The organism is Pseudomonas idahonensis (assembly GCF_037903935.1).
Lineage (GTDB): Bacteria > Pseudomonadota > Gammaproteobacteria > Pseudomonadales > Pseudomonadaceae > Aquipseudomonas > Aquipseudomonas danubii.
In genome coordinates this window covers 127501-185171 of record NZ_CP149586.1, presented here as the reverse complement: position 1 = coordinate 185171, position 57671 = coordinate 127501, and the positions used below count along the sequence as shown (strand labels likewise).

Genomic DNA, 57671 nt, shown 5'->3' with positions numbered 1-57671 from the left:
ACAAAGACGCCGGACAGACCCGCATCCTGGCCATCGACATCAGCCGCGAAGGCTTCGAATGGGCCCTGGCCAACGGCTGCCTGAGCCATGCCGACGAGTCCATGAGCAAAGAAGAGTGGTTGAAGTTGAAAGATCAGTCGCCGGTGCGCATTCAATGGGACCCAGAACGGGATCTGTACTTGCGGCCACAGGAACACCGAGCGATCCAGATCGGCCTGAGCAAGGAGGCTGTGGCGTTGTATGTGAACCAGTGGATCAAGCGCATCACCGATGTCACGCCCCTGGCCCACGAGATTCATCGGCTTATTCAGCTAGGTAATTTGGACGGCGCCCACAGTCTGATTCCGCAAGAACAGGAATATCCCACTCCCCGCGAGTACAGATGAGTCGCCCTTGGCGCCAGCTCAACCATCAGCGACGCCTGCCCTACCTCCTCAGGACTGAGGCGCAAACACTGCATGACGACCCCTCTCCGGACAGCAAAACGCCCGGGCTGTTGAACAGCGCCGGGCGTTGGGCTTCGCGGTCGGAGGGCGCCAGAGACGCCCCCACTTAGGGCTTACTGCAGGGTGCCAGCACCGCCCATTTTGCTCATGACAAAACCCACGAACTGCTCGACGGTCATCTTCTGGCCGTTGAAATTCACTTCGTTATTGGCGTAGTGCAGCGACGACACCACCGCATTGCCTTCCAGCTTGGCCAACTGGGTGGCCAGGGCCATGGCGCTGAGCATTTCCGCGGTGGCGGCGCTTTGCTCGGCGATCTGCTTGGCATCGGTCTGGCCTTCGGCCTGGGCCTGCAAGGCGGCGACGTCAGCCAGCATCGGCTTGGACAGCGACAGCTTGGCGTCCAGCTGGCTGATCAGTTGCTTGCCCAGCTCAGCCGGCGGCAGTTCCAGGCTCTGCGGCTTGGCCAGGTCCAGGCTCAGGCTGAAGCGGCTTTCACCACCAGCGGTCTTGAATGCCAGGCTTTCCAGGGCGATCTGTGGTTTGGCTTCCAGGACCTTGTTTACCGCGGCACGCACCTTGACCTGCTGGGCGTCGCTCATTTGCAGTTCCGGTGCCGGCTCACCCTCGGCAGTCGCCTCGTTGGCCGCCTGCTGATACGGCTGCAGCACGGTCTGGTAGATCTGGAGCAGATCGATCATGCCCTGGCTGTCGAGGTTCTTCATGCTCCAGAGCATCTCGGCCGAACCCACGGTCTTGCCGTCGAAGGCGATTTCGCCCACTCGGTAATCCGCGCGGCCCGCTACTGTGCTGCCGGTTTCTTCGCTGGAGGTCTTCTGTTCGAAGTTCTTCAGGGTCAGCACCGACTGCTTGTCACCGAAGGTGGCCTTGGTGCTGGTGAGCTCCAGGGTGTTCTGCCCCAGGTAGTAGTCGAAGCTGCTCTTTTGCAGGTTGCTGGCCAGGGTCAGGCCGTTGATTTCCAGTTTGAGCGGTGCTTTTTCTGGCGAGCTGAGGAACAGGCTCAGGCTGTCCATGTAGCCGTCGACCTTGGCTTTCTGGCGGTTTTCGCTGACGCTGAAGGTGGCGTTCAGGCCGGAGAACTTGAGGTTGTTCAGCTCATCCAGGGCCAGCTCCATCGGAGCGAAATCCACAGTGCCCTCGGCGGACAGGTCATAGCCAACATTGACCACGCCCTTGAACGGTGCAGCGCCCTTGGTGGCGGCAAACCACTTGTCGGTCTGGGCATTATTTTCCAGTTGGTAATGACTGGACGCCATGACGGGCAGCCACTTGAGACGGATCAGGCGCGAGAAAGGCAGCGGGCCGTGTTCGATGTGGTCGGCGATCATCAGTTCCAGCCCACCGTTGAACACCTCGCCCTCGGTCTTGAGGCGGTAGCGGGCGTCGCTACTGAACACGCCACGCTCCAGGGACACCAGTTCCAGGGTAGCGGTGGCGTCGTAACCGATCAGCGCCGCTTGCAGCTCCTTGTTGCTTTCAACCACCTGCTGCTGCAGAACCCCTTCCAGCTTGGTGCCGGTGTACCAGGCGCCGCCGGCACTGATGACACCTACCGCGACGACGATTCCTAACAGTACGCCTGCTGATTTATTCATGTCTGACCCGATCAATATCCGTTGTTTGAAGGTGTGCTCGTCTTCCCTGAACCCATGACGGGTTGCGGCTCGACTCCGCGCAAAACCGGCGCAGATTACCACTGGCGGCTAGCGCGAGCCCAATCTTTGAATGTGAAAAACCGCGGAACGCGGGGGAGCGGGCCCTGTAGCGGTTGCCGCAGGGCCGGGGGAAGGGATTTCAGGAATATTCGACTTCCAGGGCATCGAGTTGATGGTCGAAGCTCTTCAGGCGGGCGCTCCAGGTGTAGACCAGTACTTCGAAATCCCGATCGATCACCGGGCTGTTGCCACGGGATTCGCCACGGGGATCACAGAAATCCAGCTGGTATCGCTCCCGCGCCATGGCGGTGGCGACATCCGACAGTTCCCGGGCATTGCTCAGCCAGTGATGGCCGTCATCGGCCTGTTTGTCGAGCAGCATGCACTGCTTTTTCAGAGCTTCCAGGCTCTTTTCCAGAGGGGTGCCAGTGAGTTCGCCCATGACTTCGGCGAAGGTCCGCCCCGGCTGCCAGTAGCTACCCCAGAAGTAGCGGTCGAACACCGTCTCGACCCGGCGCAAGGCCACCTTGGTGTCCCAGATCATCACCAGGGTCTTGCTCTGTTCGAGCTGTCTTTTCTTGATTTTCTGACTTTGCCACGAGGCCCAGGCCACCACACCGATGGCCAACACCGCGATCAGCGCGCTGGCGCTGTCGAGGAACACCATGGCCTTGTCGATCTGGTGGGCCAGCATGATGCCGTAGAAGTAGGTGGCAGACAGCAGCACCAGTGCACAGAGCGCACACCAGAAGCCCGGAGCATAAGGGTTTTTCATTATTGGAATCCCCATGACCATCACATGCTTTGATCGGCTGGAAAGTCCATTGCACGCAGGACGTTTCCAACAGATCAAAGCATAGCAACGGCCTCAGGGTTTCGCGGGTTGCGAGCCTTGCGTTCGTCCGCTTTCCCAACCGCCGCCCAGGGCCAGGAACAGATCGATCTGGCTCATCGCCACCTGAGTATTGGCCGCCGCCAGCTGCGCGCGCATGTCGGTGTAGGTACGGGTGGCTTGCAGGTCGGCGAGGAAGGAAGCGCGCCCGGCCTGGAAGAAACGGTGAGTCTGGTCCGCCGCCAGTTGCGCCGACTGCTCGGCATCCGCCAGGGCCTCGCGGCGTTGCAGCTGGGCGCTGTACTGGGCCAGGCCGGTCTGGGTTTCACGAATGGCGTTGAGCACGACTCCGTCGAAATGGGCCAGGGCGCCCTGGCTCGCCGCTTCGGCCTCATGAATGCGCTCACGGGCGCCGTTAGCCGGCACCGTCCAGCTGATCAGCGGACCAAAGCCCCAGCGGTTGGTGGAGGGCTTGCCGAGGTTGTCGAGGATGCCCACGGTGCCGACCGTCGCGCCAATGCTGATGTCCGGGTACAGGGCCCCGGTGGCCACGCCGATGCGCGCGGTGGCGGCGGCCAGTTGGCGCTCGGCCTGCCGTACATCGGGACGACGCTTGAGCAGCGCCGCGCCATCGCCCACCGGCAACAGCTGGGCGATGTGCGGTAACTCGGCGCACGTGCCGGTGCCGGCGGGCAGTTGATCCAGCGGTTTGGCCAGCAGCATCGACAGGCGAAACAGCCCCGACTGGCGTGCGGCTTCATAGCGCGGCAACTCGGCGCGCAGGGATTTGAACTGGGTCTGGGAGCGGGTGACCTGGGTTTCGTCGCCGCGCCCGGCATCGCGCAGGCGCTGGGTCAGTTCGGTGCTCTGGGCTTGCAGGCGCAGGGAGTGTTCGGCGATTTCCCGCTCCTCGTTGGCCGCGCAGACCTGGGTGTAGGCCCGCACCACGTCCGCCACCAGGGTGATGCGCGCGGTATCGGCCGCCGCCTGGGTGGCATCGGCATTGGCCTGGGCCGCTTCGATGCCGCGTTGCAGGGTGCCAAACAGGTCGAACTGGTAAGAGGTGCTGATGGACAGGTTGCCGACGTTGGCCACCGGTACTTTTTCCGGCAGCAGGAAGGCTTCGCCAGACTCCTGCAGGCGCTCGACCCCGGCCTTGACCCCACCGCTCCAGCCACCGGCTGCCTGGGCCTCATCCACCTGAGCCCGGGCCCGGGCCAGGTTGGCCGCGGCCACGCGCAAGTCGGTGTTGGAGGCCAGGGCCTGCTGCACCAACTGGTCCAGACGCGGGTCCTGGTACAGGCGCCACCAGTCGGCGGGCACCGGCGCCGACACCACATTGGCGCCCTGGGCGGTCAATTGGCCCTGCAGGTCCTGGCGTTGCAGCGCCGCGTCCTTGGGCAGACGGTAATCCGGCCCGACCATCTGACAGGCCGAGAGCAGCAGGCCGAGTCCGGCCAGGGCCAAACGTGCGCCGCTGTTCATTGGCCGGGCTCCCGCTTGGCCTGGTCGTCGAGGATCGACACCGTGGCGGTACGTCCGGCGATCATGCGGAAGTCCGCCGGCACCTCATCGAAGGCGATGCGCACCGGAATCCGCTGGGCCAACCGCACCCAGCTGAAGGCCGGGTTGACGTTGGGCAACAGGTTGGAACCGCTGCTGCGGTCACGGTCCTCGATCCCGGCGACGATGCTTTCCACATGCCCGCGCAGCCGCGCGCGGTCGCCGATCACACGGATGTCCACGGACTGACCGACATGGATGCCGTCGAGCTTGGTCTCTTCGAAGTAACCATCGATATGAAAGGAGTTACTGTCCACCACCGACAGCACCGGCCGGCCAGCGGTAACGAACTCCTGGGTCCGCGGCGCGCGGTCATTGACGTAGCCGTCCACCGGGCTGCGCACCACCGAGCGGTCGAGGTTGAGCTGGGCGCTGTCCACCGCCACCTGGGCCTCGGCCAGGGCCGACTGGGCACGGGCCTCGCGGGACTGGCTCTCTTCCAGTTGCTCGCGCGGCACCAGGTTGCCCAGGCCACGGTTGCGCTTGGCCTCGCGCTGGGCCTGGGCCAGGGTTTCCTGACGGTCGGCCAGGGCGGCCTTGGCCTGGCGCAGGGCCAGCTTGAAGCGGTCCTGGTCGATGCTGAACAGCACCTGGCCGCGCTTGACCTGCTGGTTGTCGCGCACCTGCACCTGCTGGATCAGCCCGGACACGTCCGGGGCGATCTGCACGATATCGGCGCGAATGTGCCCGTCCCGGGTCCAGGGCGCGAACATGTAGTACATCACCATGCGCCAGACCACCACGACCGCGAAGGTCACCACCAGTAACGTCAGGACCACACGGCCAATGGTCAATAAAGGTTTTTTCATGTCATCAGGTATCGACTGAGAGAGTCCACCGCGCCCAACAGCAGCGCGTAGAGACCCACGTTGAACAGCGCCCGGTGCCAGACCAGACGATAAAAGTGCAAGCGCGTCAGCAACCCGTGCACCAACAGGTACAAGCCATAGGTGATGCCCATCAGCACCAGCAGCGTGGGCAGGAACACCCCGCTGATATCCAGATCACCGATCACAAGGGCGCTCCATCAATGCCATGGGGAAGGGGTTGTTCAAGCTCGCCGGTGGCGACGAATTCCACCCCCGGTAGCAGCGCCAGGCGCAGGCCACTGAGGGCGTGCAGCAGATGCAGGCGGGTTTCGTCGTCGCCTTGCAGGCCCTGGCTGTTGAGCGCTCGCCGAGTGCGATCCAGGGTCATCAGCAACGCACTGGGTGCGGGCAGGCGCTCACCGGCCTTGAGGCAGGCCTTGAAGTACTCGCCGACCTCGGCCACCACCCGGCGCAGCAGGGTCTGGGCCTGTCCTTGCACCCGTGGCGCGTAGGCCTGCAGGTCCAGGACATTGAGCGCCACGCGCAACTCCCGCAGGGCGGCACCGGTGTCCTGGCCGGTCATGGCCAGGCGCGGCAGGTGCTGCATCAGCCGGTCGAGCATCTGCGCGCCCATGTGCCGGTGCTCGGCCAGGGTTGCCGGCTCGGAGAGGCTGACGATGTCGCGCCAGCTGAAGCGGGTCAGGCGCTTGGCCGCCAGCTCCGAACCGAACGGCCGGGCGATCAGGGTCCAGACAAAGGCAAACAGCAGGCCCATGGGCCCGGCCAGGTTGGCGTTGGCAAAACTCAGGAAGTCCGCGTCGTAGGCGCCCTGGATGCTGATGAAGGACGAGGTGTTGACGATGGTCAGGAGCATGCCCAGGTAGAACCGCGGTTGTACCGTCAGGGTGCCGACGCAGATGAAGGGCACGGCGAAGGCCAGCACCAGCATGGGGAAGTCATGCAGGTTGGGCAGGATCAGGAACAGGTAGAGGCTGGCGAACAGCACCGACATCGCAGTCCAGAAAAAGAACCGGTAGATCTGCGGGGCCGGGTCGTCCATGGAGGCGAAGAAGCTGCAGGCCACCGCCGCGAGGATCACCGCGCTGCCGCCGTCGGTCCAGCCCAGGAGTATCCACAGCACCGAGGCGACGATGATTGCGAGCACCGTCGAGCCCGCCGAGTACAGCATCAGCCCGCGGTCGAGAAAGGGCGTCAGCCGGCCCAGGCGCCAATGCCGGTAGACCGCGCGCCAGGGGGCCTGACTTTCGCTCTGGATGGCGTGCTGCAGGCTGCGGCAGTCCTGCCACAAGTCGATCCACTCGCCGAGGCGGTACAGGGCGTTGGACAGCAGCAACTGGTGCCGGTCATCCAGGGCTTCTGCGCTCGGCTGCAGGGCTTCAAGCTCATCGCGCAGGGCTTGCCAGCGTTCCACCGAAGCGTCCCGGGCAGTGTCTTGCAGCCATTCATCGGCCTTGGCCAGCAAGGGGGCAAATTGCGCCACCCGCTCCGGGGTACGCCGCTCCAGGGCGACCAGGGCGTCATCCAGGGCATCCACCACCGGCAGCAGGTGGATCATCCGCCCGCGCAGTTCCTTGGTGTTGCGCACCGTCTGCGGCCGGGCGCCTTCGTGGGGCAACTGGCCGATCATCAACTCCAGGGTGTTGAAGGTGCCCACCATCGACGTGCGCAAAGCGCTGACTTCTTCAGGCTGGACGTTGCGGGCCAGGAAGCGTTGGCTGTAGAGCGCGGCATCGGCGAACCACTTGCTGGTGGAATCGACGAACACCGGGGCCAGCCGCCGGGGCCAGAACAGGCTGCCGATGACCGCAGCGCAAATGATGCCGAGGAAGATTTCCTCGGTCCGTGCCTCGGCCACATCCCACACCGCCAGGGGGTTGTCCACCACCGGCAGGGCAATCAGCGGCAAGGTGTAGCCGGCCAGCATCAGGGCGTAGTTGTTGGCAGTGCGCAAATGCATGGACAGGAACAGCAAGATCCCGGTCCACAGGGCGATGATCAGCACCAGCAGATAGGGACTCTGCACGAACATCGGCACCAGCAGCACCGCAGCCGCCGCGCCAAGAAAGGTACCGACCGCCCGATACAGCGCCTTGGAACTGGTGGGGCCGACAAAGGGGCTGGAGACGATGTACACCGTGGCCATGGCCCAATAGGGACGCGGCATCTGCATCAGCATGGCGATGTACAGCGCGATCATCGAGGCGGCGAAGGTGCGTACACCGTAGAACCAGTCCCGCGCGGGGGGCATACCGGTGAAAAAGCCTTTCAAGATGGCAGCACCGGTACATGGCTGGCGGACTCGAAGGCGCGAATCACCCGCAGTGCCGCTTCCAGGTCGCTGCTACTGATGCCTTCGAGGACTTCATGGCGCAGGCGCACCAACTCACTCTCCACGGCGTGCACCAGCTCGCGGCCGCTGTCGGTCAGGCTCAGGCATTTGGCCCGGCGATCGTTGGGGTCTTCACTGCGGCACACGTAGCCGGCGCTGCACAGTTGATCCAGCAGGCGCACCAGCGACGGGCTTTCCATCCCCGCGGCCTGGGCCACCGTGACCTGACGCACGCCCTCGCCCAGGCGCCCGATCATCAACAGGGGCACCGCACAGGCTTCGGAGATGCCAAAGTTGACCAGGGTGGTCTGGCAGATACGCCGCCAATGCCGGGACGCGACCACCATGCCACTGCTGATGTTCATCTGGAGTGATTCAAGGGAGTTGGACACTAGATGGTTCGCACACTGTTAGTTTGCTAACTATCAATATGGCATCCACGGATAAATCCAGTCAAGTTTTGTAACAATTACCCAGCCCAAGCATCCTGCTGATCCGCTTCCAGCCAGAGCAGATACTGAAAAGGTATATACTTTTTCATGACTTTTTGCGGAGAACGCTCATGCCAAAGCACGCCGTCTTTACCATGAAACTCGAAACTGAACTGCGGGATCAGTTCATGGCGGAAGCACAAGCCTGCCACCGTCCGGCCTCGCAGATCATTCGCGAAATGATGCGCGATTTCGTCCAGAAGCAGCACGAATCCCGGGAGTACGAGGCATTTTTGCAGCAGAAAATTAAGCTCGCCCGAGCCTCGGTGGAAGCTCAACGCGGGCACAGCCATGAAGACATAGAAGCCGAGTTCGCTGCCAGACGCGCCAAGGCATCGAGGCTCGAATGAACATCGCCTGGGTTCCAGAAGCCGTGAAGGACCGCTCGGACATCTGGGATTACCTGTACGCCCTCAACCCAAGGGCGGCCGTTGAGATGGACAGGCGCTTTAGCGACTGCGTCGAACACCTGATCCTCAATCCACATATCGGATCTGTGGGGCTGGTGGTCGGAACCCGCGAGCTGATTCCCCACCCCAGCTATCGCTTGGTCTATCAGATCGACCAAGACAGGATCTGGATACTGACCCTGGTACACACTTCTCGCCAATGGCCACCGCTGAGCTAGCCCCCTCGCCCCCTGCGCAACAGCACATCCAACTGATCCACCACCTCCGCCCAGTCCGCATCGTCGAGCAGTTCCGTGCGCAGGAAATCCGCCTGGCTCTTGCTCCAGAAGAACGCGTCCGCCAGGTGCAACTCCGGTTTCAGCGGGGAATGGGTAGCGATGAATCGATCGATGCTCACCGGGTCATCAGCCAGCCCCAGTTGCTTGAACAGCGCCGGCAGATTGTGGGTCGGTGATTCCATGGTCTGACTCCTGATCAGTGAGACACTTCGCAAACCTGAGCGTGGGGCACCATTTTCAGATACTCAGCCATGCTCATGTGCACCAGGTTGTGGTGATTGCCGGCCTCCAGATAGATGTCTTTCTGCCGGGTCAGGCAGGGGTCGATGAAGACATCCAGGCCGTAGGATTCGCCAAGGGCCGGCACCGCGCCGCGCTCGCAGTCGTTGAACAGATGGGCCAGGGTGCTTTCCCGGGTGATCTGCCATTCACCGCTGCCGCGGACCTTGCTCAAATCCAGATGACGGCTGGCGGGCAATACCGCCATCAGGTAGTGACCGTGGTGATCGTCGAGAATCACCGACTTGGCCAGCCGCTGCGCGGGAACCCCCGCCACACGTGCGGTCTCCAGACTGCTGGCCGAGTGAGGGTGAGTTATCAGGTCAAATTCGCAATGCGCCAGCTCCAGGCTGCGTTGCACGGTTCTTGCCATACGCATGATGCACCTCGGTGCCCCGAAACCGGTTCGAGGCGGCAGGTTGACGTTCCCTCAAATGAGTCTAGGTCGGGCCAGGGTTGCCGCACCGCGCAACTTCCGAACGGCATTCAACGCACTCAGCGCGAGCTGCATAGCGCTGCCACAGAGGCGCACATGACAAACAGTCGGGCCCGGGTGCTGCCTGCGGCGAACTCGCTGACTGTGTGCCAGCCGGCCGGCAAGGGCGCGAACTCCTCGGGTTGATCGTCGGTACCCACCAGCCAGACCCGACCGCTGCCCACCGGCAACGAGCCCAGTTGATCCAGGTAGACCTCATCCGGTTGGTCGATCAGGGTGCCGAAACCATAGGCGTTCGGCCTGCCGGAGGCGCCCCCTGGCAACGGCGGCGTGTACAGCAACGGCTGAGCATCGGTGCGGTTGTAGTAGACGTAGCTCAAGTACCAGAGCATGTCGCTGATGACGATGCGGTCGCCCGGGGCGTAGTGGGTGTTGACGTAATCCACCATCACGCTGATCTGGTCGTTGACGTCGACATCGGTGTTGTTTCGCAGCCCCTGGGCTTCGATCCCCACGAAGACCAACAACAGGGCCAGGGCCAGCAGTCGCGCGGTGCGCAGCCAGCGGTCGATGACCATTGCCACGATCAACGGCAGGCCCAGGGCATAGGCCGTCAGGTAGCGTTCGATGAACACCGGGGAAATGAACGACACCGCAAACACCAGCAACAGCGGCACCAGGGTAAAACTCGTCAGCAGCCCGCCCAGCCGGGGCCGCGAGTCGTCACGCCACACGGGCACCAGGCAGACCAGCAGCATCAGCAGCGGCAACCCCACGAACAGCGGCCAGGGCAGGCTATCGCCTTCGTCCTGGAGCAACAGCTGCCAGACCATGGCCGGCAGGGACGACCAGGTCACCGCAGGTTCCCAGCCCACATCGCCACCGGCCTTCAACTCGTCCAGGTGCCGCAGCAGCTCCAGCAGCTCGGGAACCCAGGGCAGGTACAACAGCACCACCAGGGTATTGGCCAGCCACCAGACCGGCCGACCAAGCAACCGCCGACCGTCCTCGCCCCGGGCGCCCGATAGCGCCAGGTACAGCCAATGGGCCAGAACACAGAGCACCGTGAAGTAATGGGTGTAGAACGCCAGCGCCAACAACAGGCTGTAGATCAGCAGGTAGCGCCGGCGCCGAGGCTGGCGTACCCAGTACGCCAGGGCCAGGCTTGCCCCCAGCAGCAACATGCCCAGCAGGGCATACATGCGCACTTCCTGGCTGTAGCGCACGGCAGTGGGCAGCAACGCCAGGAGCACCCCGGCGAGAATCGCCGCTCGTCGGCCTGCCAGCAGCGCCACCAGCCAGACACCCAACCCCACCGTGACAATCCCCGGCACGGCGCTGAACATTCGCACCGACAAAATGCCGTCGCCAAACAGTGCGATCCAGCCATGCAGCAGCATGAAATACAGCGGCGGGTGGACATCGCGAGCGGCATGCCGCCAGATCTCTATCAGGGAATACTGGCTGAGCAACAGACTGGAACCCTCGTCGCCCCAGATGGCGGCCGCCGTCAGGTCATAGAAGCGGATGCCGGCGGCCAGCAGCAAGATCGGCAGCAACCCGTATTCCAGCACCCGCCGGGCCGCCCGCTGCAGCCCAGCGCCCTGCTGCATCATCGTCTGCGGCGACAAACGCCCGACCAGATCCGGCGCTTTGCGAAATTCCATTCCCAGCTCCCCTCACCCGCAAGACGTGGCTGCAATGACCGGCACAGCATCTTCTTTTGCCTGGAAAACCGCAAAGCCCATACAGGCCCGACAGCCGTTGGAAAACATCGGAATCTTCGCTGGCTGCATAGGTGTGCCTCCTGGCCTTCTGTATGATTCGCCCATCTTCAAGGTGCTCCCTCGCGGCTTTGCGAATTAAGGACAATTCATGCGTATCGGTCTTCTTCCATCATTGACCCTGGCCCTGGGCACCTTGTTTGCCGCCCTGGCCCAGGCCAGCTCGGACGACATCTGCTCACCGACCTGGAAGCTCTACGCCAACCAGTTGGACAGTTGCAGCAACCTGCCCTTTCTCAGCCCGGGCAACGACAGCCGGGTCAACCTGCGGCTGCTGCTGGCCGACCAGGGCAGCCTGCCCCTGACGCCCCGGCCTCTGATTCAGGATGAACTAGGCATGGGCTACGGTCCCGTGCCCTTCATGCACTATCGCCTGCACCCGGCACAGCCCGAGCTCGACCCCGCCACTGGCAACCCACCCAAACCCGGCCCCTCGCCCGCCACCGAGCAGCTCGACAGCCTGCTGCAGGCCGTGGGCCTGCGTCGCGCCAACCAGAAAACCGCCGGCGACGGCTTTCTCTCCGGAGAAGGCAGCCGCTGCCGCAGCAACTCGGACGCCAGTGCCCTGGCGTTTGTCGAGCAGCTCAACCAGGCGCAGCTGAGCCCGGAAGAACGCCAGGCCCTGGCCGAGGCCCGGGTGCAACTGCTGGCCAGCTGCTACTGGAACGCCAGCGAAATGAGCAAGCTGCTGCCGGGCAACCTGAACTCGGCGGCGGCCAAGGCGTTCGCCCGCTACCTGCAGGCCGCCGCCGACTTCTACAGCGGCCGCTTCAGCGAAGCCGGCAACGGTTTTGCCGCGCTCAAGGACAATCCCCAGCCCTGGCTGGCCGAAACCGCGGCCTACATGAGCCCGCGCACCCTGCTCAACCTGGCCCAGCAGAACGCCTTCGATGAATGGAGCATGGTCAATCTGGAGCATGTGGACAAAGCCGTCCTGCAACAGGCCGGCGCCGGTTTCGAGGACTACCTGAAGACTTATCCACAGGGCCGTTACGCCGTATCTGCCAAAGGCCTGATCCGCCGTGTGCACTGGCTGACGGGCGACACCCAGGCCCTGGCCGACGACTACGCCGAGCAACTGACCCAGGCACCCGGCACCCCGCGCAACATGCCTCTGGACGACTTGGTGGAAGAAGTCGACTACAAACTGCTGAGCCTGCCCGAAGACAACTTCAAGGCCCCTCTGCTGCTGGCGGTCAAGGACCTGATGCGCATGCGCGACGCGCCATCGGCGCCTCTGACCCGGGACGCCCTGCAACAGCAGAAGGCCCTGTTCGCCAGCCAGCCGGCGCTGTTCGACTACCTCCAGGCCGCTTTCAGCCTGTATGTCGAACAGCAACCGGCGGCGGCGCTCAAGCAACTGCCCAGCCAACTGCCGACGCAACTGGACTACCTGAGCTTCAGCCAGCAGACCCTGCGCGGCCTGGCCCTGCTGGCCCAACAGGACTGGAAAGGCGCCGAGGCGCTGTGGCTGCAACTGCTGCCCCTGGCCCAGCAACCGCTGCAACGCGAACAGCTGGAACTGGCCCTGGCCTACACCTACGAGCGCAGCGGGCAACTGGCCAAGGTGTTCGCCGCCGACTCGCCGATCAAGACCGCCCAGGTGCGCGCCATTCTCCTGCGCCAGGTGGCCTCGCCCAAACTGCTGCGCCAGCAGGCCCAGCAGGCCGACTCGCCAGCGGAGCGCAACGCCGCGCGCTTTATCCTGCTGTACAAGGACCTGACTCGCGGCCAGTACGCGGCCTTCGGCCAAGACTACGAGCAACTGCCGCCCAGCCTGCCCGACGATAGCCTTGGCGCCAGCCTGGGCTACATCTACCTCGATACGCCGCCACTGCGCGACTTCCACTGGAATGGTCCCCAGCCTGAAGGGGAACAGCCGGACTACCGCTGCCCGAGCCTGGTGGAGACGGCCGCGCTCCTTGAGCGAGACCCGAAAGCGCCGGCCGGGCTGCTCTGCCTCGGCGAGTTCATGCGCCTGAACAACTTCGACCAGATGCCCCTGGACACGCCACCGAACGCCCAGTCCCTGGGTGGCACCCAGGACACCTTCCCCGGCAAGCCGTTCTCGCGACTCGACGGCTATCAAGTGGTAATCAACAACCCCAAGGCCAGCCGTGACGAACGCGCCTACGCCCTGTACCGAGCCATCTACTGCTACGCCTCCTCCGGCAACAACCGTTGTGGCGGTGCCGGCGTCGAGCCGGCCGTGCGCAAGGCCTGGTTCCGCCAGCTCAAGGGCAAGTTGGGGGACACCCAATGGGGCCAGTCGCTGCGTTACTACTGGTGAATCCAAAACGCCTGGCCGGCTGCCTGCTGTCACTGTGCCTGTACTGGGCAGCACCAGCAGGCGCCACCGTAGACGCGGCGCAATACGACGCCTTCTGGCTGTGGAGTGGAGTCAAGACCCAGCCCGTGCTGGCCCAGGCCAAGACCCTGTACATCCTCCAGGGCCAGATCAGCCGTTCGCGGCGCCATCCGGCCAGCGGCGTCCAGCTCATCGCCCAGGGCCTGCCGGTGTCGCAACTGCCCCAGGAGCAGGTCTGGGTGGTCTACCGCGCCCACACCCTGGCCTGGCCGGAGTCGCTGTATAGCCAATTGCTTGGCCAAGTGCAGCGCTGGCATGCCACGGGCACCGCGGTGATGGGCATCCAGATCGACTTCGACAGCAGCACCCGCGACCTCGAACGCTACGCGAGCTTCCTGCGCGACCTGCGCCAGCGCCTACCGGCGCACTACCGCCTGAGCATCACCGGCCTGATGGACTGGGGCAGCAACGCCGACCCGCAAGCCATCGGCCAACTCAAGGGCGTGGTGGATGAAGTGGTGGTGCAGACCTACCAGGGCCGCCGCAGCATCCCCAACTACGCCAGCTACCTGCCGCGCCTGGACCGCATGGGCCTGCCCTACAAGGTCGGCCTGATCCAGGGCGGTGACTGGCAGGAGCCCCAGGCGCTGCGCGATAGCCCCTGGTTCAGGGGCTATGTGGTGTTTTTGCAGAATCCTTGAGAACAAGGCGGTCTGGCGGACACCTTTGCTGGCAAGCCTGCGCCGGCAAAAGCCAAAAGCGCACAACGCTCCAGCTCATCAGCCTGATGGACCCTTACCAGTCATAGGTCAAACTCGACACCATGGTCCGCCCCTCACCGTAGTAGCAGTCCCAGATGCTGGTGCACTTGGCGACGTAGGTCTTGTCGGTGAGGTTCTTCACGTTCAGCGCCAGCTTCACGCCCTTCCATTGCAGCGGCGATTTTTCCAGGTCGTAGCTCAGGCTGGCGTCGTACACGGTGTAGGACGGGATCTGGAAGGCGCCGTCGTAATCGGTGCCATAGCTGCCCTTGACGTAGCGGGTGCCGACGCCTGCGCCCAGGCCCGCCAGCGGCGTGTCGCCAAGGATCGTGTAGTTGAGCCACAGCGAGGCGGTCAGCGGCGGCATGCCGGCCGGGTGACGCCCTTCGCGCCCGTCGTTGTCCTTGGTGTACTTGACGTCGTTGCGTGACGCCGAGGCAATCACGTCCAGCGATTCGCTGAGGCTGGCCTTGGCTTCCAGCTCGATGCCACGGGAACGCACCGCGCCACTCTGGATGCTGAACCCGGGGTTGGCCAGGTCGGAGGTCAGGATGTTCTCCTGATCCAGCTGGTAGGCCGACACCTGGACGAAACTCTCCTGGCCCGGCGGCTGGTATTTCATCCCCACTTCGTACTGCTTGCCGCTGGACGGCTCGAAAGCGCTGCCCCCGACGCTGGTGCCACTCAAGGGCAGGAAGGATTCCGAATAGCTGACAAAGGGCGCCAGGCCATTGTCGAACAGGTACACCAGCCCGCCGCGCCCGGTGAAGGACTGGCTCTTGGCGTTGGTATGACCACCGTTGAGCGGCGTCTTGTTATCGGTTTCCGCCCAGTCGTTGCGACCGCCCAGCACCAGCACCCACTTCTCGTACTTGATCTGGTCCTGCACATACAGGCCGGTCTGGATGATGGTGTTGTCCCACTGGTAAGGGTTGCCGAAATTCAGCGACTGGCCGTAAGTGGGGGTGAACATGTCGAGGATCGGCGGGTTGTAGTCGTACTTGCCGTGAAACTTGGAGTTGGAGTGGTAGTAGTCCAGTCCCATCACCAAGGTGTGACTGAAAGGCCCGGTGTCGAACTCGGCCTGGGCGATGCTATCCACGCCATAGACCTTGTTGTGCTGCTTCCAATCCACACCATAACGGGTCATGTAGCGCTGGTCGTTGAGGCCGGTCTTGGGATTGCTGACGAACTTGTAGCCGTGCAGCGGCGCGCGGTAGCGGTCATCGACGTCGGCGTAGCGGGCGTTCTGCTTCAGGGTCCAGACATCGTTCAGGCGATGGGAGAACTCGTAGCCGAGGACGAACTGGTCGCGGTCGTAGGCATTGACCCCGGGCTCGCCGAGGAACAGGTCGCGGTCGATCTTGCCATTGGGGTTGGCGAACACCGTGCCCACGCTGGGCAGGCCCTGGGCCTCGGGTACGTCATTGTCCTTCTGGTACTGGGCGAACAGCGTCAGCTGGGTGTCGTCATCGGGCCGCCAGGTCAGGCTCGGGGCGATGAACTGGCGCTGACGCTGGACGTAATCGACGGCGTCCTGGCTGTCGCTGGCCAGCCCGGTCAGGCGATAGAGGAACTGCCCCTGCTCATCCAGCGGGCCGCCCAGGTCCAGGGCGACGCTCTTGTGGTCATAGCTGCCGGCTTCCAGCACCAGCTGATGCAAGGGGGTTTCGGTGGGCCGCTTGCTGACCATGTTGACGATGCCGCCCGGCTGGTTCTGCCCGTAGAGCACCGAAGCCGGGCCCTTGAGCACTTCGATGCGCTCCAGGGCATAGGGCTCGATCTGCAGGGCACCGCCGGTACTGCCGCCGCCGTAGGGCAAGTGCAGGCCATCGAGGTACATCGGCGTCGGGGAAAAACCGCGGGAGGTGGGTTCGTCGAAAATCTTCACCCGGTCGGAAAAACCACCGCCGGTCATGCCCGGGGTGTAGAGCAGCGCTTCGGTCACGCTTTGGGCGCCGCGGGCCTTGATTTCCTTGGCGCCGATCACGTTGATGGTCTGCGGAATCTCCACCAGCGCCGAGTCGGTCTTGCTCCCGGTGGCGCTGCGTTTGGCGACGATTCCCGGCACCGCGCCCCAGGCATCCTCGGTCATCTGCGTGGCGCCGATCCGGGTCGGCGCCAGTTGCAGCGCGCCGTTCTCGGCCAAAGGTTGCAAGCCCCAACTGGCCCCGGTCTGCACCGCCTGCAAACCACTGCCAGCGAGCAACGTCTGCAGGCCCTGTGCGACCTCGTAGCGCCCATGCAGGCCGGCACTGTGCTTGCCGGCCGTCATGCTCGCATCCACCGACAGGAGAATCCCCGCGGCACTGGCGAAACGATTCAGGACCTGATCGAGATTGCCGGCGGCAATCTGGTAGTCCCGCGCCTGGCTCTGGCTGCCGCTGTCGGCCTGGGCCATGCCCGGCAACACCGGGGCCATGGCCAGCAGCGCGACAAAGGCGCGGCGGCGGGCAGCGGTGCCCAGGGTCAAAATGGATGCTGTGGTCTGGTAAGGCATTCCTGAACTCCCCATGAGAATGCGTCTTGATCGGCTTTCATGGGGTATCCCGGACAGCTCGGCAGAATCGACAATCGCGCAGAAGAATTATTTGCAATCAGTCCCGCGGCTTGAGGGTCACCCAGTAGCGGGTCACCGCGTGCGCCCGCACTGGCAACGAACGTTCCAGGGCCGCGAGAACCGCATCGCTGTCCGCCAGGGGGAAGACTCCGGTGAGCAACAGGCCGGCCACCTGCTCGTCACAACGCAACAGCCCCGGGCGATAACGCGCCAGCTCGGTGACGAACTGCCCCAGGGGCTGGCGTTCGGCAATCAGCCGGCCCTGGCTCCAGCTGCTGGCATTGACCTCGGCCACTTGCCGCGCCGAAACCCGCCCGGCGCTGAACCACAGGCGCTCGCCGGCCTTGAGTTGCAGGGCCGGGGCATGCCGGGGACTGACCCGCAGCGCACCTTCGTAGAGATCGACCCGGGTGCCGCCGTCCAGCTCGCGCACGGCAAAGCGCGTGCCCAGGGCCTGGATGTCTCCGGCGGCGGTTTCGACGATCAGCGGCCGCGAGGCATCATGCCCGCTGGTGAGCAGGAGCTCGCCCTGGATCAGACGGATGCGCCGCTCACTGGCACTGAACAGCAGGTCGACGGCGCTGGCGCTGTTGAGGTCCAGGCGACTGCCGTCGCTCAGGGTCAGGTGGCGAATTTCTCCGGTGGCCGTACGCTGCCCGGCAAAGGCCGCCCGCCAAGGCTGGCTGTCCTGGACCAGGTAACCGCTGCCCCCGGCCACCAACAGCAAGCCCAACAGTTTCAGCGCCGCACGTCGTTGCGGGTCCGGGGCCTGCGCCAGCAGCACATGGGCACTGTGCTCCGGCACCCCGCCCAGGGTTTGTTGCAGTTGCTGCAAGCGCTGCCAGGCCCGCTGGTGTTCGGAGTCAGCCTGTTGCCAGGCCACGAACGCCTCGCGCTGCTGCGCATCGAGCTCCCCACCCCAATGCAGCATCAGCCATTCACTGGCCTGCTCGACGATGGCGGGAGCAATGGGTGCCTGATGCGCCTTCATTCTTCGTAAAGCACCTGATAGCAGGCCTGGATCGCACGGATCATGTACTTCTGCACCGAACTGACAGAAACCTCCAGGCGCTCGGCAATCTGGGCATAACCCAGCCCTTCGAACTGCGACATGACAAAGGCCTGGCGCACCTTGTCCGGCATGCGATCGAGCATGGCGTCGATCTGCATCAAGGTTTCGAGGATCAGTGCGCGGCTTTCCAGGGAGGGCGTCTGGGGTTCCGGCAGGTGGGCGATGCTTTCCAGGTAGGCGCGCTCGATGCGCAACCGGCGCCACTGGTCGATCACCAGATTGCGCGCGATCTGCGCCAGGTAACTGCGGCTTTCCTGGTGCCCGGGAAAGCGCCCCGACAGCAACAGGCGCAGGAAAGTGTCCTGCGCCACGTCCGCCGCATGCTCGCGATCGCCCAGGCGCTTGCGCAACCAGCTCTGCAGCCAACCGTGATGATCTCGATACAGACGATGGAGCTGGGCGTTACCGTCAGTGGTTGCTTCCATGAATGAAACTGCACACATGATTGAGAGCAATTATCATTACACTTTTTTCTCAATCCAGGCAAAAAGGCTTTCAGTGCCCCTGACTGGCGGCGTGCAGCGGATACACCGACTCCCAGCCTCCCCCCAGCGCCTTGTACAAACCGACCATGGACAGGGACACCCCCGCTGAGCTTTCCACCAGTTGCTCCTGGGTGGCCAGCAAGGCGCCCTGCACGGTCAGGACGTTGACGAAATCCACCACTCCTTCGACGTATTGCTGCTGCGCGGTACGCAAGGCGATCTGATTTTGCCGCACCGCTTCGGCCAGGCTGTCGCGGCGCAGCTGGCTGGCGTTGTAGCGGGTCAACTGGTCGTCGATTTCGTGCCAGGCCCGCAGCACAGTCTGCTGATAGGCCAGGGCCGCTTCCTGCTGCTGGGCCTCGCGCAACTGGAGCATGCCGCGCAAACGACCACCGTCGAACAGCGGCAGGCTGAACTGCGGGCCGATGCCGAACTGGCGGGAGCTCCAGGAACCAAAATCTGCCAATTGCAGGGCCTGGGAACCGAAGTTGCCGGACAAGGTAATGCGCGGATAGAAATCCCCCTTGGCCACGCCGATGCTGGCCGTCGCGGCATGCAGCCGTGCCTCGGCCTGGCGGATATCGGGGCGGCGTTCGGCCAACTGCGACGGCAGGCCGATGGCCACTTGGCTCGGGGGTTGGGGCACCGGCGCGTCACTGGCCAACACCTGGTGCAGGGCCTGGGGCGGCTCGCCCAGCAGCAGGCTCAGGGCGTTGATCAACTGCGCCTGACGCTGCTGCAACTCCGGCAGCCGGGCCTCGATGGTCGCAACCTGGGCCGCCGCTTCGGCCACATCCAGGTCAGTGGCCACGCCATCGGCCAGGCGCAGTTGCGAGAGTTTCAGACTGCGCCGGGCAACCTCGAGGTTCTGCTCGGTAACGGCTCGGGTGCTCTGCACGCCACGCAGTTGGATGTAGTCCTGAGCGACCTCCGCCAGCACCGACAGCAGCACCCCGCGCCGGTCGTTCTCCGCCACTTCCAGGGTCGCGTCGGCGGCCTCGGTCTCGCGCCGGACCCGGCCCCACAGATCCAACTCCCAGGCGGCGGAAAAACCCGCTTCCCAGAGATTGAAGGCTGACTTGCCGTTGTTCCCCGAGGGGTCGCTCAAGCCTTCGCCACTGTTGCGCTTGCGCCCGTAGCCGCCATTGGCCGCCGTGCTTGGGTAGCGCTCGGCGGTGATCACCAGGCGTGCCGCGCGGCTTTGCTGCAAGCGACTGCTGGCCAGTTGCAGGTCGAGGTTGTCGCTCAGGGCGCGGCGACTCAGGGCCGACAGTTGCGGATCGTTGAACACCTCCCACCAGCGCTCCTGCATGGCACTGTCCACCGCCTGGCTGGCGGCGGCCTGTGCAGGGGCCGACCAGGCCTGGACCTGAGTCGCCTGGGGCCGCTGGAAATCCGGGCCGACGCTGCAGGCGCCCAGCGCCAGCAGGCTCAGCACCAGCAATGCAGGGCGCCACGAAAGGTGCCTTGGCAACGAACTCTCTTGGATCTGCCGCTCGATACTCATCGCTGGGTCACCTCGCGGGCACGGGTGGTGGAGCTGTGGGTGTCCACGCTGGCTTCCACCGACATGCCGACCCGCAGGCGCTCGGCCATGGGCTGGTTGGGGTCCAGGAGAATCTTCACCGGAATGCGCTGCACCACCTTGGTGAAGTTGCCGGTGGCGTTGTCCGGCTTGACTGCGGCGAAGGTCACGCCGGTGGCCGGGGCCAGACTCTCGACGCGGCCATGCAGGGTTTCGCCGCCCAGGCTGTCGACCCGGACTTCGACCGCCTGCCCGGCGTGCATGGCGGTGAGCTGGGTTTCCTGGAAGTTGGCCAGCACATAGGCCTGCTGCAAGGGCACCACGGCGAGGATCTTGCTGCCGGGAGTGACATAGGCGCCAACCCGTACCGCGCGCTCGCCGACCATGCCGTCCACCGGGGCGACGATGCGCGTGTAGGACAGCTCGTAGCTGGCCATTTCCAGGGCTGCCTGGGCCCGCTTCAGGCTGCCTTCGGCGGCGTCGCGCTGGGCGGTGAGGATTTCCACCTGCTTGCGTTCCGCCGCCAGGGCCGCGGTGGCGGTGGCCACGCGGGCACTGGCCTGGTCGATGCGGGTCCTGGCTTGCTGGGCGTTCTGCACCGTACCGGCGCCGACCCCGGCCAGGTGGTTGTAGCGGTTCAGCTCATGCTCGGCAAAGGCACGCTCGGCCTGGGCCGCGCTCAAGGCCGCCCGGGCCTGGGCAATCACCGAACTCTGCCGGTCCAGGGTGGCCCGGGCGTTCTGCAACTGGGCCTGGGCCACCAGGGTTTCGGCATCCGCCGCCTGGGCCGCGGCCCGCAGGTCACGGTCATCGATCAGCGCCAGCAGTTGCCCGGCCTTGACCTGCTGGTTGTCCTCCACCAGCACTTCCTTGATGAACCCGGCCACCCGCGGCGCCACCAGGGTGTAGTCGGCGGCGATGAAGGCGTCGTTGGTGCTCTGCTCGCTGGAGCGGCCGAACAGGCCCGGCATCACCAGGTAGGCCAGCACGCCAAGGGCCGCTACCGTCGCCACGGCGACGGCGATTTTGTCTTTGCTCTGGATCGTCATAAAAACCTTCTCGTTCAAGTGGGCGCCCGCGGTGGATAGATCCGCGTCGGCAGCCAGAAAATCAGCAGGATCAGCGCAGCGGCCACCCCTGCCATGCAGAAATACAGATCGGCGGAGGTCAGCACCAAGGCTTGCTGGTGCAGGCGCTGGGCCAGCCCGGGCACCCGGTCGTCCACCAGGGGCGAATTGCCCAGGCGGTCCACCAACATCGTCGAGTGGAAATGCAAACGGTGGGTGGTGAGCACATCCAGCACCCCGGTGGCGACCACCGCCGCCAGGCCTTTCACGGTGTTGAACCAGGCCGAAGCAAAGGGCCCCTCCACCGGCGTGATGCAGCCGGTGGACAGCATCAGCAACGGCATCACCGCCATCGGCTGGCCGAAGACCTGCAGCAATTGCAGCCCATAGAAATCGTCACGAATCCAGGCCGAGGTCAGGTGCGTGCCCCCCAGGCAAGACAGCACCAGCATGCCCAGGCCGATCCCCAGCACCCAGCGGCAGTCGACCCAGCGCAGGTTGCACAGGGCCGCCACCAGGGGCAGGGCCAGCAGTTGCGGCAAGGCCATCACCAGCATCACCGGGGCGGTCTGCAACGGTCGATAGCCCTGGACCTGAGCCAGGTAGGCCGACGGGATGATGATCACTGCGGTCAATACCACCAGCACCCCGGCCAGGGTCAGCAGGGCGAAGGACAGGTTGCGGATGCCGAGCATCTGCAGCTTGAAGAAGGGAATCGGCTGCGACCATTCGTTGATCATGAACAGCACCAGCAACACCAGCCCGCCGACCAGCAGCACACTGATCAGCGGCGACTCGAACCAGTCCAGGCGATTGCCCTGAAGGATGCCGATCACCAGCATGCAGATCGCCGGGAAGCCCAACAGCAGCCCACGCCAGTTGAACTGCTTGCAACGCTCCAGACGCAACGGGTCCTGAGGCAGGCCGTAAGCCACCGCCGCCATGGCCAGCAGACAGGGCGCCACCACCTGCCAGAAGGCCCAGCGCCAGCCCACGTACTCGGTCCACAGTGCCGCCAGGGGCGTGCCCAGGCTCGGGCCGAAGGTGGCGGTCAGGGCATAGCCGGCCAAGCCGTAGAGCTTGACGTTGGCCGGCAGGAACCGCAGGGCCACGGTCATCAGCATCGGCGGCAGCGCGCCTCCGGCCAGGCCTTGCAGAGTGCGCAGCAGCAACAGGCTCTGGTAGTTGGGGGCGAAGGGGCACAGCACCGCCAGCAGGGTGAACAGCGCAATGGCGCAGAGGGTGAAACGCCGCAGGGAAAAGGTCACCGAGCACCAGGGCGCGAAAGCCATGGCCGCCACCGAGGTGGCGGAGTAGCACGCCACCAGCCAGGTGCCTTCGTCGAATCCGATGAACAACGCGCCGCGGATATCCGCCAGGGCGATCTTGGTCACCATGTCGTTGAGACCGGAAACCAGCACCACCAGCAGCACACCCACCAGGCCGATGATGATTCGCGGTCCGAAGACCGGTGGGGCAATGGCTGCCGGCTTGCTGGCGGCTTCAACCGAAGCGGGCGCAGCGACAGCGAGAGAACTCATGGAAATACTGCTCCAGACAAGAAAACCAGAGCAGTTTATGAACAGCCAGCACTGACGAAAACTGACTTATCGACACTTTATAAGTGCACCAAACGCAACAATTAACCCTATTGACCGTAGGAGCTGGCTTGCCAGCGAAGAGGCCATCAAGATCGCTTTCGCCGGCAAGCCGGCTCCTACGAAGAGGCCGGCTGGGCTTCTTGCCAGGTGGCCTGGCAGGAGCTGCGCAGGGTTTCGCGGAACCATTTGTGCGCCGGGTCCTTGTCGTAGCGCGGGTGCCAGGCCTGGGTCAGGACCAGGGTCGGCAGGGAAATCGGCAGGACAAAGGAGCGCAGGCGCAGGCCCAGGCGCGAGACGCTGAGCAATGTTTCCTGGGGCACCGGCAGGATCAGGTCCGAATCCGGCAGCATGAACATGGCGGCGTGAAAGCCCGGGGCAATCAGCGGCACTCGACGCTCCAGGCCCAGCTCCGCCAGCGCCGTATCGATCGGTCCACGGGCAATGCCTCGACGCGACATGCTGATATGGGGAAACGCGGCAAAACGCTCGGCGGTAATGTCTTCGTCCAACAATGGATGGCCTTCACGCACCAGGCCGACAAAGGCCGTGGTGAACAGGTTCTGCACCTTCACTTCCGGGGTCAGGGGCCGGGTGTTGCTGATCCGCAGGTCGATCCGCCCCTCCCGCAGGGCCTCGTCATCGCCATCGCCTTCCGGCACAAAGCGCAGCTCGCACAAAGGCGCCTGACGCTCCAGGGTGTCGATGAGGCGACCGCCATAGACGCCGACGAAAAAGTCGTTGGCGCGTACATTGAAGCGCCGCCGCAACGACAACAGGTCGACCTGGTCCGCCGAGCGAAACAGCAGCGCCGCCTGCTCCACCAGATCACGCACCTGGCTGCGCAGCTCCAGGGCCTTGGGGGTGGGCACCAGGCCACGCCCGGCACGCACCAGCACCGGGTCGCCCAGGGCTTCGCGAATCCGCGTCAGGGTCCGGCTCATCGCCGCTGGGCTGAGGTTCATGCGTCGTGCGGCGCCGACTACGCTGCCCTCGTCCAGCAGGGCATCGAGGGCGACCAGAAGGTTCATATCCGGGAGTTGCATGCTGAGCACTCATGACTGATCAGGGATGATCCAGACGCAATGCTAGCAGGCTTGGCGCCGAGGAAAATGAGAGAGATCAATCCTTACCCGCGAACCCACTGCCCGCGTAGCAGCCGGCTTGCCGGCGAATGGGCCTTCAAACCTTGCATCGCCCTTGAGGACGCCTTCGCTGGCAAGCCAGCTCCTACAGTCGGAGGGGCTGCGGACGAGGTAGCTCAGCGTTGCATGCCCCAACGTTTCACCGTGATGCGCTCCAGAGTGTCGAAGATCAGGTTCTCCACCAACAGGCCGATGAGGATCACCACCGCCAGCCCGGCAAAGACCTTGTCGGTGTACAGCTCGTTGCGGTTCTGGAAGATGTACCAGCCCAGGCCGCCCTTGCCGCTGGTGGCGCCGAACACCAACTCAGCAGCGATCAGGGTGCGCCAGGCGAAGGCCCAGCCGATCTTCAGCCCGGCCAGGATCGACGGCAGCGCCGCCGGGATCAGGATGAACAGCACCAGGCGCAGGCCCTTGAGGCCGTAGTTGCGCCCGGCCATGCGCAGGGTTTCCGAGACGCCGAGAAACCCGGCGTAAGTGTTCAGGGCCAGGGCCCAGAGCACCGAATGCACCAGCACGAAAATCAGGCTGTTCTGCCCCAGGCCGAACCACAGCAGCGCCAGAGGCAGCAGGGCAATGGCCGGCAACGGGTTGAACATCGAGGTCAAGCTACTCAGCAGGTCACGGCCAAACTGGGTCGAGACCGCCAAGGTGGTCAGGGCGAACGCCAGGACGATACCGATCAGGTAGCCCTTGAGCAGCACCACCAGGGAGATGCCCACCTTGCCCAGCAATTCGCCGCTGAGCAGGCCCTGGTAAAGAGCGCTGGCGGTCTGCACAAAGCTGGGCAGCAGCAGGTCATTGTTCTGGTAGCGGGCCACGGCTTCCCACAGCAGCGCCAAAAGGATCAGGATCAGGCCCTTGCGCAGCCAGCCCTGTTGCCAGAGTCGCTGGCCCAGGGGCAGCTCTCGTTCCAGCGGGACTTGCAGCAAGGGTTGCAGGACAACTTCGTATTCTTCGCGCACGGGGGATGACTGGCTCATCGGGCGTTCCTCGTTCAACGGTGGCCTGACGGCTCAATAGGCGATACGGATATCGGCGAAATCCAGCTGGGTTTCGGTGTCAGGCCCCTGGCCTTCATCGAACAGCAAGCGATGAATACGCTGCGCCGTCTGCTGAAAAGCTACGCCGCCCAGGCTTTGCAGGTCGTACTGGTGGCTGTGGACTTCCGCCCGCACCCGCCCCGGATGCGGCGACAGCAAAAGGATGCGATTGCCCACCACCAGCGCCTCCTCGATGGAGTGAGTGACGAACAGCAAGGTGAAGCGCACTTCCTCCCAGAGCAGCAGCAACTCCTCCTGCATCTTGCGCCGGGTCAGGGCGTCGAGGGCCGCGAAGGGCTCGTCCATCAGCAGGATCTTCGGCTGCATGGCCAAGGCCCGGGCAATCGCCACCCGAGCCTTCATGCCACCGGACAAGGTGTGTGGATAGGCATCGGCGAAAGCCGCCAGGCCGACCTTGGCCAGATAGTGCAGGGCGCGCTCTTCGGCCTCGCGGCGGCCGAGGGTTTTCGACGCCAGCAAGGGAAACATCACGTTCTGCTTCACGGTTTTCCAGGGCGGTAGCTGGTCGAACTCCTGGAACACCACGATGCGATCCGGCCCAGGCTGACTGACTCGCCGCCCCTGCAGGCGAATCTCGCCCTCGCAAGGCTGGATGAACCCGGCCACCGCCTTGAGCAGGGTCGACTTGCCGCAGCCCGAAGGCCCCAGCAGGACAAAACGATCGGCTGGATCAACTTCGAAACTCACCCGGTGGGTGGCCCGCACCACGCGCTGCGGGGTGCGGTATTCCAGGCTGACTTGATCCACCGCCAACAGCGTCTCGGCGATGGCGGTGAGGTTGCTGGCCGTGTGGCCTGGCAAGGGGGCGTTCATGGCCATCAGCTCCCTTGCAGCGGTTTGGCATCCTGGAAGAAGTAGTCCTTCCACGACTGCGGCTTGTTCTTGATGGCGCCGACCCGGTGCAGGAACTCCGCCAGCGGGTAGGTGTTTTTCGGCGTCACGCTGAATTCGAACTGCGGGTTGTCGATGATCTTCAGCAGCGCGGCGCGGTCGATCTTGGCCTTGGTCACACGAATGTAAGTGTCGGCGGCCGCGCCCTTGTCGTTCTGGGCGAACTCGGCAGCTTCAGCCAGGGCTTCGACGAAGGCCTTGTAGGTTTTCGGGTTGTCGTTGCGGAATTTTTCGGTGGCGAACAGCACCGTTGGCGAGTTCGGGCCCAGCAGGTCGTAGGTGTTGAGCACCACGTGCACATTGGGGTTCTCCAGGGCCTGATCCTGGAACGGCGGGTTGGAGAAGTGCCCGGTCAGCTCGGTGCCGCCGGCAATCAGCGCGGCGGTGGCGTCCGGGTGCGGCACGGCGATGGTGTACTTATCCAGGCGATTGAATTCCTGGTCGCCCCATTGCTTGGCCGCGGCGTATTGCAGGAAGCGCGACTGCACCGAGACGCCCACCGCCGGCACCGCGATGCGGTCCTTCTCGGTGAAGTCGGCGATGGTCTTGACCTGGGGATTGTTGCTCACCAGGTAGTAAGGGAAGTTGCCCAGGGACGCCACGGCCTTGACGTTCTGCCGGCCGTGGGTGCGGTCCCAGATGGTCAACAGCGGGCCGACGCCGGCTCCGGCAATGTCGATGGAGCCCGACAGCAACGCGTCGTTGACCGCTGCGCCGCCGGACAGCTGGGTCCAGTCGACCTTGATGTCGATGCCCTCTTGCTTGCCGTGCTTTTCGATCAGGTTCTGGTCACGCACCACGTTGAGCAACAGGTAGACGATGCCGAACTGTTCGGCGATGCGGATCTGGCCTTCGGCCTGGGCGGCGGCGGGCGCCACCAGGCTGCCGGCCAGCAGACTGAAACCCAGGCCGATGGCCGTGGCCAGCTTGCCGAGGCGGGGAATGAAGGGAATGGATAAGGACATGATGATTCTCCTGCCGTGCCGGCCGATCAGTAAGGGGCGTCGCCCTGGATGGTGGTGCGATACAGCTTGCGGCGCAGGTGACTCGGGCAACCGGCGGCCAGGTGGATCAGCGAGCGGTTGTCCCAGAACACCAGGTCGTGGGGCTGCCATTGGTGGCGGTAGACGTTGTCCGGCAGCACGCTGTGGGCGTACAGCTCGGCCAGCAATTGGGCGCTTTCGTCTTCCGGCAGGCCGACGATGCGGGTGGTGAACCCCTCGCTGACGAACAAGGCCTTGCGGCCGCTTTCCGGGTGGGTGCGGACGATGGGGTGCACCACCTCGGCAACCTGGGCCAGTTGCTCCGGGGTCAGGGTCGGGCGCCAGTTGCCCTCGAACTTGGTCTCGCTGTAGCGGGCCGTGTAGGAGTGGGCGGCGCTGCGGCCCTGCACCGCCTTGCGCAGGGCCTCCGGCAGGGTGTCCCAGGCTTTGTGCATGTCGGCGAACAGGGTGTCGCCACCTTCGGCCGGCAATTCCTGGGCGTGCAGCATCGAGCCCAGGCTCGGCAGTTCCTTGTAGGACAGGTCCGAGTGCCAGAACTTGCCGGCATCCCCCAAGCCAATGGACTGGCCGTTCTCGATGATGTTGGAAACGATGAGGATTTCCGGGTGCCCGGCCAGCAGGAACTGCTTGAGCACATGGATCTGCAGCACGCCGAAGCGGCGGCTGAAGGCGATCTGTTGTTGGGGGCTGATGCGCTGGTCGCGGAACACCACCACGTGGTGATCCAGATGGGCGCGGTGGATGCGGGCGAAGTCCTGGTCATTGACCGGCCGGGACAGGTCCAGGCCGATAATCTCGGCGCCCACGGCGCCGCTGAAGGGACGGATTTCGAAGGCTTGTGCAGCGATAGGCGCGGCACTGGCTGATGCAGACATGACTTAAAACTCCCGCGCAGGCGCGCCCAGGGCGCGCGCGTCGATCAGAAACTCACGGAGATCCCGTGTGGGTTCATTTCGTGCGGCGCGCCGATTGGTCGGCAGGTACGCAGGGAGTCGACTTTATAGATATAAGAAAGCGAATTTAAATACCGTTAGCGAATAACGATATGTTGATTCGAGCGACGCGATACCTGGGGCCGCTGCGCTGTCGACGGCTCGATGAGACGAACTGTAGGAGCCGGCTTGCCGGCGAAGGCGCTCTCACGGGCCCCTTCGCTGGCAGCCAGCTCCTACAAGGCTGGCAAGGTCGTTTTTTTCACGGATCAGCGCTCGTGCAGGGCTTCAGCGCGGGCGCGGATGATCGGCTTGAGCAGGTAGCTGAGGATGCTCTTCTTGCCAGTGATGATGTCCACCGAGGCGACCATCCCGGGGATGATCAGCAGCGGTTTTTCATCGGTGCCCAGGTGGCTGCGGTCGGTACGCAGCTTGATCATGTAATAGGTGGTTTTCTTGTCTTCGTCGGTGATGGTGTCGGCACCGATCTGCTCCAGGCGGGCCTTGAGGCCGCCGTAGATGGTGTAGTCATAGGCGCTGAACTTGACGATCGCTTCCTGCCCCGGGTGCAGGAACGCGATGTCCTGGGGACGGATCTTGGCTTCCACCAACAGGGTGTCGTCCAGGGGCACGATCTCCACCATGTCGCTGCCCGGCTGGATCACGCCACCGATGGTGTTGACCATCAGTTGCTTGACGATACCGCGCACCGGCGAGGTGACCAGGGTCCGGCTGACCCGGTCTTCCAGGGCCTTGCCGGTGGCGCTGGCCTTGTTCAGTTCGGTGCGCGCCTCGTTGAGCTGGGTCAGGGCCTCGCTGCGGAACTTGCCGCGGGTTTCATCGATCTTGCGCTGCACTTCCTTGATCGCCGATTCGGCACGGGGAATCGCCAGGGTGGTGGCGTCCAGCTGGCCGCGGGTTTCCACTTCGGCACGCTTGAGCCGCAGCACTTCCACCGGTGATACCGCGCCCTGGGCCACCAAAGGCTCGGACATGGCAATTTCCTGGCGTTGCAAACCCAGCTGCTGACGGTACTGAGCCTGCTTGGAGGTGAACTCGCGCAGCTCCTGTTGCTTCTGGATCAGCTGTTCCTGGAGGCCGCCAATTTCGTCATGCAGTTGCTGGCGACGACTTTCATAGAGGGACTTTTCGCTGGCGGCCTGGCCGGGGACTTCCTTGAGCACGTCCTCGGGGAAATTCAGCGCCCGGTCATCGACCTCGGCGCTCAGGCGCTCGACCCGCAGCAACATGGACAGGCGCACAGTCTCGGTCTCGCCGACGTTGGACTGGAAGCGCGTGTCATCCAGGCGGATCAGCGGCGCTCCGGCCTCCACCACCTGGCCTTCCTTGACGTACAGCTCGGAGACAATGCCGCCTTCCAGGTTCTGGATCTTCTGCACCTTGGACGACGGAATGGCCTTGCCCTCGCCCTTGGTCACTTCGTCGATGACCGCGAAGTTGGCCCACAGCACCAGGAACAGGAAGAACGCGATGATGCCCCAGATGGTCAGGCGAATGACCCGAGGCGCATCTTCGATCAGGGCCTTGTTGACCTCAGGCAGCGGCTGCCCCTGAAGAGAATCGGTGCCTTTGAAATAGCGGCGGATCGAGTCCTTGAATCCCGACTTAAGCAACACTGATCTGCCCCTTCTTCAACGCTTCCATCACCACCGCTTTCGGGCCATCGGCCAGGATCTGTCCACGGTCCACCACCAACAACCGATCCACCAGCGACAACAGCGACGCCCGGTGAGTAACCAGGACCACGGTCTTGTTCTGCACCACTGACTCCAGGCGCTGCTTCAGGCGTTCTTCACCGGTGTTGTCCATGGCGCTGGTGGGCTCGTCGAGCAACAGGATCTGCGGGTTGAGCAACAGGGCACGGGCCAGGGCGACGTTCTGACGCTGGCCACCGGACAGGTTCTGTCCACGCTCGCCCACCTGCAGTTCATAGCCTTGCGGGTGCAGCCGGGCAAATTCGTGAACCCCCGCCAGTTCGGCGGCTTGCAGCACCAGCTCGTCTTCAACGTAGCGGGCACCGGAGGTCAGGTTGTCCCGCAGGGTGCCGGCCAGCAGCTGGATGTCCTGAGGCACGTAGCCAATGTTATGGCGCAACTCGCTGACATCGATCTGGCGGATGTCCACGCCGTCCACCAGCAAGGCACCGGAATCGGGCTGGTAAAGCCCTACCAGCAGCTTGGCCAGGGAGCTTTTGCCCGAGCCGCTGCGGCCGATGATGCCGACCTTCTCGCCTGGCTTGATCACCAGATTGATGTTCTTCAGCGCCGGGTTCTGCTGCCCCGGGTAGGTGAAATTCAACAGCCGGCATTCGATGGCGCCCTGCAGCACGCTGCGGCTCAGGGGACGCTCGTCGAAATTGCGCTCCTGGGGCAGCTCCATCATCTGGTCCACCGAGGTCATGGTGACGCGGGCCTGCTGGTAGCGGGTCAGCAAGCCGGACAGCGAGGCCAGCGGGCTCAGGGCCCGGCCGCTGAGCATGTAGCAAGCGATCAGCCCGCCCATGCTGAGGTTGCCGTCGATGATCTGGTACACGCCGAAGATGATCATGATCACCCCGGCCAGTTGCTGGATCAGCAAGGTGATGTTCATCGCCAGGCTGGAGAGCATCTTTACCCGCAGTTCCAGGCGGCTGAGGGTGCCAATGGTCTGCTCCCATTGATACTGACGCTCGCTTTCGGCGTTGTTGACCTTGACCGCGTCCAGCCCGGCCAGGGTTTCGATCAGGCTCGACTGACGCTCGGCACCCAGGGCCATGGTTTTCTCCATGGTCGCCACCAGGGGCTTCTGCAAGGCGTAGCCGATACCCAGGGCGATGGGGAACGCCAGCACCGGAATCCACACCAGGTGGCCGCCCAAGATGGCGATCACCAGGAAGATCAGCAGGGTGAACGGCAGGTCAATAAGACTGGTGAGGGTCAGGGACGCGAGAAAATCCCGCAGGCTCTGAAACTCATGGATGTTCTGGGCGAAGCTACCGACCCGAGCCGGGCGGTACTTCATGGCCATGCCGACGATGCGCTCGAACAGCGTGGCGGAAATGATCAGGTCGGTCTTTTTCCCCGCCAGGTCCAGGCACAGGCTGCGCAGACTCTTGAGGATCAGGTCGAAAATGTAGGCGCCCATGATGCCAATGGACAGCACCCACAGGGTCGAGGTGGTCTGGTTGGGGACTACCCGGTCGTAGACATTCATCACGAACAGCGGCGCGGCCATGGCGATGATGTTGATCAGCAGGCTCGCGGCGATGGCGTCGGCATACAACCAGCGCGAACGCTTGAGGGTGTCGCGGAACCAGGAGCGGGCCCGGGGAATCAGCGATCCGTGATTGACGTCGAACTTGTGCTGGGGCTGGGCAAAGAACACCTGGCCGCTGTAGTCGTCGGCCAGTAGCTGGCGATTGACGCAGACTTCACCGCCGTCGCTTTCGCTGAGCAGCAGCCGTGCCTGGTCCTCACCTTGCCAGCCCAGAAGCACTGCGCTGCGGCCGTCCTTGAGCAATAGCAGGGCGGGCATCGCGATGGTCGGAATCTGCTCGAGCTTGCGACGTAAAACGCGCCCCTGCAGCCCGGCCCGGGCCGCCGCACGGGGCAGCAGCTCGGCGCTCAAGCGCTGTGACGGCAATGGCAGACCCGTGGTCAGCATGGCCGCACTGGCGGGCTTCTGATGCAGGAAGCAAAGGGTCAGCAGCCCATCCAGCAGGGGGTCGTCATGCATGCCGCGCGGATCATGACTGAGTTGCACACGACTGACTTCTGGTTCCACGCTGGACACTCTTGGCTGGCAATAGGATGAAAGTAGCTCAATTCATCCCAGGCAGCTGGACCTTGGGCTTCGCATCGTTCTGCACGACAGAAGCCATAGGTGCGACCACTCCCTGGCTCTTGAGCAACTCGCCCATGGTCGCCTTGATTCGATACTGAGTAAATAACTGAATGTTCTGGATCTCGGCCAAACGCCGGGAGGCGGTGAACAGTTCGTTTTCGCTGTCGAGCAAGTCCAGCAGGGTACGTTCGCCCAGACTGAACTGCTTCTGGTAGGCGGTGCGCACCGCCATGCTGCGATCAACATATTGCTGGGCGATCGGCACCTGGGCGTTGGCATTGTTCAAGGCGTTCCAGGCCAGGCCCAGTTCTTCGTTCAGTACCCGCAGGGCGTTGTTGCGGATATCCAGCGCCTGGTTGGACTGGTAGGCCTTGGACTCCAGATCGGCCTTGTTGCTGCCGCCGGCGAACAGGTTGAAGCGCATGCGCAGCATGGCCTGCCATTCATTGTTGTGGCCGTTCTGACCGTCGAGGTCGTTGTCGGCGGTGCGTCCCAGCTCAGCATCGAAACGTGGGTAGAACGCCGATTTGGCGGCGTCGTACTGCTTCTCGGCAGCGACAATATCGGACTCGGCGGAGCGCAGGATCGGGCTGTTTTCCAGCATCTGACGGCGGGCCTCATCGAGGTTGGCCGGCAGCATCGCCATAAAACTGGCAGGGCGTTCCAGTTGATCCGGCATCTGCCCTACCGCACTCAGGTAGTTGGTCTGGGCGTCGGCCAGGTTGGTCTGCTCGGTGATCAGGTTGTTGCGGGCCTGGGCCATGCGCGCTTCGGCCTGGTCAAGGTCGGCGCCACTGCCCACGCCACGCTGGGTGCGCAGTTTGATCTGGTCGTAGATGCGTTCGTGATTACGCAGATTGTCTTCTGCCAGTTGCACGAATTGACGACGGGTCAACACATCCAGGTACACCTGGGCCACGGTCAGCGCGGTGCGCTCGGAAGTACCCAGCAGGGAATAAGCCCGAGAGTTGACGGTGGCTTGTTGACGCCCCACTTCGCTGGACGTGGCAAAACCGTCAAAAACCATCTGTTGGAGACGTAAACTTGACTCGCTACGGTTCAGGGTTTCCCAGTGATTGCTGCCAGTACCTGCACGAGTACTAGGGTTATCGGTCCCTTCGCGACCGTAGCCAGCGAGCATATCGACACGCGGCAAATAGCCACCCTTGGCGGCTTTAAGTTGATAGTCGGCGGCTAGACGGCTGTTTACCCCGGCTTGAATTTCCGGGTGCACATCCAGTGCTTTCTGCATGGCTTCGGGGAGTGTTTGTGCCTGCACGAAACTGGCAGCTAAGGCGAACGGCAGGGCCTTGAACAGGTGAAAACGCATGGTAAGAATTTCCCTCGGACAGCATGTCCAGAAACACGTCATAACGTGGCGTCACATCGAATGATTGCAACCACAACGACCGTCCGTCGGAAAGTTCAAACTAAGAACTGATTCACACACTTCAAGTCAGGTTACTGCACGAATATCAATGTGACATTAATTCGGCGATTGTTTAGGATGGCACCCAGAAGGTCAATAGTTTGGCATAAAGTTAATCCCGAAAAAATCTAGCCAAAATATTGACGACTATACTGTCAAATACCCGTTCCCAATTACACAGCAATGTACCTCCAGACTGAGTTGCGGCCCGCGCCCAAGCCGGTACATGGATGTCAACTGAGCGGTACACCGGAGAGTCCCCAATGAGCAGTGTTGTTGCCATCGTCAAAAGCATTGTCGGTCAGGTTTTCGTAGTTTCCCCGGAAGGAATCCGGCGCGTACTCATCGAAGGCGACCGCCTGTTCGTGGGTGACCAGGTGGATACCGGCCCGGCAGGTGCCGTTACCCTGGAGTTGACCGACGGGCGTACCCTCGACCTTGGCCGCGACACTCAATGGAGCGGTGCCGCACCGGACTCCAGCACCGACCTGGCCCAGGCCAGTGCGCAAGCCGCGCCATCGGTGGCTGAACTGCAGCAGGCCATTGCCGCGGGTGTCGACCCGACCACCGACCTGGAAGCCACTGCTGCCGGCCCGTCCGCAGCAGGTACGGGCGGTGCCGCCGGGGGCGGCCATAGCTTCGTCCAGCTTGAGGAAACCGCTGGCCGGGTGGACCCGACCATCGGCTTCCCGACGGCCGGCCTGGGGCTGGCCACTTCGGCCCAGGACAACACCATTGGCGGGCTGACCAACAATAATGGCCTGGCCAATGGCAACGGCAGTGGCAGTGATTCGCTGCGTCCGGCGACCCTGACCCTGGGCGCCACCCCGACCATCACCGAAGCCGGTGGCGTGCTGGTGTATACCGCCACTCTGACCCAGGCACCGCTGACCGACCTGACCGTCACCCTGTCCAATGGTGCGGTCATCGTGATCAGTGCGGGCCAAACCACTGGCAGCGTGCAGGTCCCTCTGGCGCCCCAAGACAACGTCTACATCGACCCCGGCCAGATCAGCGTGAGCGTGACCGGCACCGCTGGCGGCGGTGGCCTGCTGGTGACCGTCAATCCAACCCCGGCGGTGACCCAGATCACCGACACTATCGACACCACCACCGTCACCCTGACAGCCGATGCCAACGTCACCGAAGGCGGACAGATCACCTACACCGCCACCCTGACCAACCCGGCGCAAACGCCGGTGACCATTACCCTGTCCAACGGTTCGGTCATCACCATCGAAGCGGGCAAGTCCAGCGGTTCGATCGACGTCGCAGCCCCGGTCAACGATGTCTACAAGAACGGCAGCACCATCGAGGTCGGCATCACCAAGGCCGAGGGCGGCAACTTCGAGAGCCTGGTGCCCAGCACCGACAAGGCCGTGACCACAGTCACTGACACCATTGACGATACCGGCCTGAGCCTGTCGGCCACCGGCACCGTGGCCGAAGGCGGCTCCATCGTCTACACCGCGACACTGACCAATCCTGCTGGGACTCCGGTCACCGTGACCCTGAGCAACGGTGCGGTGATCACCATCGCCGCTGGCGCCACCACTGGCACCGCCACCGTGGCCGCACCGGCTGATGACGTCTATAAGGACGCGGGCAAGGTCGAAGTCACCATCACCAAGACCGATGGCGGCAACTTCGAAAACCTGGTCACCAACCCAGCGCCTGCCGTGACTGATGTCACTGACACCATCGACACTTCCACCGTCAGCCTGACCGCCACTCCGAGCGTCGCCGAAGGTGGAACCGTGGTTTACACCGCGTCGGTCACCGCTCCGGTTACCGGTTCGCCGGTCGTGGTCACCCTGTCCAACGGCCAGACCATCACTATTCCAGTGGGCGAGTCTTCCGCCACGGTGAACTTCACCGCGCCGAACGATGCCCTGGCAGGCGGTAGTTCTCTGAGCACCACCATCACCAAAGCTGACGGTGGTAACTACGAGAAGCTGGAGATCAACGACAAGCCAGCTGAAACCTCGGTTACCGATACCCCGGACACCACTACTCTGAGCCTGAGTGCTACTGACTCGGTAGCAGAAGGCGGATCCATCGTTTACACCGCTACGCTGACCAACGCTGCAGGGACTCCGGTCACCGTGACCCTGAGCAACGGTGCTGTCATCACTATCGCTGCTGGTGCCACCACCGGCACCGCCACCGTCGCGGCCCCGGCCGACGATGTGTACAAGGACGCCGGCAAGGTCGAGGTCACCATCACCAAGACCGATGGCGGCAACTTCGAGAACCTGGAAACCAACCCGGCTCCGGCAGTGACTGATGTCACTGACACTATCGATACGTCGACTGTCAGCCTGACCGCGACCCCGAGCGTCGCCGAAGGCGGCATCGTGGTTTACACCGCTTCGGTTACGGCTCCGGTTACCGGCTCGCCGGTTGTGGTGACTCTGTCCAACGGACAGACCATCACTATTCCGGTTGGCGAATCCTCTGGCACCGTGAACGTCACCGCGCCAAACGATGCACTGGCAGGCGGCAGCTCCCTTAGCACCACCATCACCAAAGCTGACGGTGGTAACTACGAAAAGCTGGAAATCAGCGATAAGCCCGCTGAGACCTCGGTTACCGATACCCCGGATACCACCACCCTTAGCGTGACCGCTACCGATACCGTGGCTGAGGGTGGCTCGATTGTTTACACCGCGACCTTGACCAATGCTGCTGGCACTCCCGTCACCGTGACCCTGAGCAATGGCGCGGTGATCACCATTGCCGCTGGCGCCACAACTGGCACCGCCACCGTGGCGGCTCCAGCCGATGACGTGTACAAAGACGCTGGCAAGGTTGAAGTCACCATCACCAAAGCCGACGGCGGCAACTTCGAGAACCTGGTTACCAACCCAGCGCCAGCGGTCACCGATGTAACTGACACTATCGATACCAGCACCGTTTCGTTAACCGCGACCCCAAGCGTCGCCGAAGGCGGCACCGTGGTGTACACCGCTTCGGTCACCGCCCCAGTAACTGGCTCCCCGGTCGTAGTAACGCTGTCCAATGGCCAGACCATCACCATTCCGGTGGGCGAATCCTCTGGCACCGTGAACGTCACCGCGCCGAATGACGCCCTGGCTGGCGGTAGTTCTCTGAGCACCACCATCACCAAAGCTGACGGTGGTAACTACGAAAAGCTGGAAATCAGCGATAAGCCCGCTGAGACCTCGGTTACCGATACCCCGGATACCACCACCCTTAGCGTAACCGCTACCGATACCGTGGCTGAGGGTGGCTCAATTGTTTACACCGCCACGCTGACCAATGCTGCTGGCACACCAGTCACCGTGACCCTGAGCAACGGCGCGGTGATCACCATTGCCGCAGGCGCCACAACTGGCACCGCCACCGTGGCGGCTCCAGCCGATGACGTCTACAAGGATGCCGGCAAAGTCGAAGTCACCATCACCAAAGCCGATGGCGGCAACTTCGAAAACTTGGTCACCAACCCAGCTCCAGCCGTGACTGATGTCACTGACACTATCGATACCAGCACCGTTTCCTTAACCGCGACCCCAAGCGTCGCCGAAGGCGGCATCGTGGTGTACACCGCTTCGGTCACCGCCCCAGTAACTGGCTCCCCGGTCGTAGTAACGCTGTCCAATGGCCAGACCATCACCATTCCGGTGGGCGAATCCTCTGGCACCGTGAACGTCACCGCGCCAAACGATGCACTAGCAGGCGGCAGCTCCCTTAGCACCACCATCACCAAAGCTGACGGTGGTAACTACGAAAAGCTGGAAATCAGCGATAAGCCCGCTGAGACCTCGGTTACCGATACCCCGGATACCACCACCCTTAGCGTGACCGCTACCGATACCGTGGCTGAGGGCGGCTCGATTGTTTACACCGCGACCTTGACCAATGCTGCTGGCACTCCCGTCACCGTGACCCTGAGCAACGGCGCGGTGATCACCATTGCCGCTGGCGCCACAACTGGCACCGCCACCGTGGCGGCACCGGCCGATGACGTCTACAAGGATGCCGGCAAAGTCGAAGTCACCATCACCAAAGCGGATGGCGGCAACTTCGAAAACCTGGTCACCAACCCAGCGCCAGCCGTGACTGATGTCACTGACACTATCGATACGTCGACTGTCAGCCTGACCGCGACCCCGAGCGTCGCCGAAGGTGGAACCGTGGTTTACACCGCGTCGGTTACCGCTCCGGTGACCGGTTCGCCGGTCGTGGTGACCCTGTCCAACGGTCAGACCATCACTATTCCAGTGGGCGAGTCCTCCGGCAGCGTGAACTTCACTGCACCGAATGACGCCCTGGCTGGCGGTAGTTCTCTGAGCACCACCATCACCAAGACCGATGGCGGTAACTACGAAAAACTGGAAATCAGCGATAAACCTGCTGAGACCAGCGTTACCGATACTCCGGATACAACGACTCTGAGCCTGACGGCCACTGAGTCTGTGGCCGAGGGCGGCTCTATCGTCTACACCGCCACTCTGACCAACGCTGCCGGAACTCCGGTGACCGTGACCCTGAGCAACGGTGCTGTGATCACCATCGCCGCTGGCGCCACGACTGGCACCGCCACTGTTGCGGCGCCAGCCGACGACGTCTACAAAGACGCCGGCAAAGTCGAAGCCACCATCACCAAAACGGACGGTGGCAACTTCGAAAACCTGGTCACCAACCCAGCTCCAGCGGTGACTGATGTCACCGATACCATCGACACCAGTACCGTTTCACTGACTGCTACGCCAAGCGTCGCTGAAGGCGGCACCGTGGTGTATACCGCATCGGTCACCGCTCCGGTTACCGGCTCGCCGGTTGTGGTCACCCTATCCAACGGCCAGACCATTACCATTCCGGTTGGCGAATCTTCCGGCAGCGCGAACTTCACTGCACCGAATGACGCCCTGGCTGGCGGTAGCTCCCTGAGTACCACCATCACCAAAGCGGACGGTGGCAACTACGAAAAGCTGGACATCAACGACAAACCCGCTGAGACCAGTGTTACCGATACGCCGGACACCACCACCCTGAGCCTGTCGGCCACCGACTCCGTGGCCGAGGGCGGCTCCATTGTCTACACCGCTACCCTGACCAATGCTGCAGGCACTCCGGTCACCGTGACCCTGTCCAACGGTGCAGTCATCACCATCGCCGCTGGCGCTACCTCGGGTACAGCCACCGTCGCCGCACCGGCTGACGACGTGTACAAAGACGCCGGCAAGGTCGAAGTCACCATCACCAAAGCTGACGGCGGCAACTTCGAGAACCTGGAAACCAACCCAGCGCCAGCCGTCACCGATGTCACCGACACCATCGATACCTCGACGGTGAACCTGACGGCGACTTCAAGCGTAGCCGAAGGCGGTACCGTGGTGTACACCGCGTCTGTGTCGGCGCCGGTGACCGGCTCGCCAGTTGTAGTGACCCTGTCCAACGGACAGACCATTACCATCCCGGTGGGCGAATCGTCCGCCACCGTGAACTTCACCGCACCCAACGATGCCCTGGCTGGCGGCAGCTCCCTGAGCACCACCATCACCAAGGCTGACGGCGGCAACTTCGAGAAGCTGGAGATCAGCGACAAGCCCGCTGAAACCACAGTAACCGACACCCCGGACACCACCACCCTGAGCCTCTCGGCCACCGACTCCGTGGCCGAAGGCGGTTCCATCGTTTACACCGCCACACTGACCAATGCCGCTGGCACCCCGGTGACCGTAACCCTGAGCAACGGCGCGGTGATCACCATCGCCGCTGGCGCCACGACTGGCACCGCCACTGTCGCGGCGCCTGCCGACGACGTCTATAAGGACGCCGGCAAGGTTGAAGTCACCATCAGCAAGGCTGACGGCGGCAACTTCGAGAACCTGGAGACCAACCCGGCTCCAGCGGTGACCGATGTCACTGACACCATCGACACCTCGACCATCAGCCTGACCGCTACCCCAAGCGTCGCCGAAGGCGGCACCGTGGTGTACACCGCGTCGGTTTCGGCGCCGGTGACCGGCTCTCCGGTTGTAGTGACCCTGTCCAACGGCCAGACCATTACCATTCCGGTGGGCGAGTCTTCCGCCACCGTGAACTTCACGGCGCCCAATGATGCCTTGGCTGGCGGCAGCTCCCTGAGCACCACCATCACCAAGACCGAGGGTGGCAACTACGAAAAACTGGAGATCAATGACAAGCCGGCCGAGACCGCTGTCACCGACACTCCGGACACCACTACTCTGAGCCTGAGTGCCACCGACTCGGTGGCCGAAGGCGGCTCCATCGTCTACACCGCGACCCTGAGCAATGCGGCAGGTACTCCGGTGACCGTGACCCTGAGCAATGGCGCGGTGATCACCATCGCCGCTGGCGCCACTTCCGGCACCGCGACCGTCGCCGCCCCGGCCGACGACGTGTACAAGGACGCTGCCAAGGTTGAAGCCACCATCACCAAAGCTGACGGCGGCAACTTCGAGAACCTGGAGACCAACCCTGCTCCGGCAGTAACCGACGTCACTGACACCATCGACACCAGTACCGTGTCCCTCACTGCAACGCCAAGCGTCGCTGAAGGCGGCACCGTGGTGTACACCGCTTCGGTCACCGCGCCGGTGACCGGTTCGCCAGTTGTAGTGACCCTGTCCAACGGCCAGACCATCACCATCCCGGTCGGCGAAAGCCAGGCCTCTGTCAATTTCACCGCCCCCAACGACGCTCTGGCCGGTGGCAGCTCCCTAAGCACCACCATCACCAAGGCCGATGGCGGCAACTACGAAAAACTGGAGATCAGCGATAAACCGGCTGAGACCAGCGTGACCGATACCCCGGATACAACGACTTTGAGCCTCACCGCCACCGACTCGGTGGCCGAAGGCGGCTCCATCGTCTACACCGCGACCCTGACCAATGCCGCTGGCACTCCGGTCACGGTCACACTCTCCAACGGTGCCGTCATCACCATCGCGGCAGGCGCCACTTCGGGGACTGCCACCGTTGCCGCTCCTGCAGACGATGTTTACAAGGATGCCGGCAAAGTCGAAGCCACCATCACCAAAGCTGACGGCGGCAACTTCGAGAACCTGGTCACCAACCCAGCTCCGGCTGTGACTGATGTCACCGACACCATCGACACTTCCACCGTCAGCCTGACTGCCACTCCGAGCGTCGCCGAAGGCGGCACAGTGGTGTACACCGCGTCGGTTACGGCTCCGGTTACCGGCTCGCCGGTTGTGGTGACTCTGTCCAACGGTCAGACCATCACTATTCCAGTGGGCGAGTCTTCCGCCACGGTGAACTTCACCGCGCCGAACGATGCCCTGGCTGGCGGTAGCTCTCTGAGCACCACCATCACCAAAGCGGACGGTGGTAACTACGAGAAGCTGGAGGTCAGCGATAAGCCAGCTGAAACTACAGTCACTGATACCCCGGACACCACGACGCTGAGCCTCTCGGCCACCGACTCCGTGGCTGAAGGCGGCTCCATTGTCTATACCGCGACACTGAGTAATGCGGCTGGTACGCCGGTCACCGTAACCTTGAGCAATGGCGCGGTGATCACCATTGCTGCCGGTGCCACTTCCGGCACCGCCACCGTCGCAGCACCAGCCGACGACGTTTACAAAGACGCCGGCAAAGTCGAAGCCACCATCACCAAAGCGGACGGTGGCAACTTCGAAAACCTGGTCACCAATCCAGCGCCTGCCGTGACTGATGTCACTGACACTATCGATACGTCGACTGTCAGCCTGACCGCTACACCAAGCGTCACCGAAGGCGGCACTGTGGTGTACACCGCTTCGGTTACGGCTCCGGTTACCGGCTCGCCGGTTGTGGTAACTCTGTCCAACGGACAGACCATCACTATTCCGGTTGGCGAATCGTCCGGCACCGTGAACTTCACCGCACCCAACGACGCACTGGCAGGCGGCAGCTCCCTGAGCACCACCATTACCAAGGCTGACGGCGGCAACTACGAGAAGCTGGAGATCAGCGATAAACCTGCTGAAACCTCGGTTACCGATACGCCAGATACCACTACCCTGAGCCTGACGGCCACCGATTCTGTGGCCGAAGGTGGCTCGATCGTTTACACCGCAACACTGACCAACGCCGCTGGCACTCCGGTCACGGTCACACTCTCCAATGGTGCCGTCATCACCATCGCCGCTGGCGCTACTTCGGGGACTGCAACCGTTGCCGCTCCTGCGGATGATGTTTACAAGGATGCCGGTAAGGTCGAAGTCACTATCACCAAAGCAGACGGTGGCAACTTCGAGAACCTGGTTACCAACCCAGCGCCAGCCGTCACCGATGTCACCGACACTATCGATACGTCGACTGTCAGCCTGACCGCTACACCAAGCGTCACCGAAGGCGGCACTGTGGTGTACACCGCTTCGGTTACGGCTCCGGTTACCGGCTCGCCGGTTGTGGTAACTCTGTCCAACGGACAGACCATCACTATTCCGGTTGGCGAATCGTCCGGCACCGTGAACTTCACCGCACCCAACGACGCACTGGCAGGCGGCAGCTCCCTGAGCACCACCATTACCAAGGCTGACGGCGGCAACTACGAGAAGCTGGAGATCAGCGATAAACCTGCTGAAACCTCGGTTACCGATACGCCAGATACCACTACCCTGAGCCTGACGGCCACCGATTCTGTGGCCGAAGGTGGCTCGATCGTTTACACCGCAACACTGACCAACGCCGCTGGCACTCCGGTCACGGTCACACTCTCCAATGGTGCCGTCATCACCATCGCCGCTGGCGCTACTTCGGGGACTGCAACCGTTGCCGCTCCTGCGGATGATGTTTACAAGGATGCCGGTAAGGTCGAAGTCACTATCACCAAAGCAGACGGTGGCAACTTCGAGAACCTGGTTACCAACCCAGCGCCAGCCGTCACCGATGTCACCGACACTATCGATACCAGCACCGTTTCGCTGACCGCTACGCCAAGCGTCGCTGAAGGCGGCACTGTGGTGTACACCGCTTCGGTCTCCGCTCCAGTGACCGGCTCGCCGGTTGTGGTGACCTTGTCCAACGGTCAGACCATCACTATTCCAGTCGGTGAATCCTCCGGCACCGTGAACTTCACCGCGCCGAACGATGCCCTGGCGGGCGGTAGCTCTCTGAGCACCACCATCACCAAAGCCGACGGTGGTAACTACGAGAAGCTGGAGATCAACGACAAGCCAGCTGAAACCTCGGTTACCGATACCCCGGACACCACTACTCTGAGCCTGAGTGCTACTGACTCGGTAGCAGAAGGCGGATCCATCGTTTACACCGCGACCCTGACCAACGCTGCAGGGACTCCGGTCACTGTGACCCTGAGCAACGGCGCGGTGATCACCATTGCTGCCGGTGCCACTTCCGGCACCACCACCGTCGCAGCGCCGGCCGATGACGTCTACAAAGACGCCGGCAAAGTCGAAGCCACCATCACCAAAGCGGACGGCGGTAACTTCGAGAACCTGGTCACCAATCCAGCGCCTGCGGTCACCGATGTAACTGACACTATCGATACCAGCACCGTTTCCCTGACGGCGACTCCGAGCGTCGCCGAGGGCGGCATCGTCGTTTACACCGCGTCTGTGTCTGCGCCAGTGACCGGTTCGCCAGTTGTGGTGACTCTGTCCAACGGTCAGACCATCACTATTCCAGTTGGCGAAAGCCAAGGTTCGGTGAACTTCACCGCACCCAACGACGCCCTGGCTGGCGGTAGCTCTCTGAGCACCACCATCACCAAAGCCAACGGTGGCAACTACGAGAAGCTGGAGATCAGCGATAAACCGGCTGAAACCTCGGTTACTGATACGCCAGACACCACGACTCTGAGCCTGAGTGCTACTGACTCGGTAGCAGAAGGCGGGTCCATCGTTTACACCGCAACGCTGACCAATGCTGCCGGTACTCCGGTTACTGTGACTCTGAGCAACGGTGCCGTAATCACTATCGCTGCCGGCGCCACTTCGGGTACGGCCACCGTCGCAGCCCCAGCCGATGACGTCTACAAAGACGCTGGTAAGGTTGAAGTCACCATCACCAAAGCGGATGGCGGTAACTTCGAGAACCTGGTCACCAATCCAGCACCTGCCGTGACTGACGTCACCGATACCATCGACACTTCCACCGTCAGCCTGACCGCTACACCAAGCGTGGCTGAAGGCGGCACTGTGGTGTACACCGCTTCGGTGACTGCTCCGGTGACTGGCTCGCCGGTTGTGGTGACTCTGTCCAACGGTCAGACCATCACTATTCCAGTGGGCGAGTCTTCCGCCACGGTGAACTTCACCGCACCCAACGATGCCCTGGCTGGCGGTAGTTCTCTGAGCACCACCATCACCAAAGCCGACGGTGGTAACTACGAGAAGCTGGAGGTCAGCGACAAACCGGCTGAAACCTCGGTTACTGATACACCAGACACCACGACTCTGAGCCTGAGTGCCACCGACTCCGTGGCCGAAGGCGGGTCCATCGTTTACACCGCGACCCTGACCAACGCTGCTGGTACTCCGGTCACTGTGACCCTGAGCAATGGCGCGGTGATCACCATTGCCGCTGGCGCCACTTCCGGCACCGCCACTGTTGCGGCGCCTGCCGACGACGTCTACAAGGATGCCGGCAAAGTCGAAGCCACCATCACCAAAGCCGACGGCGGTAACTTCGAGAACCTGGTCACCAACCCAGCACCTGCCGTGACTGATGTCACCGATACCATCGACACCAGCACCGTTTCGCTGACTGCTACGCCAAGCGTCGCCGAAGGCGGCACTGTGGTGTACACCGCTTCGGTCACCGCGCCAGTGACTGGCTCACCAGTAGTAGTGACCCTGTCCAACGGTCAGACCATCACCATCCCAGTTGGCGAAAGCCAAGGTTCGGTGAACTTCACCGCGCCGAATGACGCCCTGGCTGGCGGTAGCTCTCTGAGCACCACCATCACCAAAGCGGACGGTGGCAACTACGAAAAACTGGAAGTCAGCGACAAGCCGGCTGAAACCTCGGTTACTGATACACCAGACACCACCACTCTGAGCCTGAGTGCTACTGACTCGGTAGCAGAAGGTGGCTCCATCGTTTACACCGCTACGCTGACCAACCCTGCTGGTACTCCGGTCACCGTGACCCTGAGCAACGGTGCGGTGATCACCATCGCCGCTGGTACCACAACTGGCACCGCGACTGTCGCGGCCCCAGCCGATGACGTCTACAAAGACGCTGGTAAGGTTGAAGTCACCATCACCAAAGCGGATGGCGGCAACTTCGAGAACCTGGTCACCAACCCAGCGCCAGCTGTGACTGATGTCACTGACACTATCGATACGTCGACTGTCAGCCTGACTGCGACCCCGAGCGTCGCCGAAGGTGGAACCGTGGTTTACACCGCGTCGGTTACCGCTCCGGTGACCGGTTCGCCGGTCGTGGTGACCCTGTCCAACGGTCAGACCATCACCATTCCGGTCGGTGAATCCTCCGGCACCGTGAACTTCACCGCTCCAAATGATGCTCTGGCTGGCGGCAGCTCCCTGAGCACCACCATTACCAAGGCTGACGGCGGTAACTACGAGAAGTTGGAGATCAGCGACAAACCAGCTGAAACCTCGGTTACTGATACACCAGACACCACCACACTGAGCCTGAGTGCTACTGACTCCGTGGCCGAAGGAGGGTCCATCGTTTACACCGCAACACTGAGCAATGCGGCCGGTACTCCAGTCACCGTGACCCTGAGCAACGGCGCGGTGATCACCATTGCTGCCGGCGCCACCACTGGCACTGCCACCGTCGCGGCGCCAACCGATGACGTTTACAAGGATGCAGGCAAGGTCGAAGCCACTATCACCAAGGCCGAAGGTGGCAACTTCGAGAAGCTGGTGCCAAACACCACACCAGCGGTGACCGACGTTACCGACACCATCGACAACAGCACCGTCACGCTCAAGGCTACGCCTTCGGCTGCCGAAGGCGGCAACGTCACTTATACCGCCACCGTTAGCGCTCCTGTGACCGGTTCGCCCGTCACCGTAAACCTGGCCAACGGCGAGAAGATCACCATCCCGGTCGGCGAGACCACCGGTTCGGTGAGCATCAGCGCGCCTAACGATGTACTGGTCGGCCACACTCCGCTGACCAACTCCATCACCAACGTCAGCGGCGGCAACTACGAGAACCTGGTGGCCGACAAGACTCCGGTCAGCACCACCGTGACCGACACCGTCGACACCACCAGTGTCAGTCTCAGTGCCACCGGCACTGTGGCCGAGGGCGGCTCCATCGTTTACACCGCGACCCTGAGCAATGCTGCAGGCACTCCGGTTACCGTGACCTTGAGTAATGGTGCAGTAATCACCATCGCTGCCGGCGCCACCACTGGCACAGCCACCGTCGCGGCGCCAACCGATGACGTTTACAAGGACGCTGGCAAGGTTGAGGCCACTATCACCAAGGCCGAAGGTGGCAACTTCGAGAAGCTGGTGCCAAACACCACGCCAGCCGTAACCGATGTGACTGACACCATCGACAACTCCACCGTCACGCTCAAGGCCACGCCTTCGGCTGCCGAAGGCGGCAACGTCACTTATACCGCCACCGTTAGCGCTCCTGTGACCGGTTCGCCCGTCACCGTGAACCTGGCCAATGGCGAGAAGATCACCATCCCGGTCGGCGAGACCACCGGTTCGGTGAGCATCAGCGCGCCTAACGATGTATTGGTCGGCCACACTCCGCTGACCAACTCCATCACCAACGTCAGCGGCGGCAACTACGAGAACCTGGTGGCCGACAAGACCCCGGTCAGCACCACCGTGACCGACTCCGTCGACACCACCAGTGTCAGCCTCAGCGCCACTGGCACCGTGGCTGAAGGCGGTTCGATCATCTACACCGCGACCCTGACCAACGCAGCCGGTACTCCGGTGACCGTCACTCTGAGCAACGGCGCGGTGATCAACATCGCCGCCGGCAAAACCACCGGCACCGTCACCGTTGCGGCGCCGACTGACGACGTCTATATCGACGCCGGCAAGGTCAATGCCTCGATCACCAGCGCCACCGGAGGCAACTTCGAGAAGCTGGTGCCGGACACCACACCAGCGGTGACCAACGTGACCGACACCGTGGATACCACTTCGGTGGGCATCACCGGCAGCACTTCGGTCACTGAAGGCCAGACCGCCAGCTACACCGTGAGCCTGACGCATCCGGCGCAGACCGAAGTCACCCTGAAGATCAGCTACAGCGGCACCGCCACTGACGGTTCGGACTTCAGCGGCGTGTACACCGTGAAGATTCCGGCCGGCGCCAGCAGCGCCAACTTCAACGTCGCCACCATTGACAACAAGATCACTGAAGGCACCGAGAACTTCACGGTCAAGATCGATTCGGCCAGCGGCGGTAACTTCGAGAACCTGGTGGTGGGCAGTAACAACAGCGTCACCACCTCGATCATCGACAACGATGCGCCACCGGTCATCGACCTGGACGCCAACAACTCCAGCGGCGCCAGCGGTGCCGACTACAAGGTCACTTTCACCGAAGGCACCACGGGCCCTGGCGTGTCGATCGCCGACACCGACCTGAGCATCACCGACCCGGACAGCACGATGCTGACCGGCGCCACCATCGTGCTGACCAACCGTCAGCCGGGGGACTCGCTGAACCTGGGCAACAGCGTCAACGGCATCAACATCAATGCCAACAGCAAGGACGGCTCGATCACCCTGACCCTGTCGGGCAACGCGACGCTGGCCGACTACATGCAACAGATCAAGAACATCACCTTCACCAACAACAGTGAAGACCCGAGCACCACGCCACGGACCATCACCGTGACCGTGACCGACGGCGGCAACTACTCCAACGTCGCCACCACCACGGTCAATGTGGTGGCGGTAAACGACGCCCCAACCGCCACCGGCGGCGCCGTGACCGGCAGCGAAGACAGCCCGCTGGCCCTGACCTGGTCCAACTTCGGCGTCAGCGACGTCGACAGCCCGGCTGCCAACCTTGGAGTGAAAATCACCCAACTGCCGGGTGAAGGCAAACTGCAGTACCTGGACGGTTCGACCTGGAAGGACGTGGCCAACAACCAGACCTTCAGCAAGGCCGATATTGACGCCGGCAAGCTGCGCTTCACCCCGGACGCCAACGAATCCGGCACCAATGGCTACGGCGGCAGCGGCGTAGGCAACCAACAGGCCGATTACGCCCAGATCAAGTTCCAGCCAACCGATGGCCAGGCCCTGGGCAGCACCGGTACGGTCACGGTCGACATCACCCCAGTGGCCGATGCCCCGACCCTGAGCGTGGCGGGCAACAACGTCAACTCGGTGGGCCTGCTCAAGGAAGTCTGGACCGGCCTCAGCGGCCTGGGCACCGACGGCAGTGGCGCGTCCGCCAGCACTCTGAAGTCGGTGATTGATGCTGCCGGTACGCCTAACAGCAGCAGCCTGGCGACCAACGTCCAGTCCGACGGCAACATCACTCCGGGCACCGCGTCGAAGACCTCCGGCCTGATCTACCTGGAAGCCGGCAAGGCCTACACCTTCTCCGGCACCGGCGACGACAGCCTGCTGGTGACCATCGGCGGCAAGAATGTGGCCAGCACCACCTGGGGCGCGGGCGGTAACCTCAACGGTACTTTCACCCCGACCACCAGCGGCTACTACACCATTGATATCTACCACCACAACCAGAGTGGCCTGGGCGCTTACGACGTCAACCTCTCGGTCAACGGCGGGGCCCCGGTAGACCTGAGCAACGCCGGCGTGCCGCTGTACACCGGCGTCACCGACCTGACCAACGCCGGGGTTTCGGTGTCCGACCTGCACGGCACCAACGGCGAGGGTTACTACGACGGCTACAAGCTCAACGAAGGCGGCGAAGGCGGCAGCGTGCATCTGTCGAAGATCAGCACCGGCCTGACCGATACCGACGGTTCGGAAACCCTGAGCGTGAAGATCAGCGGCATCCCGGCTGGCTCGGTCCTCAGCGATGGCGCCGGGCATACCTTCACCGCCACCGCGACCTCCGGCGAAGCCAACGTCACCGGCTGGAACCTGGGCAACCTGACGGTCACCCCGCCGCCGTACTACAACGGCACCTTCAACCTCAACGTGACCTCGACCTCCACCGAGTCCCTGGGCGGTTCTGCCAGCACTTCGGCGCAGATCCCGGTCAAGGTCTACCCGGCAAACTACAACGCTGTGGTCGCCACCGCCGACGACGATACCGTTACCGGTACCGACGGCAACGACATCGTGGTCGCCGACATCGGCGGCCTGACGGTGGTCCCGGGCACCAACTACAACATCGCCTTCATGGTGGACACCTCGGGCAGTATGAGCAGCGCCTCGATCACCGCGGCCAAGAACTCACTGACCTCGGTGTTCAATACCCTGAAGAACAGCATCGGCAGCGCTGGCTCGGGTACCGTGAACATCTTCCTGGCCGACTTCGATTCCCAGGTCAACAAGTCGGTAGCGGTGAACCTCAACGACCCGAATGCCCTGGCCCAACTCAAGGCCGTGCTGGATTCGATGGCTTCTGGCGGCGGCACCAACTATGAAGACGTGTTCAAGACCACGGCCAACTTCTTCCAGAGCAGCCAGGCCACCGGCAATACCAATGCCACCAACCTGACCTACTTCATCACCGACGGTAAGCCGACCTACTACCAGAGCGGCGAGCAGACCAACCCGACGCTGTACGGCAACGTGCGCCTCGACGATGTGGTGACCACCAGCAACTACAAGCTGGGGGATACCTTCAGCAGCTACATCGACAACACCCACTACCTCTCCGTGAACTCTAGCGGCTCGGTGGTTCTGCAGACCTACACCAATGGCTGGGGTTGGAGCAGCAAGACCCTGGGCACCCTGCACGCCCAGGGTGACGGCACCTATGAGCTGTCGAACCTGGCGGGTACCGGTAGCAGCACCAACTCGGCCACCACCAGCAACTCCAATGATGGCTTCGTACTGCTGAGCAAACTGTCCCAGGTGGAAGCCATCGGCCTGAACAACGATGTCAGCCTCAACGACCTCAAGCCATACGACAGCGATGGCAAGCCGCAGACCAACATCGACCCGAACGACCTGGCCAATTCGATCATCGGTCACACCGAGGCCACCATGCCGGGGGCCGACAAGGTCAGCGGCGGCGACGGCAACGACATCCTGTTCGGCGACCTGGTGAGCTTCAACGGCATCGCCGGCGAGGGTTACCAGGCCATGCAGGCCTACGTGGCCCAGCAGAACGGGGTCGATGTGAGCAAGGTCACCACCAGCAACGTGCACCAGTACATCACCGAGCACTACACAGAGTTCGATGTGTCTGGCAGCCATGACGGCAACGACACCCTGCTGGGCGGCGCCGGCAATGACATTCTCTTCGGCCAGGGCGGCAACGACACGCTGGACGGCGGCAAGGGTAATGACATCCTGCTGGGGGGCACCGGCAAAGACACCCTGATCGGCGGCCAGGGCAATGACATCCTGATCGGTGGTTCGGGGGCCGATACCTTCGTCTGGAAGGCCGGCGACACTGGCAACGATGTGATCAAGGATTTCAAGGCCAGTGAAGGTGACCGTATCGACCTGCGGGATCTGCTGCAGGGCGAGAGCGCCAGCACCATCGACAACTTCCTCAAGATCACTACCGTGGACGGGGTCTCGACTCTGCAGGTCAGTTCCGAAGGCAAGCTCAACGCCGCCGGGGGCCTGGCCAACGCCGACGTGACGATCAAGCTGGAAGGCAACAACTGGTCCAATGCCAACATCAACTCGTTGATCGCCGGTAGCGACCCGACCATCAAGATCGATCACAACAACAGCTGATCGGCTCCTGGCAGCCACCCCTGGCGGGTGGTTGCCGGGTCCTGGCCAACAGCCTGCGCCGTGACGATTGTCGCGGCGCACCGCATACTCGCGCTCTGAATGCTGCGCTGGCCTATGCTGCTGACAGCCGGATGCCTAAAAAAGCCTGAGGGATTTGCCATGTTCTACGTGCAACGCGATGCGCAAGGTCAGCTGATTCGCGTGGAAGCCGCCGCTTACGCCGAGGCTACCGAGACGCTGCCCGCCGATCACCACGAGATCCAGACCTGGTACGCCAACGAGGCGGTGGAAGTCAGTCTCAAGCAGCTCAAGCAGAGTGACCTGGAAATGATCCGGGTGCTGGACGACCTGATTCAGGTCCTGACCAGCAAGGGCGTGATTCGCGTCACCGACCTGCCGGCGGCGGCTCAGGCCAAGCTGATGGATCGCACCCAGGCCCGTGAGGCCCTGGGTGGACTCAGCCGGCTGATCAATGATGATGAAACCGGTTTGATCTGAAAGCCCCTCGCCTGCTGGAGCCGGCTTGCCGGCGGATGCACGTTCAAGCCCAAGGTGCTGGCTCGCCGAACAGTTGCCCCTGCACGCCATACAGCCCCATCTCGCGAATCACCTGCAGCTCGCCCTGGGTCTCGACCCGCTCGGCAATCAGCGGCAGGTCGATGCTGTGGGCAGCCCGCTGGATAGCTTCGATAAACAGGCGTTTGTCACTTTCCTGATCGATGTCGCGGATGTAGCTGCCGTCAATCTTCAGATAGGCCAGGCCCAAGCGCGCCAGGTTGCCGATCATGCTGAAGCGCCCGCCAAAGCGTTGCAGGCTGAGGGAGAAGCCCAGTTCCCGCAGGCGCCGGGTCAACTGTTCCAGCTGAATCTGCTCAGGCAGCTGTTCCTCACCGATTTCCAGGGTCAGGCGCGGCCCCAGGTCAGAGTGCTGGCGCAGAATCTCGAATACCCGGTTCAGGGCCTGAGGATCTTCCAGGGTGGCTGCCGACAGGTTCAACGCCAGGCAGTGGTCATGTCCGACCATCTGCTTCAACACCTGTTCCAACATCAGCAGATCCAGGCGTGACGTCCAGCCAAAGCGCTCCAACCAGGGCAGGAAGCGCCCGGCCGGGATGGTCTGGCCCTGCTCGTCCAGCAACCGCGACAACACCTTGTAGTGCAGCACCAGCGTGGTGTCCTGGGCCGCCACCACCGGTTGGAAATACAGCTTGAAGCGCTGCTCCGACAGCGCCCGGTCCAGCAGCCGGTGCCAGGCATGGTGATCATCACCGACTTGAGCGCCGCCCCCCTGATCCAGGCAGGCCCAGTTGGTCTCGCCCTGGGCTTCGGCCTGGGCCAGGGCCTGATCGCCGAGGCTGAGCACCGCTTGTGGCGAATCTCCGTGAGCAAAGGCCGCCAGACCGATGGTGGCTACTGCGGCAACGTCGGTGGCGCCGGTGGCATGCAGGTTGCTCAGAGCGCTGTCCAGGCTTTGGGCCAGCTGGATGGCTTCCTCACGCACCAGGCCGGGCGCCAGTACGGCGAATTCGCCACCGCGGACCCGGGTCACCAGGTTCTGGGTTTCGGGGTACTTGTTGCACTCGCGCAGTAATTGCTCTCCCACCGCTTGCAGCAGTTGGTCGGTGCGCTGGCCCCCCAGACGCTGGTTCAGGCCAGCCAGGTCCTTGACCCGCAACAGCAGCAGGTAACCGGAACTGGCCTGCTCCGGGTTGCTCACCCGGGCATGCAGCTGCATTTCGAAATAACGCCGGTTGGCCAGCCCGGTCAGGCTGTCCTGATACGACTCGATGCGCAGTTTTTCACTGCGCTCGGCCTGCTCCTGGAACAGCGCCTTGAGCTTCTCGACCATCTGGTTCATCGCCTGCACTACCCGGCGCAGTTCCGGGGTTCGGGGCAGTTGCGGCAGGCTGAGGAACTCGCGGCGGGCAATGGCATGGGACTGCTGGACCATGTAGTCCAGCGGCTTGAGCTGGCGCCGCAGCAACAGGGCACCGAGCACCGCGCTCACCGCACCGCAGATCAACAGCCAGCCCAGGCTGCCCAGGGCGCTCTGCCAAAGCTTGGCCACGGCGAACATCGGGTGGCTGAGCACCTCGACCCGCGCGGCCTGCTCCCAGCCGCGACTGACGATAGCATCGCCGCCGGCAGGCTCAAGGCCGATGAGCTTGACGAACCACTGGGGCACATTGCTGACTTCCGGGATGCCGTTGCGCTCGACGATGGTCTTGTCGGTGGCCAGGTCCACCACCCGGATGCTGGCGTAGTAGCCGCTGTCGAAGATCGAACTGACCATCAGTTCGACCATCGCCGGATCATCGATATTCGGTGTCAGCGACAAGGCCAGGGCCGTGGCCGCGTCCTGGGCATGGGAGCGCAGCTGATTGACATACTGGGTGCGTGAACTTTCCAGGCTGACCATGAAGCTGCCGCTGAAGGCGACCACCAGGAACACACAGATTGCGATCAACAGTTGTTTGAACAAAGACATCTGAGCTCGTGCTCCTAGTTAGTCGTCTCGACCGGGAAACCTTCGGCCTGCATTTTTTTCAACACGTCCTGCCAACGGGACAGGCGCTTGGTATCACCGACCCGCTTGTTGCCTTTGGCGCCCGGCAGCCATAACCCTTCGGCATTGAAGGAGTACACCGGCAGCAGGTCGGTTCGCTCGCTGGCCGGGCGGATCGAGTCCTCCAGGCTATCGAGCACCAGCGGCATGGCATCCGCCGTGGAATAGTAGGTCAGGACCATGTGCGCGCGGTTCTGGCGCAAGGCCTTGACGTAGGTGATGCGCAGTTTGTCACTGGACACCCCGAGACGCCGCAGGCTGAAGTACTTGGCAATCGCATAATCCTCGCAGTCGCCAGCGCCCTTCCATAGCGCCTCGATCGGCGTCTCCCAGTAGTCCACCTGACGCCACAGATCGATATCTTCCATGTAGCGCATGTTCTTATTGAAGAACAGGTTGACCACTTTCAACTGCTCGCGCTCGGGCACCTGCTTCTGCGTGGCCAGCAGGTGCTGCCAGGCATCGATACGTTGCTGACCTTCGCCCAGGGGACCGTAGAGCGCCGTGGCACGGCGGCTGATCAGGGAAAAATCCCAGTCGGCGTGCAGACTGCCCAGCAGCGCGCCAGCCAGCAGCAGTGCCGAGCAGAACCAGCGCAAGGTCCGAAAAAGAGCTAAACGTGCCGCCAATGCAATGAGTCCATGGGAGCTGTCGTAAATCGGCTGATGGTGAAGGCTGGCCCGACAAAAAACAATGGCACCTTACAATCACCGGCCACCAGGGAAGGGCCTGCATTCAACACTCAGAGAATAGCTTCAAGTGGCATTTGCGTTGCCGGCGACAGCCCATGAATTTCACCCGTCGCCACGTGCATTCAGCCGCGCCAGCCACTATGTTAGAAACCATTCGCGGACTGGGACGTCCCCCTCCAACGGCCTCTTGTCCGCAACGAGATCCCGCCCACGGGCCACCTTGCTTAAGGAAAAGCTGTGTACACCGACACCCGACAATGGACGCTGGTGATCAACTCAGGGCACGCCACCCGCATACGCCTGATCTGCTTTCCCCAGGCCGGGGCGGCAGCGGAGCAACTGCGGGTGTGGTCCAACAGCCTGGCCGATCACATCGAGCTGGTGGTGATCAACCTTCCGGGGCACGGCCCACGCCGCGACGAAGCGCCCTGTGACAACTGGCCGAGCCTGCTGGAAAACACGTTCGCCGCCCTCAATCCCTGGCTCGACAAGCCCCATGCGCTGTTCGGCCACGGCCTGGGGGCACTGTTGGCGTACGAAACCTGCAAGTACGCCCAGGAGCGGTTTCCACTGCAGACCCGCCACCTGTTCGTCTCTGGCTGCCGCAGCCCTGACAGCCTGCCCCGCCGGCCTTTGCTGCACTCATTGCCCATCGCGGCATTCCGCGAAGCGATCCTGACTCTCGGCGCCAGCCCCCTGGAGATGCCCCGGGGGCAAAACGACCTGCAATCCTACGAACGCTTGCTGCGCAACGGCCTGAAACTCTTCGAAACCTGGTACGACACCTCCAGCGGCTGCCTCGACATACCGCTGACGGCTTTCTATGGCAGTGAGGACCCGCTGGCGACAGCCAACCATATGCTCAACTGGCGAGAGTTCACTGGGCGCGAATTCGAACTGATTGAAGTGGCCGGCAACCATTTCTTCATCAAGTCTCAGCGCCAGCGCCTGTTGCAGGTGATCAACACGCACCTGGGGCTGCTGGGGGAACACCTGACCTGAACGCCGCCCATGAAAAAGCCCGCTCTGCTGTGATGCAGGAGCGGGCTTTAGGGGCGGTCCCTGATGGCCTCAGATCTTGAAGCTGTCCACCAGTTGCTTCAGGCGGCTGGCCTGCTGCGACAGTGCATCACAGTCCTTCAGGGTTTCGTTGAGGTTGGCAACGCCCTGCTGGTTCAGCAGGTTGATCTGGTTGATGTCGACGTTGAGGGTCTCCACCACCGCAGTCTGTTCCTCGGTTGCCGCAGCCACCGACTGGTTCATGCCATCGATCTCGCCGATCCGCTGAGTCACGCTGATCAACCGTGCACCGGCCTGGTTGGCCACTTCGACGCTCTCTTCGCTGGACGCCTGGCTGGCATTCATGGTCGAGACCGCCTCGCGGGACCCGACCTGCAGGGAGGTGATCATCTTGTGGATCTCTTCCGCCGACTCCTGGGTACGGTGGGCCAGGTTACGCACCTCATCGGCCACCACGGCGAAACCACGGCCGGCTTCACCGGCACGGGCCGCTTCGATGGCGGCGTTGAGGGCCAACAGATTGGTCTGCTGGGAGATGCCCTTGATCACATCAAGAATGTGCCCGATGTTGTCGGTGCTGGCATTCAGGGTCTCGATCTGGGTGCAGGACAGGCTGATCTTCTGCGACAGCTCGGTCATCGCCTGGATGGTCTGCTCCACCACTTGGCGACCGTCGTCGGCCTGCTCGCTGGCGCCACTGGCGTGTTGCGAGGCATCGGCGGCGTTGCGGGCGATTTCCTGGGTGGCAGCACCCAGTTCGTTGATCGCTGCGGCCACGCTGTTGGTGCGGGCGCTCTGCTCGTCGGAACCGATGATCGACGCGTTGGACGATGCCATCACCCGTTGCGACAAGTCATGCACCTGGCGAGTAGCCGAGGACACTTCGGAAATCGAGGCGTGAATCCGTTCCACGAACTGGTTGAACGAACTGCCCAACTCGCCGAACTCGTCCTTGCTTTCCACGACCAGACGCCGGGTCAGGTCGCCTTCGCCCTGGGCAATGTCCTGCATCGCCCGGCCCATGGTGATCAGCGGGCGCATCAGCACCTGGATCAGCAGAGTCAGCAATACCGCAATCACCGCCACCGCGATAAACATGGCGATCAAGGCAGAAGTACGGAACTGGCTCAGTGGTGCGTAGGCCTTTTCCTTGTCGATGGACAGACCGATGTACCATTCGGCATTCGGCAGACCGGTCACCGGGGTGAAGGAAAGGATGCGTTCCTGTTTGTTCAGGACCACTTCCTGGTTGCCGCTGGCGATCCGTACATTGGCGCTGGGATAGATGTCCTTGAGGTTCTTCATCACCTGGTCTTTGTCCGGGCTGACGATCACCTGACCGTCGGCGCTGACCAGGAAGGCATGGCCCAGGCCGCCGAAGTCCACCGAGTTGATGATCTTCACCAGGGTTTCCAGGCTCAGGTCGCCACCGACCACACCGAGTAATTCTCCCTGCTTCTTCACCGGCATGGCGATGGTGACCACCAGACCGCCGACAGCCGCCATGTAGGGCGGGGTCAGCATGGTTTTATCGGCGGTTACGGCCTGTTTGTACCAGGGCCGCTGACGCGGATCGTAGCCGTCGGGCATCTTCGCATCAGGACGCTGGGTGAAGGTGCCGTTGGCCTGGCCGACATAGGTGAACTGGAAGTTCGAGGTGAAGGCTGGCTGATCCACCAGGCCCGGGAAGTCTGCGTTGTGACCTTGGTGGGCAACGTTCTGCGCCAGGTTCTCGAGCACCAGGATTCGCCCGCTCATCCAGTTCTGCACGCTGCTGGAGGTGAGCTCACCGGCCTGCTGGATGGAGGACTCGAGGTTCTGTCGGATAGTGTTTCGCTGCAAGTAGTCGTTGTACAAAGTGAACAACGCAAAAGCCAGAACCACTACGCCGGAGGCGGCCAAAAGGATTTTATGGCTGAACTTGAGATTCATTTCATGGGACTTCTTATGCCGAAAGTGGGGATGCGTCCGTATAGCAACATTCCATGTAACAGTGCAGGCGACATTCTCCGGCCGCTCTACTTTGGTGCACACATGTCTTATCAGTCTTTCGGCAAGAATCCCCGAACCCTTAGAGATTTATCTGAATTACTTGTCTGAACTTGCAGATTCCCGCCGAACGGCATTCCAGAGCGTCCACCGCGTATTTTCAGATGACCGACAGCATCTAGATCCGGTCAGTGCTCAAGCGCTTTGAGGGGAGCCTGCGGCTTACAGAGAGAACCTGGTGCCGTTTCTGCTTGAGTTCCATTACAACCCTGGTCTTGCCCGACAATTGTGGGCTGTGGCTGATGGCATTTATATCTGGTGGTGTAAGTTGATTGCCCGCAGGAGCGACAAGCGGCGTAGAGCCTGGCGTTAAGGATAGAGTCGAACGTTGGTAATAGCCGTCTGTTCAAGACAGCTACGCGTACTCTGCAGGACCTTGTGACTTGATTACCCAGACTTTATCGAGCGCAAAAACAAAACCCCTGTCTGCGTCAGCAAACAGGGGTTTTGGAATTTAATCTTGACGATGACCTACTCTCACATGGGGAAACCCCACACTACCATCGGCGATGCATCGTTTCACTTCTGAGTTCGGGATGGGATCAGGTGGTTCCAACGCTCTATGGTCGTCAAGAAATTCTGTAGCCGATCCGTTGGACTCTAGAGTCGAACGTATCAGCAAAATCAGTAACTTCTACATAAAGACAAAACCCCAATTGCTTTCGCAATTGGGGTTTCGGAATTTAATCTTGACGATGACCTACTCTCACATGGGGAAACCCCACACTACCATCGGCGATGCATCGTTTCACTTCTGAGTTCGGGATGGGATCAGGTGGTTCCAACGCTCTATGGTCGTCAAGAAATTCGGTAGCCAGTCCGTTGCTCATGCAACGTGCCAGCGAATGGGTATGTAATAGATTTGTGTGTTGTGCAAACTTTCGGTTCGTAGCGTCTTCACACACCGCAACTCGCTTGTTAAGCAAATTGCTTGGGTGTTATATGGTCAAGCCTCACGGGCAATTAGTATTGGTTAGCTCAACGCCTCACAGCGCTTACACACCCAACCTATCAACGTCGTAGTCTTCGACGGCCCTTTAGGGGATTCAAGATCCCAGTGAGATCTCATCTTGAGGCAAGTTTCCCGCTTAGATGCTTTCAGCGGTTATCTTTTCCGAACATAGCTACCCGGCAATGCCACTGGCGTGACAACCGGAACACCAGAGGTTCGTCCACTCCGGTCCTCTCGTACTAGGAGCAGCCCCTCTCAAATCTCAAACGTCCACGGCAGATAGGGACCGAACTGTCTCACGACGTTCTAAACCCAGCTCGCGTACCACTTTAAATGGCGAACAGCCATACCCTTGGGACCGGCTTCAGCCCCAGGATGTGATGAGCCGACATCGAGGTGCCAAACACCGCCGTCGATATGAACTCTTGGGCGGTATCAGCCTGTTATCCCCGGAGTACCTTTTATCCGTTGAGCGATGGCCCTTCCATACAGAACCACCGGATCACTAAGACCTACTTTCGTACCTGCTCGACG

At 62.6% G+C, this 57671-nt stretch carries 35 protein-coding genes, 3 rRNA genes and 1 pseudogene (2 of these 39 only partly in view); 8 read left to right on the top strand and 31 right to left on the bottom strand.

The annotated features are described in order from the left end of the window. On the top strand, positions 1-386 hold the 3' portion of the coding sequence (locus tag WIN67_RS00805) for a DUF4291 domain-containing protein (protein WP_339070489.1). 208 nt of this gene lie to the left of the window's left edge; the window shows 386 of its 594 coding nt (coding positions 209-594); the start codon falls outside the window, past its left edge; its stop codon occupies positions 384-386. A gap of 173 nt (positions 387-559) precedes the next feature. On the opposite strand, the gene WIN67_RS00800 is transcribed toward WIN67_RS00805, so the two are convergent. From WIN67_RS00800 to WIN67_RS00770, 7 genes are all read right to left on the bottom strand, one after another. Beyond that, positions 560-2062 (bottom strand): YdgA family protein, encoded by a 1503-nt coding sequence (locus WIN67_RS00800; protein WP_339070488.1) that lies wholly within the window; start codon positions 2060-2062, stop codon positions 560-562. 199 nt (positions 2063-2261) lie between these two features. After that, entirely contained in the window at positions 2262-2897 is a 636-nt protein-coding gene (locus WIN67_RS00795; RefSeq protein WP_102882680.1) for an NADH:ubiquinone oxidoreductase subunit N, read from the bottom strand. 93 nt (positions 2898-2990) lie between these two features. After that, positions 2991-4439 (bottom strand): efflux transporter outer membrane subunit, encoded by a 1449-nt coding sequence (locus WIN67_RS00790; protein WP_102882679.1) that lies wholly within the window; start codon positions 4437-4439, stop codon positions 2991-2993. After that, a complete protein-coding gene (locus WIN67_RS00785) occupies positions 4436-5326 on the bottom strand; it encodes an HlyD family secretion protein (RefSeq protein ID WP_339070487.1) in 891 nt (296 codons plus the stop codon). Before WIN67_RS00785 ends, WIN67_RS00790 begins: the two co-directional genes overlap by 4 nt. Further along, positions 5323-5532, bottom strand: a complete 210-nt coding sequence (locus WIN67_RS00780; RefSeq protein WP_339070486.1) for a DUF1656 domain-containing protein — start codon at positions 5530-5532, stop codon at positions 5323-5325. Before WIN67_RS00780 ends, WIN67_RS00785 begins: the two co-directional genes overlap by 4 nt. Further along, positions 5529-7616 (bottom strand): FUSC family protein, encoded by a 2088-nt coding sequence (locus tag WIN67_RS00775; RefSeq protein WP_296412978.1) that lies wholly within the window; start codon positions 7614-7616, stop codon positions 5529-5531. Before WIN67_RS00775 ends, WIN67_RS00780 begins: the two co-directional genes overlap by 4 nt. Then, the gene (locus WIN67_RS00770; protein ID WP_110595253.1) at positions 7613-8041 is read right to left on the bottom strand and encodes a MarR family winged helix-turn-helix transcriptional regulator; all 429 of its coding nucleotides are present in this window, start codon (positions 8039-8041) and stop codon (positions 7613-7615) included. Before WIN67_RS00770 ends, WIN67_RS00775 begins: the two co-directional genes overlap by 4 nt. A 197-nt stretch (positions 8042-8238) precedes the next feature. Here WIN67_RS00770 and WIN67_RS00765 point away from each other — a divergent pair, with 197 nt between their 5' ends. After that, complete coding sequence (locus WIN67_RS00765) at positions 8239-8517, top strand: antitoxin of toxin-antitoxin stability system (RefSeq protein WP_102882675.1); 279 nt, start codon at positions 8239-8241, stop codon at positions 8515-8517. Next, entirely contained in the window at positions 8514-8795 is a 282-nt protein-coding gene (locus WIN67_RS00760) for a type II toxin-antitoxin system RelE/ParE family toxin (protein ID WP_102882674.1), read from the top strand. Before WIN67_RS00765 ends, WIN67_RS00760 begins: the two co-directional genes overlap by 4 nt. Here the strand turns inward: WIN67_RS00760 and WIN67_RS00755 are convergent. The 3 genes from WIN67_RS00755 to WIN67_RS00745 all read right to left on the bottom strand — a co-directional run bounded on the left by WIN67_RS00755 (position 8792) and on the right by WIN67_RS00745 (position 11237). Further along, on the bottom strand, positions 8792-9037 hold the full coding sequence (locus WIN67_RS00755) for a DUF2789 domain-containing protein (protein WP_102882673.1): 246 nt from the start codon (positions 9035-9037) through the stop codon (positions 8792-8794). The two genes, WIN67_RS00760 and WIN67_RS00755, sit on opposite strands and share 4 nt — an antisense overlap. A 14-nt stretch (positions 9038-9051) precedes the next feature. After that, positions 9052-9513, bottom strand: a complete 462-nt coding sequence (locus WIN67_RS00750) for a YbaK/EbsC family protein (protein ID WP_339070484.1) — start codon at positions 9511-9513, stop codon at positions 9052-9054. Positions 9514-9629: 116 nt separating this feature from the next. Continuing rightward, positions 9630-11237, bottom strand: a complete 1608-nt coding sequence (locus WIN67_RS00745) for a glycosyltransferase family 39 protein (RefSeq protein ID WP_422394648.1) — start codon at positions 11235-11237, stop codon at positions 9630-9632. A 208-nt stretch (positions 11238-11445) separates the two neighbouring features. Between WIN67_RS00745 and WIN67_RS00740 the strand changes: the two genes are divergently transcribed. After that, positions 11446-13644 carry an outer membrane assembly lipoprotein YfiO gene (locus tag WIN67_RS00740; RefSeq protein ID WP_339070483.1) on the top strand — a complete coding sequence of 733 codons (2199 nt, stop codon included), beginning with the start codon at positions 11446-11448 and terminating at the stop codon, positions 13642-13644. Continuing rightward, positions 13614-14363: a DUF3142 domain-containing protein gene (locus tag WIN67_RS00735; RefSeq protein WP_170002503.1), complete on the top strand. Its 750-nt coding sequence runs from the start codon at positions 13614-13616 to the stop codon at positions 14361-14363. The genes WIN67_RS00740 and WIN67_RS00735 overlap by 31 nt, the downstream gene beginning before the upstream one ends. Before the next feature lie 94 nt (positions 14364-14457). On the opposite strand, the gene WIN67_RS00730 is transcribed toward WIN67_RS00735, so the two are convergent. The 14 genes from WIN67_RS00730 to WIN67_RS00665 all read right to left on the bottom strand — a co-directional run bounded on the left by WIN67_RS00730 (position 14458) and on the right by WIN67_RS00665 (position 32939). Continuing rightward, the gene (locus tag WIN67_RS00730) at positions 14458-16923 is read right to left on the bottom strand and encodes a TonB-dependent siderophore receptor (RefSeq protein ID WP_339070482.1); all 2466 of its coding nucleotides are present in this window, start codon (positions 16921-16923) and stop codon (positions 14458-14460) included. 97 nt (positions 16924-17020) lie between these two features. Further along, complete coding sequence (locus WIN67_RS00725) at positions 17021-17974, bottom strand: FecR domain-containing protein (RefSeq protein ID WP_110597170.1); 954 nt, start codon at positions 17972-17974, stop codon at positions 17021-17023. Continuing rightward, the gene (locus WIN67_RS00720) at positions 17971-18480 is read right to left on the bottom strand and encodes a sigma-70 family RNA polymerase sigma factor (protein WP_102882666.1); all 510 of its coding nucleotides are present in this window, start codon (positions 18478-18480) and stop codon (positions 17971-17973) included. The genes WIN67_RS00725 and WIN67_RS00720 overlap by 4 nt, the downstream gene beginning before the upstream one ends. A gap of 70 nt (positions 18481-18550) precedes the next feature. Then, the gene (locus WIN67_RS00715; RefSeq protein ID WP_339070481.1) at positions 18551-20047 is read right to left on the bottom strand and encodes an efflux transporter outer membrane subunit; all 1497 of its coding nucleotides are present in this window, start codon (positions 20045-20047) and stop codon (positions 18551-18553) included. After that, positions 20044-21114, bottom strand: coding sequence for an HlyD family secretion protein (locus WIN67_RS00710; RefSeq protein ID WP_339070480.1), 1071 nt, complete (start codon positions 21112-21114; stop codon positions 20044-20046). Before WIN67_RS00710 ends, WIN67_RS00715 begins: the two co-directional genes overlap by 4 nt. Before the next feature lie 14 nt (positions 21115-21128). Next, entirely contained in the window at positions 21129-22673 is a 1545-nt protein-coding gene (locus WIN67_RS00705) for an MFS transporter (RefSeq protein ID WP_306400344.1), read from the bottom strand. Between the two features lie 176 nt (positions 22674-22849). Further along, positions 22850-23776, bottom strand: a complete 927-nt coding sequence (locus tag WIN67_RS00700; RefSeq protein ID WP_110651274.1) for a LysR family transcriptional regulator — start codon at positions 23774-23776, stop codon at positions 22850-22852. 215 nt (positions 23777-23991) lie between these two features. After that, entirely contained in the window at positions 23992-24858 is an 867-nt protein-coding gene (locus WIN67_RS00695; protein ID WP_339070479.1) for an ABC transporter permease, read from the bottom strand. A gap of 33 nt (positions 24859-24891) precedes the next feature. Then, positions 24892-25752 carry an ABC transporter ATP-binding protein gene (locus WIN67_RS00690; protein ID WP_268561967.1) on the bottom strand — a complete coding sequence of 287 codons (861 nt, stop codon included), beginning with the start codon at positions 25750-25752 and terminating at the stop codon, positions 24892-24894. A 5-nt stretch (positions 25753-25757) separates the two neighbouring features. Then, positions 25758-26795, bottom strand: a complete 1038-nt coding sequence (locus tag WIN67_RS00685; RefSeq protein WP_422394646.1) for an ABC transporter substrate-binding protein — start codon at positions 26793-26795, stop codon at positions 25758-25760. 26 nt (positions 26796-26821) lie between these two features. After that, positions 26822-27709 (bottom strand): TauD/TfdA family dioxygenase, encoded by an 888-nt coding sequence (locus tag WIN67_RS00680; RefSeq protein WP_339070478.1) that lies wholly within the window; start codon positions 27707-27709, stop codon positions 26822-26824. A gap of 326 nt (positions 27710-28035) precedes the next feature. Continuing rightward, complete coding sequence (locus WIN67_RS00675; RefSeq protein WP_102862544.1) at positions 28036-29403, bottom strand: HlyD family type I secretion periplasmic adaptor subunit; 1368 nt, start codon at positions 29401-29403, stop codon at positions 28036-28038. Further along, a complete protein-coding gene (locus WIN67_RS00670) occupies positions 29393-31549 on the bottom strand; it encodes a type I secretion system permease/ATPase (protein WP_102882663.1) in 2157 nt (718 codons plus the stop codon). Before WIN67_RS00670 ends, WIN67_RS00675 begins: the two co-directional genes overlap by 11 nt. A gap of 37 nt (positions 31550-31586) precedes the next feature. Continuing rightward, complete coding sequence (locus WIN67_RS00665; RefSeq protein ID WP_102882662.1) at positions 31587-32939, bottom strand: TolC family outer membrane protein; 1353 nt, start codon at positions 32937-32939, stop codon at positions 31587-31589. Positions 32940-33301: 362 nt separating this feature from the next. Here WIN67_RS00665 and WIN67_RS00660 point away from each other — a divergent pair, with 362 nt between their 5' ends. Both WIN67_RS00660 and WIN67_RS00655 read left to right on the top strand, forming a co-directional pair. Then, the gene (locus WIN67_RS00660; RefSeq protein WP_339070477.1) at positions 33302-49858 is read left to right on the top strand and encodes a LapA family giant adhesin; all 16557 of its coding nucleotides are present in this window, start codon (positions 33302-33304) and stop codon (positions 49856-49858) included. Between the two features lie 159 nt (positions 49859-50017). Further along, complete coding sequence (locus WIN67_RS00655) at positions 50018-50356, top strand: tryptophan synthase subunit beta (protein WP_102861886.1); 339 nt, start codon at positions 50018-50020, stop codon at positions 50354-50356. Between the two features lie 43 nt (positions 50357-50399). Here the strand turns inward: WIN67_RS00655 and lapD are convergent, their stop codons facing one another. Further along, positions 50400-52346, bottom strand: coding sequence for a cyclic di-GMP receptor LapD (lapD, locus tag WIN67_RS00650; RefSeq protein WP_306409210.1), 1947 nt, complete (start codon positions 52344-52346; stop codon positions 50400-50402). A gap of 14 nt (positions 52347-52360) precedes the next feature. Beyond that, the gene (gene lapG, locus WIN67_RS00645) at positions 52361-53053 is read right to left on the bottom strand and encodes a cysteine protease LapG (protein ID WP_102882660.1); all 693 of its coding nucleotides are present in this window, start codon (positions 53051-53053) and stop codon (positions 52361-52363) included. A gap of 300 nt (positions 53054-53353) precedes the next feature. On the opposite strand from lapG, the gene WIN67_RS00640 reads away from it, so the two are divergent. Further along, positions 53354-54118, top strand: coding sequence for a thioesterase II family protein (locus WIN67_RS00640; RefSeq protein ID WP_170002495.1), 765 nt, complete (start codon positions 53354-53356; stop codon positions 54116-54118). A gap of 69 nt (positions 54119-54187) precedes the next feature. On the opposite strand, the gene WIN67_RS30970 is transcribed toward WIN67_RS00640, so the two are convergent. The 5 genes and pseudogenes from WIN67_RS30970 to WIN67_RS00620 all read right to left on the bottom strand — a co-directional run. Beyond that, the gene (locus tag WIN67_RS30970) at positions 54188-54973 is read right to left on the bottom strand and encodes a methyl-accepting chemotaxis protein (RefSeq protein WP_371826218.1); all 786 of its coding nucleotides are present in this window, start codon (positions 54971-54973) and stop codon (positions 54188-54190) included. 69 nt (positions 54974-55042) lie between these two features. Beyond that, positions 55043-56068: pseudogene (locus WIN67_RS30965) on the bottom strand (HAMP domain-containing protein); the annotation flags it as partial. A gap of 575 nt (positions 56069-56643) precedes the next feature. Continuing rightward, a 5S ribosomal RNA gene (gene rrf, locus WIN67_RS00630) occupies positions 56644-56759 on the bottom strand. Between the two features lie 113 nt (positions 56760-56872). Beyond that, positions 56873-56988: ribosomal RNA gene (gene rrf / locus WIN67_RS00625) — 5S ribosomal RNA — on the bottom strand. Between the two features lie 139 nt (positions 56989-57127). Next, positions 57128-57671: ribosomal RNA gene (locus WIN67_RS00620) — 23S ribosomal RNA — on the bottom strand; it runs 2348 nt beyond the window's last position.

Excerpts from the sequence above, each read along its gene's own strand:
- WIN67_RS00800 (WP_339070488.1), bottom strand. The coding sequence starts at position 2,062 with ATGAATAAATCAGCAGGCGTACTGTTAGGAATCGTCGTCGCGGTAGGT.
- WIN67_RS00795 (WP_102882680.1), bottom strand. The coding sequence starts at position 2,897 with ATGAAAAACCCTTATGCTCCGGGCTTCTGGTGTGCGCTCTGTGCACTG.
- WIN67_RS00790 (WP_102882679.1), bottom strand. The coding sequence starts at position 4,439 with ATGAACAGCGGCGCACGTTTGGCCCTGGCCGGACTCGGCCTGCTGCTC.
- WIN67_RS00785 (WP_339070487.1), bottom strand. The coding sequence starts at position 5,326 with ATGAAAAAACCTTTATTGACCATTGGCCGTGTGGTCCTGACGTTACTG.
- WIN67_RS00770 (WP_110595253.1), bottom strand. The coding sequence starts at position 8,041 with ATGAACATCAGCAGTGGCATGGTGGTCGCGTCCCGGCATTGGCGGCGT.
- WIN67_RS00765 (WP_102882675.1), top strand. The coding sequence starts at position 8,239 with ATGCCAAAGCACGCCGTCTTTACCATGAAACTCGAAACTGAACTGCGG.
- WIN67_RS00760 (WP_102882674.1), top strand. The coding sequence starts at position 8,514 with ATGAACATCGCCTGGGTTCCAGAAGCCGTGAAGGACCGCTCGGACATC.
- WIN67_RS00755 (WP_102882673.1), bottom strand. The coding sequence starts at position 9,037 with ATGGAATCACCGACCCACAATCTGCCGGCGCTGTTCAAGCAACTGGGG.
- WIN67_RS00750 (WP_339070484.1), bottom strand. The coding sequence starts at position 9,513 with ATGCGTATGGCAAGAACCGTGCAACGCAGCCTGGAGCTGGCGCATTGC.
- WIN67_RS00745 (WP_422394648.1), bottom strand. The coding sequence starts at position 11,237 with ATGGAATTTCGCAAAGCGCCGGATCTGGTCGGGCGTTTGTCGCCGCAG.
- WIN67_RS00740 (WP_339070483.1), top strand. The coding sequence starts at position 11,446 with ATGCGTATCGGTCTTCTTCCATCATTGACCCTGGCCCTGGGCACCTTG.
- WIN67_RS00735 (WP_170002503.1), top strand. The coding sequence starts at position 13,614 with ATGGGGCCAGTCGCTGCGTTACTACTGGTGAATCCAAAACGCCTGGCC.
- WIN67_RS00730 (WP_339070482.1), bottom strand. The coding sequence starts at position 16,923 with ATGCCTTACCAGACCACAGCATCCATTTTGACCCTGGGCACCGCTGCC.
- WIN67_RS00725 (WP_110597170.1), bottom strand. The coding sequence starts at position 17,974 with ATGAAGGCGCATCAGGCACCCATTGCTCCCGCCATCGTCGAGCAGGCC.
- WIN67_RS00720 (WP_102882666.1), bottom strand. The coding sequence starts at position 18,480 with ATGGAAGCAACCACTGACGGTAACGCCCAGCTCCATCGTCTGTATCGA.
- WIN67_RS00715 (WP_339070481.1), bottom strand. The coding sequence starts at position 20,047 with ATGAGTATCGAGCGGCAGATCCAAGAGAGTTCGTTGCCAAGGCACCTT.
- WIN67_RS00710 (WP_339070480.1), bottom strand. The coding sequence starts at position 21,114 with ATGACGATCCAGAGCAAAGACAAAATCGCCGTCGCCGTGGCGACGGTA.
- WIN67_RS00705 (WP_306400344.1), bottom strand. The coding sequence starts at position 22,673 with ATGAGTTCTCTCGCTGTCGCTGCGCCCGCTTCGGTTGAAGCCGCCAGC.
- WIN67_RS00700 (WP_110651274.1), bottom strand. The coding sequence starts at position 23,776 with ATGCAACTCCCGGATATGAACCTTCTGGTCGCCCTCGATGCCCTGCTG.
- WIN67_RS00695 (WP_339070479.1), bottom strand. The coding sequence starts at position 24,858 with ATGAGCCAGTCATCCCCCGTGCGCGAAGAATACGAAGTTGTCCTGCAA.
- WIN67_RS00690 (WP_268561967.1), bottom strand. The coding sequence starts at position 25,752 with ATGAACGCCCCCTTGCCAGGCCACACGGCCAGCAACCTCACCGCCATC.
- WIN67_RS00685 (WP_422394646.1), bottom strand. The coding sequence starts at position 26,795 with ATGTCCTTATCCATTCCCTTCATTCCCCGCCTCGGCAAGCTGGCCACG.
- WIN67_RS00680 (WP_339070478.1), bottom strand. The coding sequence starts at position 27,709 with ATGTCTGCATCAGCCAGTGCCGCGCCTATCGCTGCACAAGCCTTCGAA.
- WIN67_RS00665 (WP_102882662.1), bottom strand. The coding sequence starts at position 32,939 with ATGCGTTTTCACCTGTTCAAGGCCCTGCCGTTCGCCTTAGCTGCCAGT.
- WIN67_RS00660 (WP_339070477.1), top strand. The coding sequence starts at position 33,302 with ATGAGCAGTGTTGTTGCCATCGTCAAAAGCATTGTCGGTCAGGTTTTC.
- WIN67_RS00655 (WP_102861886.1), top strand. The coding sequence starts at position 50,018 with ATGTTCTACGTGCAACGCGATGCGCAAGGTCAGCTGATTCGCGTGGAA.
- lapD (WP_306409210.1), bottom strand. The coding sequence starts at position 52,346 with ATGTCTTTGTTCAAACAACTGTTGATCGCAATCTGTGTGTTCCTGGTG.
- WIN67_RS30970 (WP_371826218.1), bottom strand. The coding sequence starts at position 54,973 with ATGGCATCGTCCAACGCGTCGATCATCGGTTCCGACGAGCAGAGCGCC.